The sequence below is a fragment of the Streptomyces sp. NPDC048718 genome, from assembly GCF_043198875.1.
In the GTDB taxonomy this organism is placed as follows: Bacteria; Actinomycetota; Actinomycetes; order Streptomycetales; family Streptomycetaceae; genus Streptomyces.
In genome coordinates, this window is the sequence record NZ_JBICVG010000018.1 from 73,525 (window position 1) to 130,303 (window position 56,779).

50 protein-coding genes and 1 pseudogene (1 of these 51 cut by a window edge) are annotated in these 56,779 nt (G+C 71.4%); 17 read left to right on the forward strand and 34 right to left on the reverse strand.

Going from position 1 to position 56,779, the window contains the following annotated elements; all coding sequences use genetic code 11:
- A pseudogene (locus ACGFRB_RS28570) lies at nt 1-317 on the forward strand (DEAD/DEAH box helicase); the annotation flags it as partial.
- Nucleotides 318-524: 207 nt separating this feature from the next.
- Nucleotides 525-1,571, forward strand: a complete 1,047-nt coding sequence (locus tag ACGFRB_RS28575; protein ID WP_393247094.1) for an alpha/beta fold hydrolase — start codon at nt 525-527, stop codon at nt 1,569-1,571.
- Here ACGFRB_RS28575 and ACGFRB_RS28580 read toward each other — a convergent pair.
- A complete protein-coding gene (locus tag ACGFRB_RS28580; RefSeq protein WP_393247096.1) occupies nt 1,462-2,427 on the reverse strand; it encodes an NYN domain-containing protein in 966 nt (321 codons plus the stop codon). The two genes, ACGFRB_RS28575 and ACGFRB_RS28580, sit on opposite strands and share 110 nt — an antisense overlap.
- A gap of 115 nt (nt 2,428-2,542) precedes the next feature.
- Between ACGFRB_RS28580 and ACGFRB_RS28585 the strand changes: the two genes are divergently transcribed.
- Nucleotides 2,543-2,695: a hypothetical protein gene (locus tag ACGFRB_RS28585; RefSeq protein ID WP_363001554.1), complete on the forward strand. Its 153-nt coding sequence runs from the start codon at nt 2,543-2,545 to the stop codon at nt 2,693-2,695.
- A gap of 123 nt (nt 2,696-2,818) precedes the next feature.
- On the opposite strand, the gene ACGFRB_RS28590 is transcribed toward ACGFRB_RS28585, so the two are convergent.
- From ACGFRB_RS28590 to ACGFRB_RS28605, 4 genes are all read right to left on the reverse strand, one after another.
- The gene (locus ACGFRB_RS28590; RefSeq protein WP_363001556.1) at nt 2,819-3,424 is read right to left on the reverse strand and encodes a MarC family protein; all 606 of its coding nucleotides are present in this window, start codon (nt 3,422-3,424) and stop codon (nt 2,819-2,821) included.
- A gap of 270 nt (nt 3,425-3,694) precedes the next feature.
- The gene (locus ACGFRB_RS28595; RefSeq protein WP_363001558.1) at nt 3,695-4,555 is read right to left on the reverse strand and encodes a PHP domain-containing protein; all 861 of its coding nucleotides are present in this window, start codon (nt 4,553-4,555) and stop codon (nt 3,695-3,697) included.
- A gap of 279 nt (nt 4,556-4,834) precedes the next feature.
- Nucleotides 4,835-5,476 carry a DUF6758 family protein gene (locus ACGFRB_RS28600; RefSeq protein WP_361232226.1) on the reverse strand — a complete coding sequence of 214 codons (642 nt, stop codon included), beginning with the start codon at nt 5,474-5,476 and terminating at the stop codon, nt 4,835-4,837.
- A gap of 262 nt (nt 5,477-5,738) precedes the next feature.
- On the reverse strand, nt 5,739-6,329 hold the full coding sequence (locus tag ACGFRB_RS28605) for a suppressor of fused domain protein (protein ID WP_393247098.1): 591 nt from the start codon (nt 6,327-6,329) through the stop codon (nt 5,739-5,741).
- A 471-nt stretch (nt 6,330-6,800) separates the two neighbouring features.
- Here ACGFRB_RS28605 and ACGFRB_RS28610 point away from each other — a divergent pair, with 471 nt between their 5' ends.
- Together ACGFRB_RS28610 and ACGFRB_RS28615 are read left to right on the forward strand one after the other, a co-directional pair.
- The gene (locus tag ACGFRB_RS28610) at nt 6,801-7,964 is read left to right on the forward strand and encodes a magnesium and cobalt transport protein CorA (RefSeq protein WP_363001562.1); all 1,164 of its coding nucleotides are present in this window, start codon (nt 6,801-6,803) and stop codon (nt 7,962-7,964) included.
- Between the two features lie 62 nt (nt 7,965-8,026).
- The gene (locus ACGFRB_RS28615) at nt 8,027-8,542 is read left to right on the forward strand and encodes a hypothetical protein (RefSeq protein ID WP_361232234.1); all 516 of its coding nucleotides are present in this window, start codon (nt 8,027-8,029) and stop codon (nt 8,540-8,542) included.
- 44 nt (nt 8,543-8,586) lie between these two features.
- On the opposite strand, the gene ACGFRB_RS28620 is transcribed toward ACGFRB_RS28615, so the two are convergent.
- Complete coding sequence (locus tag ACGFRB_RS28620) at nt 8,587-9,429, reverse strand: hypothetical protein (RefSeq protein WP_393247100.1); 843 nt, start codon at nt 9,427-9,429, stop codon at nt 8,587-8,589.
- 327 nt (nt 9,430-9,756) lie between these two features.
- Here ACGFRB_RS28620 and ACGFRB_RS28625 point away from each other — a divergent pair, with 327 nt between their 5' ends.
- From ACGFRB_RS28625 to ACGFRB_RS28635, 3 genes are all read left to right on the forward strand, one after another.
- Complete coding sequence (locus tag ACGFRB_RS28625) at nt 9,757-11,076, forward strand: magnesium transporter MgtE N-terminal domain-containing protein (protein ID WP_363001566.1); 1,320 nt, start codon at nt 9,757-9,759, stop codon at nt 11,074-11,076.
- Between the two features lie 151 nt (nt 11,077-11,227).
- Entirely contained in the window at nt 11,228-11,827 is a 600-nt protein-coding gene (locus ACGFRB_RS28630; protein ID WP_393247165.1) for a DUF1003 domain-containing protein, read from the forward strand.
- A 44-nt stretch (nt 11,828-11,871) separates the two neighbouring features.
- A complete protein-coding gene (locus ACGFRB_RS28635) occupies nt 11,872-13,005 on the forward strand; it encodes an Mrp/NBP35 family ATP-binding protein (protein ID WP_363001568.1) in 1,134 nt (377 codons plus the stop codon).
- 141 nt (nt 13,006-13,146) lie between these two features.
- Here the strand turns inward: ACGFRB_RS28635 and ACGFRB_RS28640 are convergent, their stop codons facing one another.
- The 5 genes from ACGFRB_RS28640 to sigE form a co-directional block, all read right to left on the reverse strand.
- Nucleotides 13,147-13,749 (reverse strand): hypothetical protein, encoded by a 603-nt coding sequence (locus ACGFRB_RS28640; protein ID WP_363001570.1) that lies wholly within the window; start codon nt 13,747-13,749, stop codon nt 13,147-13,149.
- 73 nt (nt 13,750-13,822) lie between these two features.
- Nucleotides 13,823-14,332: a sec-independent translocase gene (locus ACGFRB_RS28645; RefSeq protein WP_393247102.1), complete on the reverse strand. Its 510-nt coding sequence runs from the start codon at nt 14,330-14,332 to the stop codon at nt 13,823-13,825.
- Between the two features lie 94 nt (nt 14,333-14,426).
- Complete coding sequence (locus ACGFRB_RS28650) at nt 14,427-16,313, reverse strand: trypsin-like peptidase domain-containing protein (RefSeq protein ID WP_393247104.1); 1,887 nt, start codon at nt 16,311-16,313, stop codon at nt 14,427-14,429.
- 125 nt (nt 16,314-16,438) lie between these two features.
- Entirely contained in the window at nt 16,439-17,155 is a 717-nt protein-coding gene (locus ACGFRB_RS28655) for an anti-sigma factor family protein (RefSeq protein WP_393247106.1), read from the reverse strand.
- On the reverse strand, nt 17,152-17,910 hold the full coding sequence (gene sigE / locus ACGFRB_RS28660; protein ID WP_361232258.1) for an RNA polymerase sigma factor SigE: 759 nt from the start codon (nt 17,908-17,910) through the stop codon (nt 17,152-17,154). Before sigE ends, ACGFRB_RS28655 begins: the two co-directional genes overlap by 4 nt.
- Before the next feature lie 186 nt (nt 17,911-18,096).
- Between sigE and ACGFRB_RS28665 the strand changes: the two genes are divergently transcribed.
- Complete coding sequence (locus ACGFRB_RS28665) at nt 18,097-18,735, forward strand: class I SAM-dependent methyltransferase (protein ID WP_363001805.1); 639 nt, start codon at nt 18,097-18,099, stop codon at nt 18,733-18,735.
- A gap of 279 nt (nt 18,736-19,014) precedes the next feature.
- Here ACGFRB_RS28665 and ACGFRB_RS28670 read toward each other — a convergent pair whose 3' ends face one another.
- Entirely contained in the window at nt 19,015-19,182 is a 168-nt protein-coding gene (locus ACGFRB_RS28670) for a DUF3117 domain-containing protein (RefSeq protein WP_009997451.1), read from the reverse strand.
- A gap of 318 nt (nt 19,183-19,500) precedes the next feature.
- Here ACGFRB_RS28670 and ACGFRB_RS28675 point away from each other — a divergent pair, with 318 nt between their 5' ends.
- Nucleotides 19,501-20,304 (forward strand): enoyl-CoA hydratase-related protein, encoded by an 804-nt coding sequence (locus ACGFRB_RS28675; protein ID WP_363001579.1) that lies wholly within the window; start codon nt 19,501-19,503, stop codon nt 20,302-20,304.
- 70 nt (nt 20,305-20,374) lie between these two features.
- On the opposite strand, the gene ACGFRB_RS28680 is transcribed toward ACGFRB_RS28675, so the two are convergent.
- Together ACGFRB_RS28680 and ACGFRB_RS28685 are read right to left on the reverse strand one after the other, a co-directional pair.
- A complete protein-coding gene (locus ACGFRB_RS28680; RefSeq protein WP_363001581.1) occupies nt 20,375-20,965 on the reverse strand; it encodes a DNA-3-methyladenine glycosylase I in 591 nt (196 codons plus the stop codon).
- Nucleotides 20,962-21,480, reverse strand: a complete 519-nt coding sequence (locus ACGFRB_RS28685; RefSeq protein ID WP_393247108.1) for a DivIVA domain-containing protein — start codon at nt 21,478-21,480, stop codon at nt 20,962-20,964. Before ACGFRB_RS28685 ends, ACGFRB_RS28680 begins: the two co-directional genes overlap by 4 nt.
- A gap of 104 nt (nt 21,481-21,584) precedes the next feature.
- On the opposite strand from ACGFRB_RS28685, the gene folP reads away from it, so the two are divergent.
- Nucleotides 21,585-22,445, forward strand: coding sequence for a dihydropteroate synthase (gene folP, locus ACGFRB_RS28690; RefSeq protein WP_363001585.1), 861 nt, complete (start codon nt 21,585-21,587; stop codon nt 22,443-22,445).
- A gap of 147 nt (nt 22,446-22,592) precedes the next feature.
- On the opposite strand, the gene ACGFRB_RS28695 is transcribed toward folP, so the two are convergent.
- Together ACGFRB_RS28695 and dapE are read right to left on the reverse strand one after the other, a co-directional pair.
- Nucleotides 22,593-23,357 (reverse strand): TIGR00730 family Rossman fold protein, encoded by a 765-nt coding sequence (locus ACGFRB_RS28695; protein ID WP_361232269.1) that lies wholly within the window; start codon nt 23,355-23,357, stop codon nt 22,593-22,595.
- Nucleotides 23,358-23,450: 93 nt separating this feature from the next.
- Nucleotides 23,451-24,569, reverse strand: a complete 1,119-nt coding sequence (gene dapE / locus ACGFRB_RS28700; protein WP_363001589.1) for a succinyl-diaminopimelate desuccinylase — start codon at nt 24,567-24,569, stop codon at nt 23,451-23,453.
- 38 nt (nt 24,570-24,607) lie between these two features.
- Here dapE and ACGFRB_RS28705 point away from each other — a divergent pair, with 38 nt between their 5' ends.
- Entirely contained in the window at nt 24,608-25,588 is a 981-nt protein-coding gene (locus ACGFRB_RS28705; protein ID WP_393247111.1) for a hypothetical protein, read from the forward strand.
- Nucleotides 25,589-26,129: 541 nt separating this feature from the next.
- A complete protein-coding gene (locus ACGFRB_RS28710; RefSeq protein WP_393247113.1) occupies nt 26,130-26,612 on the forward strand; it encodes an ATP-binding protein in 483 nt (160 codons plus the stop codon).
- A gap of 238 nt (nt 26,613-26,850) precedes the next feature.
- Here the strand turns inward: ACGFRB_RS28710 and ACGFRB_RS28715 are convergent, their stop codons facing one another.
- Nucleotides 26,851-27,945: a bifunctional succinyldiaminopimelate transaminase/glutamate-prephenate aminotransferase gene (locus tag ACGFRB_RS28715; RefSeq protein ID WP_393247114.1), complete on the reverse strand. Its 1,095-nt coding sequence runs from the start codon at nt 27,943-27,945 to the stop codon at nt 26,851-26,853.
- 148 nt (nt 27,946-28,093) lie between these two features.
- Nucleotides 28,094-28,414, reverse strand: coding sequence for a ferredoxin (fdxA, locus tag ACGFRB_RS28720; protein WP_010474859.1), 321 nt, complete (start codon nt 28,412-28,414; stop codon nt 28,094-28,096).
- Nucleotides 28,415-28,526: 112 nt separating this feature from the next.
- Here fdxA and ACGFRB_RS28725 point away from each other — a divergent pair, with 112 nt between their 5' ends.
- Nucleotides 28,527-29,585: a GNAT family N-acetyltransferase gene (locus tag ACGFRB_RS28725; protein ID WP_393247116.1), complete on the forward strand. Its 1,059-nt coding sequence runs from the start codon at nt 28,527-28,529 to the stop codon at nt 29,583-29,585.
- Nucleotides 29,582-30,400: a tetratricopeptide repeat protein gene (locus ACGFRB_RS28730; RefSeq protein WP_393247118.1), complete on the forward strand. Its 819-nt coding sequence runs from the start codon at nt 29,582-29,584 to the stop codon at nt 30,398-30,400. The genes ACGFRB_RS28725 and ACGFRB_RS28730 overlap by 4 nt, the downstream gene beginning before the upstream one ends.
- Before the next feature lie 1,770 nt (nt 30,401-32,170).
- Here the strand turns inward: ACGFRB_RS28730 and ACGFRB_RS28735 are convergent.
- The 4 genes from ACGFRB_RS28735 to ACGFRB_RS28750 all read right to left on the reverse strand — a co-directional run bounded on the left by ACGFRB_RS28735 (nt 32,171) and on the right by ACGFRB_RS28750 (nt 36,400).
- On the reverse strand, nt 32,171-34,489 hold the full coding sequence (locus ACGFRB_RS28735; protein ID WP_393247120.1) for a hypothetical protein: 2,319 nt from the start codon (nt 34,487-34,489) through the stop codon (nt 32,171-32,173).
- A gap of 175 nt (nt 34,490-34,664) precedes the next feature.
- Complete coding sequence (locus tag ACGFRB_RS28740; protein WP_363001603.1) at nt 34,665-35,009, reverse strand: DUF6113 family protein; 345 nt, start codon at nt 35,007-35,009, stop codon at nt 34,665-34,667.
- Nucleotides 35,006-36,028, reverse strand: coding sequence for an N-acetyl-1-D-myo-inositol-2-amino-2-deoxy-alpha-D-glucopyranoside deacetylase (gene mshB, locus ACGFRB_RS28745; protein WP_393247122.1), 1,023 nt, complete (start codon nt 36,026-36,028; stop codon nt 35,006-35,008). Before mshB ends, ACGFRB_RS28740 begins: the two co-directional genes overlap by 4 nt.
- Nucleotides 36,029-36,205: 177 nt before the next feature.
- Nucleotides 36,206-36,400: a hypothetical protein gene (locus ACGFRB_RS28750; protein ID WP_359881290.1), complete on the reverse strand. Its 195-nt coding sequence runs from the start codon at nt 36,398-36,400 to the stop codon at nt 36,206-36,208.
- Nucleotides 36,401-36,558: 158 nt separating this feature from the next.
- On the opposite strand from ACGFRB_RS28750, the gene ACGFRB_RS28755 reads away from it, so the two are divergent.
- Together ACGFRB_RS28755 and ACGFRB_RS28760 are read left to right on the forward strand one after the other, a co-directional pair.
- Nucleotides 36,559-38,823 carry an alpha/beta fold hydrolase gene (locus ACGFRB_RS28755; RefSeq protein ID WP_393247124.1) on the forward strand — a complete coding sequence of 755 codons (2,265 nt, stop codon included), beginning with the start codon at nt 36,559-36,561 and terminating at the stop codon, nt 38,821-38,823.
- A 118-nt stretch (nt 38,824-38,941) separates the two neighbouring features.
- The gene (locus ACGFRB_RS28760) at nt 38,942-39,883 is read left to right on the forward strand and encodes a hypothetical protein (RefSeq protein WP_393247126.1); all 942 of its coding nucleotides are present in this window, start codon (nt 38,942-38,944) and stop codon (nt 39,881-39,883) included.
- A gap of 14 nt (nt 39,884-39,897) precedes the next feature.
- On the opposite strand, the gene ACGFRB_RS28765 is transcribed toward ACGFRB_RS28760, so the two are convergent.
- The 12 genes from ACGFRB_RS28765 to ACGFRB_RS28820 form a co-directional block, all read right to left on the reverse strand.
- Nucleotides 39,898-41,022 carry an ABC transporter ATP-binding protein gene (locus tag ACGFRB_RS28765; RefSeq protein WP_393247128.1) on the reverse strand — a complete coding sequence of 375 codons (1,125 nt, stop codon included), beginning with the start codon at nt 41,020-41,022 and terminating at the stop codon, nt 39,898-39,900.
- The gene (locus tag ACGFRB_RS28770; protein ID WP_393247130.1) at nt 41,015-41,998 is read right to left on the reverse strand and encodes an ABC transporter ATP-binding protein; all 984 of its coding nucleotides are present in this window, start codon (nt 41,996-41,998) and stop codon (nt 41,015-41,017) included. Before ACGFRB_RS28770 ends, ACGFRB_RS28765 begins: the two co-directional genes overlap by 8 nt.
- A gap of 4 nt (nt 41,999-42,002) precedes the next feature.
- Complete coding sequence (locus tag ACGFRB_RS28775; RefSeq protein ID WP_393247132.1) at nt 42,003-43,025, reverse strand: ABC transporter permease; 1,023 nt, start codon at nt 43,023-43,025, stop codon at nt 42,003-42,005.
- The gene (locus ACGFRB_RS28780) at nt 43,018-43,941 is read right to left on the reverse strand and encodes an ABC transporter permease (protein WP_363001618.1); all 924 of its coding nucleotides are present in this window, start codon (nt 43,939-43,941) and stop codon (nt 43,018-43,020) included. Before ACGFRB_RS28780 ends, ACGFRB_RS28775 begins: the two co-directional genes overlap by 8 nt.
- Before the next feature lie 151 nt (nt 43,942-44,092).
- Nucleotides 44,093-45,721, reverse strand: a complete 1,629-nt coding sequence (locus ACGFRB_RS28785; protein ID WP_393247134.1) for an ABC transporter substrate-binding protein — start codon at nt 45,719-45,721, stop codon at nt 44,093-44,095.
- Between the two features lie 237 nt (nt 45,722-45,958).
- Entirely contained in the window at nt 45,959-47,065 is a 1,107-nt protein-coding gene (locus tag ACGFRB_RS28790; RefSeq protein WP_363001622.1) for a dipeptide ABC transporter ATP-binding protein, read from the reverse strand.
- The gene (locus ACGFRB_RS28795; RefSeq protein ID WP_363001624.1) at nt 47,058-48,116 is read right to left on the reverse strand and encodes an ABC transporter ATP-binding protein; all 1,059 of its coding nucleotides are present in this window, start codon (nt 48,114-48,116) and stop codon (nt 47,058-47,060) included. Before ACGFRB_RS28795 ends, ACGFRB_RS28790 begins: the two co-directional genes overlap by 8 nt.
- A 14-nt stretch (nt 48,117-48,130) precedes the next feature.
- Nucleotides 48,131-49,084 carry an ABC transporter permease gene (locus tag ACGFRB_RS28800; protein ID WP_363001626.1) on the reverse strand — a complete coding sequence of 318 codons (954 nt, stop codon included), beginning with the start codon at nt 49,082-49,084 and terminating at the stop codon, nt 48,131-48,133.
- Complete coding sequence (locus ACGFRB_RS28805; RefSeq protein WP_361232325.1) at nt 49,077-50,009, reverse strand: ABC transporter permease; 933 nt, start codon at nt 50,007-50,009, stop codon at nt 49,077-49,079. Before ACGFRB_RS28805 ends, ACGFRB_RS28800 begins: the two co-directional genes overlap by 8 nt.
- Before the next feature lie 174 nt (nt 50,010-50,183).
- Entirely contained in the window at nt 50,184-51,824 is a 1,641-nt protein-coding gene (locus ACGFRB_RS28810; RefSeq protein WP_393247136.1) for an ABC transporter substrate-binding protein, read from the reverse strand.
- Between the two features lie 439 nt (nt 51,825-52,263).
- Nucleotides 52,264-54,165: a translational GTPase TypA gene (gene typA, locus ACGFRB_RS28815; protein WP_363001632.1), complete on the reverse strand. Its 1,902-nt coding sequence runs from the start codon at nt 54,163-54,165 to the stop codon at nt 52,264-52,266.
- 345 nt (nt 54,166-54,510) lie between these two features.
- Nucleotides 54,511-56,779, reverse strand: partial view of an ABC transporter substrate-binding protein gene (locus ACGFRB_RS28820; RefSeq protein WP_393247138.1) — the 3' portion only. Its footprint extends 359 nt past the window's final position; only the last 2,269 of its 2,628 coding nucleotides appear in the window; its start codon lies beyond the right edge, outside the window — the gene reads right to left on this strand; its stop codon occupies nt 54,511-54,513.

A 56,779-nucleotide genomic window follows, 5' to 3' on the forward strand; every position in this document is an offset into this window, starting at 1 on the left:
AGCGGACCGTCGCCAAGACGGCCCCCGCCGAGACGGTCACGGAAGCGGTCGCGGAGCCCAAGGCCGACGACGCCGTCGAGGCGCCGAAGACCGAGGCGCCCAAGAAGGCGGCCCCGCGTAAGCGCGCGACCGCGAAGAAGGCGGTCGCCGCCGTGGCCCCGGACGCCTCCGAGCCGAAGACGACGCCCCGGCGCCGTACGGTGAAGAAGGCCGCCGAGACCGTACCGGCCGAGACTCCGGCCGCCGCGGAGCCGCAGGTCAAGAAGGCGGCGCCGCGTAAGCGCGTCGCCAAGAAGGCCGCCGCCCCCGAGGCGTAAACGGCACACGGCACGACGGCCTGAACGAAGGCCCGGCGGCCGAAGGCAGCACACGGTGGCCCGGTTCCTCCTGGAGGGACCGGGCCACCGTGCGTCTAGCCCTCCCGCGAGCCCGCTCGGCGGGCCCGGGATCCGGACGGAGCCGGAGCGGCCCACGAGCCGGACAAGATCCGGAAGGCGGGCCGGACAGGCCCTAAAGTCGTTTGTATGAGCAAGCCGCGCTCCCTGGCCCTGCCGCCCCGCACCCGTGCCTACCGGCTTTCCACCGTGCGGGGCGAGTTCGCCGTCCTCGACACCGCGCCGCCCGCCGACTTCCCCCGGCACGGCACGGCGCTGCTGCTGCCCGGCTTCACCGGCAGCAAGGAGGACTTCCTGGGGCTGCTCTCCCCGCTGAGCGAGGCCGGTTTTCGTACGGTCGCCGTCGACGGCCGGGGCCAGCACGAGTCCCCGGGCCCGCGCGGCCGGGCGGCCTACCGCCGCAAGGCGCTCGCGCTCGACGCGGTGGCGCAGGCCGCGGCACTCGGCGACGGCCCGGTGCATCTGCTCGGCCACTCCTTCGGCGGCCTGGTGTCCCGTGCGGCGGCGGACCTCGCGCCGGAGGCGTTCGTGTCGCTGACGCTGCTCTCCTCCGGGCCCGGCCGGGTCCCGCGCGGTCAGCGGGCCCGGGTCCGCGCGCTGCGCACGGCGCTCGCGGTGGCCTCGAAGGAACAGGTGTGGGCGGCGACGCGCTGGCTGGACAGCCGGGGCGAGGAGCCGGGGTCGGCGGATCCGCCGGAGATCGTGGGCTTCCTGCGCAGCCGCTGGATGGGGACCAGGATCGCGCAGCTCTCAGGCGCGGGCCGGCTGCTGATCGGCGATCCGGACGGGACGGCGGCGCTGCGGGAGCTGACCCTGCCGCTGCACATCGCGTACGGGGACGGGGAGACGGTGTGGCCGGTGGCGGAGCTGGCGGCGGCCGCCGCCCTGACCGGCGCCCACCACACGGTGGTGGACGGCGCCGGTCACTCCCCCAATGTGTCGCACCCGGCGGAGCTGGCGGAACGGCTCGCCGCCTTCTGGGATCTCAGCGCGAATCTCAGCGCCCCCGATCCGACCGCCACCGATCCCAGCTCCACCGGTCTCGGCTCCGCCCCCTCCGACGGCCTCAGCTCTGGCACACCCGGCGCAGATGCTGCCAGAAGCCGTCCCGCAGCGCCCGGCGCAGCGGCGGATGGCCGCGCAGCGACCGGCCGAGCAGGCGCTCCCCCTCGGTGAGGAGTTCGCCGTCGACGGATCCGGGCAGGTAGGGGTGGCCGGGCAGCAGCTCGGCGAGCCGGTCGCGGCCGCGTTCGGCGAACCAGGTGGCGGCGATCCGGGCGCCGACGAAGGCGACATCCTCGCGTGAGGGCAAGGGCGTGCCCTCGTTCTCGTAGAGGGTGACGGACTTGCGGGTCACGTACGGGCGGCAGAAGTCCAAGTCGAAGACGCGCTGGCTGTCGACCTCCCACAGCAGCGGGTCGGCCTGGTTGCCGCGCTCGGCGGCCTCGATGCCCCACAGATGGACGCGGGCGCCGTAGCCCTGCGCGGCCTCGACGGCCGAGACCAGGTCCTCGTCGCCGCCGACGAGCGCGGCGTCGCTGATGGCCCGGTGCCGGGCGAGGGACTCAAGGTCGGTGCGGATGAGGGAGTCGACGCCCTTCTGCTGATTGTTGGCGTTGAGGTTGCCGAGGCGGACCTTCACGTCGGGCAGCTCGGCGATGGCCTGCTGCTCGGAGGTGTGGATACGGCGCCGGGCACCGTCGTACCAGTAGACGCGCAGCAGCCGGCTGTCGGCGAAGATCGTGCGCGCGGTGTCGATGAAGGCATCGATCAGGCCCTCGGCGTCGAGATCGAAGTTGCGCCGGTCCTCGGTGCCGGCGACGAGCAGGCCGACGGCGGCGTAAACGTACCCGGCGTCGACGAAGATCGCGTGCGTCGACGGGGTCTTCGCGACCTCGGCGAGCATGCGGCGCAGCAGCTCGTTGGTGTGGTCCAGGCGCGCTTCGACGGCGGCCAGCGCGGCCGTCGTACCCGGTCCCCCGTCGGGGGACTCGTCCGGATCGCCGTTCCCTACCAGCGAGTAGTTAGTCATCCGAAAAATTTCCTTAGCGTAGGGAATGTTTGGGTGGTGCAAGTCGTTGAGCAGTTATGTAACCCCAGTTCTTCATGTTTGCGTGGAGGATCAACTCCGACGAAGGGAGAAGCACATGCGCTTCGAAATCCTGCGACTGGACGACATTGACGGTACGCCCGTCGAGCGCACCGTCGTGGACGCCGCCTCCGTCAACGGGATCGTGCAGCAGGCCGCAGCGATCGGCCAGCGCATCTGGATCCGGCCGACCGACGCCTCGGCGTCGTAGCGGTCACACAGCCGCAGAGGCAATACCGCCCTTTCGACACCGCGCCCCCGCATGGACTCCACTGGAGGAATCCGTACGGGGGCGCAGTGCTGTCCCTCCGGGGCCGCCCGGAGAGCCGCCGGGTCAGGTGCCCTGGATGATCTGGGTGACGCCGTTCACGATCTGCTGGACGGCGATGGCGGAGAGCATCATGCCCGCGAGCCGTGTCACGAGGACGACGCCGCCGTCCTTGATGACCCGGATGATCAGCAGCGAGTAGCGCATGGTCACCCAGAGCACCAGGTGCATGGCGATGATCGCGCTCCACACCGAGAGCTGCTGGCCGAAGCCGTCGGCGTTCTGGACGGCCAGGATGACGGACACGATCGCGCCCGGTCCGGCGAGCAGCGGCATGCCGAGGGGGACCAGGGCGACATTGACGTCCTTGGTCTGCTGCGGCTCGTCGGTCTTGCCGGTGAGCAGATCGAGCGCGATGAGCAGCAGGAGCAGACCACCCGCGATCATCAGGGCCGGGACCGAGACGTGCAGATACGCCAGGATCTGCTGGCCGAGGACGCCGAAGACGCTGATGACGCCGAAGGCGACGGCGACGGCCTGCCAGGCCATACGGCGCTGGACCTTGGTGGCGCGACCGGAGGTGAGGGCGAGGAAGATCGGCGTGATCCCGGGGGGATCCATGATCACGAAGAGGGTCAGAAACAGCGAGCCGAAGACGGCGACGTCGAACACGGTGAATGGGCCTTGCGGAGAAAGGGGGTGTACACGAGCACCCGGAATGAATGGTTCCGGAAGAAGGGCGGCATGCGGCCGGGATGGGGGTCGTGGGGGTCGCACACGGAGGAGCAGGTCAGAGGGCCGACGGCTGGGGAAGCCTGGGCGCACACCGGCGCACGGGCACACCTGTCACCGCGGGCGGTGACAGGTGAGGGCCAGGCCGGGGTACGGAAGCGGCGCGGCGGCCGAGGAGCCGGAGCGGTGGAGAACCGTCAGCGGCCGCGGTCAGCGGGTTCCGCCGGCGCCGGGCACCGGGAAGGCACCCGTGGCGCGGCGCGTGATCTCGCCGTAGATCTCGGGGTCGGTGGTGAAGTCACCGAGTCCGACGGTCTTGCGGCTGCCGTGGTAGTCGCTGGAGCCGGTGGTGAGCAGCCCCAGTTCCCCGGCCAGCCCTCGCAGCCGCGCCCGGGTCGGCTCGTCGTGGTCCATGTGGTCGACCTCGATGCCGTCGAGGCCGGCCTCGGCGAGGCGCGCGATCGCGGACTCGGGCACACAGGTGCCGCGCTTGACCGCCTGCGGGTGCGCGAAGACGGTGACCCCGCCGGCCGCCTTGACCAGCCGGATCGCGTCGATCGGGTTCAGCTCGTGCTTCTCGACGTGCGCCCGGCCGCCGTCGGCCAGCCACTCGGGCGTGAACGCACCGGACACATCCGGGACGACGCCCAGCTCGACCAGCGCCTCCGCGACATGCGGGCGGCCCACGGAACCGTCACCCGCGATCCGGGCGACCTGTTCCCAGGTCACCGGGACACCGAGTTCCCGGAGCTTGCCGACCATGGCCCGCGCGCGCGGCACCCGGTCGTCGCGGACCAGCTCACGCTCGGCGGCGAACGCGGGCTCCTCGGGGTCGAAGAGGTACGCGAGCATGTGCAGGCTCACCCCGTCGAGACGGCAGGAGAGCTCGGCGCCGGTGACGAGCGTGAGCCCCTCCGGCAGCGCGGCGATCGCTTCCCCGTACCCGCGGGTGGTGTCGTGGTCGGTCAGCGCGACGACGTCGAGACCGGCGGCCGAGGCGTTGCGTACCAGCTCGGCGGGGGTGTCCGTACCGTCCGAGGCCGTGGAGTGGGTGTGCAGGTCGATACGCACGACGCGGGACTCCAGGGATTCGAGGCGGACAAGAGCAACGCCTCAGCATAACGGGCGAATCGAACGCGCTCGTACGGATTCGACGAACCGGGCACCCCTTACGCGGTGACCCCGGTTACCCCGGCCGCTCACGTCGCCCACGCCGCCCCGGCGCCTGTGCGGCCCCGCCTGTCCCGGCGGTCCCGACCACCGCCCCACCACGCTCTGCCGTCCCGGCTGCGCCAGGCTTCCCGGCCGTCCTGCCGCGCGCTTCCGCCCCGGCTGCCCCAGGAGTCCCGGCTATCCCAGGAGTCTCGGGGTCAGGGCGCCGAACGGCAGGAGGTCCACCTCGGCGCCCGCGTCGCGGAGGTCGGTGAGGATGAGTTCGTCGTACATCAGCAGGCCGGACTGTTCGGGCCAGACGATCGCCCACAGCCACAGGCCCCGCGCCTCACCCGCGAAGACCGCGCGGTCGTGCGGGGCGTCGGCGACATGCCACAGCGGGGTGGGGCGGCCGGCCGCGAGCACCTTGACCTGCGGCGGCTTGTCGATCGCCATGCCACCGGAGCCGGGGTCGGGGCCGTCGATGCCCGCGAACCGGGCGCCGAGGCCGACCCCCAGCTCCTCGGCGACGAGCAGCAGCTCGCCGATGCCGCCCAGCGGGCCCGGGCCCGAGCAGGCGACGGCGGTGGCGCGGCCGCCGCTGCGGTCGTCACCGGCGTACGCGACCCCGGTGAAGAGCCATCCGATGGGCAGCGGCCAGGGCATCCACACCGGTACGTGGGCCCGGTTCACGACGACGCCGAGGGCCTCGACACTGGGCGGGATCACGGGCTGCAGCGGATAGACCGAGCCGTGTACGTCGCACTGCCAGGAATCGGCGAAGAGACCGGGCGCCCTGACCCGGCCACCGCACTTCGGGCAACTGGGTTCGCCCCTCATAGGGCTCAACGGTCCTAGCTCCGCGGCCCCGCGTCAAGGACGATCACCGGCGTTCACCCGTCCGATCGGGAACCTTCACCCGGACCGGAAGCCGAATCGAACGATCCGCCCGGAGGAGGGCTCCCACGCCGGGCCGGAACCGGGACCGGCCGGCCGGACCGAACCGACCGCTCGGCGCGGGCCGCGTACCGCCCACCCCTCGGTCCGGCCGTCTCCTCGGCCCGGTCGCCCCTCTCGACCCGGTCGCCTCTGTCCAGCCGTCTCAGTCCAGCCGCACCGACGTACGCCGCGGATCGCGCAGGTCCGTCCCCTTCGCCAGCCAGCGCTCCTCCAGGGCCTGGGCCCCGTGCACCCGCTTCCAGGCGGCCTCGTTCGAGGTCATCGGCAGCAGCGGCAGGAAGCGGACCGGGTCCATCGGCTCGTCCATGTCGAGGTCCTCGACAAGGCCGCCCGGCTCGGCGACCAGGACGGAGCTGAAGGGCGCGCCCGGCCACAGCGGCTCGCCCACGTCGAGCGAGGCGCCCGGTGCCACGACCACGCCCTCGACCTGCGGACTGGCGGCGAGCACCGCGAGCGGGCGGAGCGCCTTGTCGGTATCGGCGAGCCCGGCCCGTACCGAGAGGACCAGCTCGGCCCGCGGCCCCTTGACCGGGTCGGCGAGCACGGCCGTCGGGTCGGCCATCGGCTGGGCGGACATGCCCAGGGTGGCGTAGCGCACCAGGCCGGCCTCGGTGTCCACGAAGCGGAGCACCTCGATGCGATCGGTGCCGAGGAAGGTGACGGCGGCGCGGGCGTCGGGCTCGCCGAGGGCCGTGCGCAGCCGGGCTTCGACCAGAGCGAGAATTTCTGCCATGGGCCGAGCATAAAGCGAGTATGGAGTGGGCAAAGTCAAAGATTGACCTTCAGTCGGCTGATAGTCTTGGCCACTGGTCGGACTTCCGACTGCTCGTCACACGTCATCCCTCACCAGGGACCGGCCGGAGGAGGTGGGACTGCGATGGATCGAAGTCGATCGGGCAGTACCAGCCGCTCTTCCGCCGCCACACCCCCGCGGTCGTAACTCCGGCGCGGACGGTCCCCAGGTGGCCGGTGACACGAGGACCCCACCGCGGTCCTCCCTCCGGCACTCCGCACGACGGAAGAGCTGCCTTCGCCTCCCGAGAGCACCGCTCTCCCCCGAGAGCCGCGCTCTTCGCCCCGTCTGTTGCGAACACCGTCACCGCGATCCCCGGTGCCGCCCGCTTTGTGGATGAAACGTTCCACGTCCCCATTCCGGGCTGCGCCACGCTCGCCGACGGCCTCTCCGTGAAGGAGCAGCACGCCCATGTCGATGATCCGTGACCTGCGCGCCGCCGTACGCCCCTCCCTGCGGCAGTCCCTCCGGCACCCGCTGCGCAAGCCCGGCACCGGTTCCGGCCCCTCCTCGTCCTCCCCGTACGGGACCTACGACGCCACCCGCGACCCGTCGGCGCCCACCGCCGTCGTCGACTGCGCCGTCTACCGCGACGGCCGTCGCGTCGACGACAGCGCGTGCCTGAGCCCGCGTGGCGCGATGCGCCAGGTGCGGGAGAGCGGCGGCTTCGCCTGGATCGGGCTGCACGAGCCGACCGAGGCCGAATTCGCCGGGATCGCCGCCGAGTTCGGGCTGCACCCGCTCGCCGTCGAGGACGCCGTCCACGCCCACCAGCGGCCCAAGCTGGAGCGCTACGACGACACGCTCTTCACCGTCTTCAAGACGATCCACTACGTCGAGCACGCCGAGCTGACCCCGACCAGCGAGGTCGTGGAGACCGGCGAGGTCATGGTCTTCACCGGCCCCGACTTCGTCATCACCGTCCGGCACGGCGGCCACGGCTCCCTGCGCAACCTCCGCCACCGCCTCCAGAACGACCCCGAGCTGCTCTCCAAGGGCCCCTCGGCGGTCCTGCACGCCATCGCCGACCATGTCGTCGACGGCTACATCGCGGTCGCGGACGCCGTCGAGCTGGACATCGACCAGATCGAGATCGACGTCTTCTCGCCGCCGGCCAAAGGCTCCACGCGCGGCACCGACACCGGCCGGATCTACCAGCTCAAGCGCGAGGTGCTGGAGTTCAAGCGGGCCGTCACCCCGCTGATGCGCCCGCTCCAGCTGCTCAGCGAGCGGCCGATGCGGCTGGTCGATCCCGACATCCAGAAGTACTTCCGGGACGTCGCCGACCACCTCGCCCGCGTCCAGGAGCAGGTCGTCGGCTTCGACGAACTGCTGAACTCGATCCTCCAGGCCAACCTGGCGCAGGCGACCGTCGCCCAGAACGAGGACATGCGCAAGATCACCTCGTGGGCGGCGATCGTGGCCGTCCCGACGGCGGTCTGCGGCGTGTACGGCATGAACTTCAAGCACATGCCGGAGCTGGAGTGGCGGTTCGGCTACCCCATGGTGCTCGTGGGCATCGCGGCCATCTGCTTCACCATCCACCGCACTCTCAAGCGCAACGGCTGGCTGTAGGAGCCAGCGCGGGCGGGGCCGGGGCGGGCAGCGGCGGGGCGGGCGGTCGATAGGCTGCGGGCATGACCGACGCGCTGTTCGGGCCCGCCCTCGTCGAGGAGGCCACCAAGAAGTCCGGCCTCGTCTGGGTACGGGGCCAGGCCCCCGCCGCCCGGGCGCTCTGGCACCTGTGGCACGACGGCGGCGCGCTCGTCGTCGGCGACGGCCCCGGCGAGCAGCCGCTGCCCGGCCTCGTCGACGGCGCCACCGCCGAGGTCACCGTCCGCAGCAAGGACAAGGGCGGCCGGATCGTCTCCTGGACCGCCGTCGTACGGGAACTCGCGCCCGGCACGGAGGAGTGGGACGCGGCGGTCGCCGAGCTGAAGGGCAAGCGGCTGAACGCGCCCGACGCCGAGACGATGACCGAGCGCTGGGCGCGCGAGTGCCGAGTGCTGCGGCTCGTCCCCCGCGACTCGACGACCGAGCTGCCGGACGGCTCGCTGGCCGCCGTACCGCTGCCGTCCCCGGCCCTCACGCGCGAGCCGGTCCCGGCGGCGCTGCCGAAGCTGCTGCTGCGACGGGGCCGCCGCCGGGGCTGAGCCGCCGCCGGCCCGGGGCGTCGGCCCCCTTCGGACCAAGGTCGTCAGGTGCTGGGCAGCTGCTTGCCGTAATCCACGGTCTGCCCCTTCGCGGGCTCGTCCAGCGTGAAGTTCCGGTCCCACTCGGACAGCACCACCACGCCCGCGCCGCCGCCTCGGGCGAGGCGGACCGGGAACGGCTCGCCGTCCAGGGCGACGTCGAGGGAGCCGCCGTCGCCGCCCTGGCCGCCGCTGATGGTGATGGTGCGGACGCCGCCGATCTTGCCGTGGTCGCCCTTGACCAGGTCGCCGTGGACCGCGAGCAGTCCGTCGAGCAGCAGGCGCATGTCGGTGAAGCCGCGCAGCTGCTTGTAGGAGGGATCGCCCTCGGGCACCTTCACGTACTTGTCGTCGAGCTTGTCGGCGGCCTGCGCGCCGCTGTCCCCGTTCTTACCCGCGCCGGCCCCGGAGCCGGAGCCCGTGCCGGAACCGGCGCCAGACCCGGACCCGGAGTCGGAGCCGGGCCCGGAGTCGGAGCCGGGCTCCTCGTGCGCCCAGAAGCTCGCGGCGGCCTTCAGGAAGAGCGCGTCCTCGACCCGCAGCAGCTCGAAGGTGCCGTTCTTCGTCGTCACCGACCCGACGGCGCCGTCCTGCTTGAGCTGCATGTTCAGCTTGTACGTACCGCCCTTGCTGACCAGCGTGCCCGCGAGCCGTACGGCCTCCGCGCGGTCCGCCGCCGCCTTGGCCTTCTTCTCGATGGCGGGCGCGTCGAGCTTCCCCACACCGTTGGTCCCCGCGTCCGGGTCGGTGTCGCCGCCGCAGCCGGCCAGCGTGGCCGTGAGACCGGCGCACAGCGCCAGGGGCAGCGCGGCCCTGCGGATGCGCGAGAACGGACGGAGAAGAGTCACCAGGGCACCTCTCTGTTCGGTGAGGGGGACGGAAGGGCCGGTGCGGACCGGGGAACCGGACCGAACCGGAAGACCGGCACGAAACACGGAACCGGAACGAACCGGAGGACCGGTGCGAAACGGGGAACCGGCGCGGACCGGAGGGCCGGTGGGGACGGCCGACGGCAGCGTACCCGGGCCGGACCGGGCACCCGGCAGCCACCCGGGGAACGCCGTCCGGGGGCGCTGCCGAAGCGTCATAGATCGACACGGGCTAGCCTGAATCAGGCACATTCGGAGACAATCAGGCGATTAAGCGGATCATCCGGCACGAAGGAGGCGCACAGCATGGTGGCAGGCGCCCCCCGGGTCTTCGTCTCCCATCTCGCGGGCGTCCCCGTCTTCGACCCCGTGGGCGACCAGGTCGGCCGGGTCAGCGATCTCGTGGCCATGCTGCGGGTGGGCCGCCGGCCGCCGAGGCTGCTCGGGATGGTCGTCGAGGTGCTGTCCCGGCGCCGGGTCTTCGTCCCCATGACCCGGATCACCGGCATCGAGTCCGGGCAGGTCATCTCCACCGGCGTGGTCAACATGCGGCGCTTCGAGCAGCGCCCCACCGAACGGCTCGTCCTCGGCGAGCTGCTCGACCGGCGGGTGCGGCTCGTCGAGCCGGACGGCCGCGAGGGCGAGGAGGTCACCGTCCTCGACGTGGCGATCCAGCAGCTGCCCGCACGCCGCGACTGGGAGATCGACAAGGTCTTCGTACGGCGCGGCAAGGGCGGCGCGCTGCGGCGCAAGGGCGAGACCCTGACCCTGGAGTGGTCGGCCGTCACCGGCTTCTCCCTGGAGGAACACGGGCAGGGCGCGGAGAACCTGGTCGCCACCTTCGAGAAGCTGCGCCCCGCCGACCTCGCCAACGTGCTGCACCATCTCTCCCCCAAGCGCCGGGCCGAGGTCGCCGCCGCGCTCGACGACGACCGGCTCGCCGACGTCCTGGAGGAGCTGCCGGAGGACGACCAGGTCGAGATCCTCGGCAAGCTGAAGGAGGAGCGGGCCGCCGACGTCCTGGAGGCGATGGACCCGGACGACGCGGCCGACCTGCTCTCCGAGCTGCCGGAGGACGACAAGGAGCGGCTGCTCGCGCTGATGCGGCCGAGCGACGCGGCGGACGTCCGGCGGCTGCTGGCGTACGAGGAGCGGACCGCGGGCGGTCTGATGACGACGGAGCCGATCGTGCTGCGGCCGGACGCCACGGTCGCCGACGCGCTCGCCCGGGTGCGGCTGCAGGACCTCTCCCCTGCCCTGGCGGCGCAGGTGTACGTCTGCCGTCCGCCGGACGAGACGCCGACCGGCAAGTACCTGGGCACGGTGCACTTCCAGCGGCTGCTGCGGGACCCGCCGTTCACACTGATGGGCGCACTGGTCGACAGCGATCTGCCGCCGCTCGGCCCGGACACCCCGCTGCCCGCCGTGACCAGCTACTTCGCCGCGTACAACCTGGTCGCGGCGCCGGTGGTGGACGAGAGCTGGCGGCTGCTCGGGGCCGTGACGGTGGACGACGTGCTCGACCACCTGCTGCCGGACGACTGGCGCGAGACGGAGTTCCACGAGCCGCACGAGCGCGAGGAACGGGAGCGCGCGGAGCGGGACGAGGGGGTACGCGGTGGCTGACCGCCCGCAGAACAGGGACCGAAGCCGCGACGGAGGCCACGACGGAAACCGGAGCCACTGGTGGGAGCGCGAACGGGACCGGGAGCGCGACTGGGGACGCGAACGGGAGCGGGATCGGGACCGCGAAAAGGACCGGGACCGGGAGCGGACGCTGCCCCGGATCCGGCTCGACCAGCCCCGCATCCGGCGCGTCCGGCTGCTGCCGGAGTACGACGCCGAGGCCTTCGGGCGGATGTCGGAGCGCATCGCCCGCTTCCTGGGGACGGGGCGGTTCATCGTCTGGATGACGGTGATCATCATCGTCTGGGTGGTGTGGAACGTGTCCGCGCCGAGGGAGCTGCGCTTCGACAACTACCCCTTCATCTTCCTGACCCTGATGCTCTCGCTCCAGGCCTCCTACGCGGCCCCGCTGATCCTGCTCGCGCAGAACCGGCAGGACGACCGGGACCGGGTCAATCTGGAGCAGGACCGCAAGCAGAACGAGCGCTCCATCGCCGACACCGAGTTCCTGACCCGGGAGATCGCCGCCCTGCGGATGGGCCTCGGCGAGGTGGCGACCCGCGACTGGATGCGTTCCGAGCTGGAGGATCTCCTGAAGGAGCTCGACGATCGCCAGGACGGACACCACGACGGACACGGTGACAGCCACGGTGACGGGCGGCGTGAGGGCCGGCGCGACGGGCGGTATGGAGAGCGCGGCGATCTATTCCCGTCCGGGGGCGGGAACAGGAGTGATCTACCCGACCGCTGACGGGGCTTTCACCGGCCGGTGGTCGTCGCCGTACCATCGGAGTCATGGCTACGGAAGACGCGGTGCTTGAAGCACTGGCGACGGTGAACGACCCCGAGATCAACAAGCCGATCACGGAACTCGGCATGGTGAAGTCGGTGGAGATCGGGTCCGACGGACGGGTCGCGGTGACGGTCTATCTGACGGTCTCCGGCTGTCCGATGCGCGAGACCATCACCCAGCGCGTGACGGACGCCGTCGCCCGCGTCGAGGGGGTCACCGGCGTCGACGTCTCCCTGGACGTGATGAGCGACGAGCAGCGCAAGGAGCTCGCGGCGGCGCTGCGCGGCACGACGGCCGAGCGTGAGGTCCCCTTCGCCAAGCCCGGTTCGCTGACCCGCGTCTACGCGGTCGCGTCCGGCAAGGGCGGCGTCGGCAAGTCCTCGGTGACGGTCAACCTGGCGGCGGCGATGGCGGCCGACGGGCTGAAGGTCGGTGTCGTGGACGCCGACATCTACGGCCACAGCGTGCCGCGGATGCTGGGTGTGGACGGCAAGCCCACCCAGGTCGAGAACATGATCATGCCGCCGTCGGCACACGACGTGAAGGTCATCTCCATCGGCATGTTCACCCCGGGCAACGCCCCGGTCGTGTGGCGCGGCCCGATGCTGCACCGCGCGCTCCAGCAGTTCCTCGCCGACGTGTACTGGGGCGACCTGGACGTCCTGCTGCTCGACCTGCCCCCGGGCACCGGCGACATCGCGATCTCCGTGGCGCAGCTGGTGCCGAACGCGGAGATCCTGGTCGTCACCACCCCGCAGCAGGCCGCCTCCGAGGTCGCGGAGCGGGCCGGCTCGATCGCCGTGCAGACCCACCAGAAGATCGTCGGTGTCGTCGAGAACATGTCGGGCATGCCGTGTCCGCACTGCGACGAGATGGTCGACGTGTTCGGTACGGGCGGTGGCCAGAAGGTCGCCGAGGGCCTGTCCCGGACCACCGGCACCACCGTCCCGGTCCTCGGCTCCATCCCGATCGACGTCCGGCTGCGCGAGGGCGGCGACGAGGGCAAGCCGGTCGTCCTGGCCGACCCCGACTCCCCGGCCGGTTCGGCGCTGCGCGCCATCGCGGACAAGCTCGGCGGGCGCCGGCGCGGTCTGTCGGGCCTGAGCCTGGGCATCACGCCGCGCAACAAGTTCTGAAGTCCCACCCCGTATACGTACGTACGCAGGTACGCGAGAGGGCGCCCCGGATCCGTCCGGGGCGCCCTCTCGCGTACGCGGCGGGGGCGCGGGGTTCCTCGGACGTACGAGCTCAGACGTACGGAGCCCGGGCGTACACGCTCAGACGTACGGGCCGAGGTCCTTCACCTGCGCGAAGCCGAGGCCGTAGGCGCTCATGCCCCGCCCGTACGCGCCGATGTGGACGTCCGGGGCCGAGCCCGCGAGCACCCAGCCGAACTCGGTCTCGCGGTAGTGGAAGGCCACCGGAACGCCGTCCACCGGCAGCGACAGCGACGTCCAGTCGGGCCCGTCGAGGTCGTCGGCGAGCTCGAAGGCGGTCTCCGTCTGCTGGTCCAGCCAGTTGTCGCGCATCGCGTGGTCGAGCTGGGCGGGCCAGGTGTGGGCGAGGAGGCCGGAGCCGGCCAGCCAGGCGGCCGAGGAGACCGTGGTGGCCTCCAGGACGCCCGTACCGTCGCCGCTGCCGCCCACGGGATGGGCCGCGACCGTCACGACGATCGCGAACCGCTCCTTCTCGGTGGCGCTCGCGTCGGACTTCACCGACGGCTCGTCCCCGTGGCCCAGCGAGCCGTGCCGGACGCTGCCGTCGGCCGCCGTGCCCACCCGCATCAGCCGGCGTGGCCCGGTGAACGCCTCGTCGAGCCCGTACCAGGCGAAGGGGGCACGCAGGAAACCATCGGTTTCCATCCCACGGGTCGTCGTCATTACGGCCGCCTCCTCGTTCGTCGACAGAGGGAGGATAGCCACCGCGGGACGCGGCGGCTGTGACGGGCCGTCGTCAGGTGGCGTCGGAGTCGTACGGCGGGCGCTCGGTGCCGCCCGGCTTGTCCTGCTTCTTCAGGAGGTCGGGCGAGCCGTTGACGGCCGCCGGGACGGTCGGCTGCGACGGCGTGTCCGAAGCCGGGGAGAGCGAGCCGGACGCCGAAGACGAGGGAGCCGAGGAAGGCGCAGAGACGGTGTCGCGGCCGTGGACGGCGTCGGCGACCTCGTTCATCTCCTTGCGGAGATCGAAGCTGGAGCGCAGTTCCCGCAGCTCCTTCAGGTCGTCGTTCTCCGCGAGCTGCTTGCGGATGAAGTTCTTGGGGTTGAGGTCCTCGAACTCGAAGTCCTTGAACTCCGGCCCCAGCTCGCTGCGGATGTCGGCCTTGGCGCTGTCGGAGAACTCGCGGATCTTGCGGATCACCCCGGAGATGTCCTGGATCAGCTTCGGCAGCTTGTCGGGGCCGAAGATGAGCACGGCGAGCACCACGAGCGTCACCAGCTCGAGTGCGCCTATGTCGCTGAACACCCTGTTGCTCCTTCTCGCCGGTCCCGGACGGCCCGCTCCACGGTACCCGCCGAATCTGTCCGACGGGTACCGAGTGGTGTCCTCCACATGGCCGTCAGGCGCCTGTCGAGGACCCCAGCGTCAAGGTCTTTGTCTGCTCTTTGCCGTCGCGGGTCACGGTGAACTTCAGCGTGTCGCCCGGACGGTGGGCGCGGATCTTCACGATCATTTCCTCGCCGCTGTGCACCCGCTGGCCGTCGACCTTGGTGATGACGTCCCCGGGCCGGAAGCCGGCCTTGTCGGCGGGGCCGCCGGGGGTGACGGAGGGGCTGCCGTTCTTGCCCTTGTCGCCGACCCGGGCGCCGTCGCCGGTGTAGCGCATGTCGAGGCTCACGCCGATGACCGGGTGGGTGGCCTTGCCGGTGTTGATGAGCTCCTCGGCGACGCGCTTGCCCTGGTTGATCGGGATGGCGAAGCCGAGGCCGATGGAGCCGGACTGGCCGCCCTCCGGGTCGGAGTTGCCGGCCGCGCGGATCGCGCTGTTGATGCCGATGACCCGGGCGGCGGAGTCGACGAGCGGGCCGCCGGAGTTGCCCGGGTTGATCGGCGCGTCGGTCTGGAGCGCGTCCACGTAGCTGACGTCGCTGCCGTCGCCCTTCTCGCCGCCGGCGGTGATGGGGCGCTCCTTGGCGCTGATGATGCCGGAGGTGACCGTGTTGGACAGGTCGAAGGGGGCGCCGATGGCGACGACGGGGTCGCCGACGCGCACGTTGTCGGAGTTGCCGAGCGCCAGCGGCTTCAGTCCGGACGCCCCGGAGACCTTGATGACGGCGAGGTCGTAGCCGGCGTCGCGGCCGATCAGCTTCGCGCGGGCGGACTCGCCGTTGCTGAAGGTGACGGAGATCTCGCCGGAGGACGCGGCGGCGTCGACGACGTGGTTGTTGGTGAGGATGTGGCCCCGGGTGTCGAGGACGAAGCCGGTGCCGGTCCCGGCCGAGCCGCCGCCGCTGACGTGGATGGTGACGACGCTCGGCAGGGCGGTGGCGGCGATCCCCGCGACGCTGTCGGGGGCGCGGCCGATGTCCTTGGCCTCGGACTGGGGCAGCTCGATGGCGGAGATGCCGCCGTGCCGCTCCACGTACGCGCCGACACCGCCGCCGATCACACCGGTGACGAGGGCGAAGGCGAGCGCTCCGGCGAGCGCGAGACCGCGCCGGGGCTTGCGGGGCGGCTTGCCGGCACCCGGATCCGGGAAGTCGCCCGGGACGCCCCAGGGGTCGTACGCGGGACCGGCGGGCGGCGGCCCGGCCGGTGCCGCGGGCATCGGCACGGGGGCGTGGCCGGGGGCGGGTGCGTGGCCGGGGGCGGGTGCGGGAGCCATGGCCTGCGGCGGTACGGGCCGCTGGACGGGCGGCGCGGGCGCCCAGGGCCCCGGTCCGCCGTACGGAGGGGTCGCGTACGGGTCGGGGGCGTGCAGCGGCTGTGGCGCCGGCTGCTGCGGGGCGTGCTGCGGGGGCGCGGGTATGGGCTCCGGGGCCCGGGTCACGTCCGGGGCAGGAGCCGGGGCCGGAGTCCCGTCCGGGGCCGAAGTCGTGTCCGTGTCCGTGTCCGCGACCGGAGCCGAGTGCGCGTCCGTGCCCGGAGTCTGATGCGGACTCGGGTCGATGGCGGGTTCGGCGTGCGGAGTCTCGGCCGCCGGCGGGGCGGGCGCGGTCACGGGCGCCGGCGTGGCCGTCTCGGCCACCATGGGTCCGGCGGGCGCGGGCTCCTGAGCGGACGCCGGCTCGGCGGCGGTGCCGGATGCCGCGGCGGTCTCCGCAGCGGACGCCGGCACCGAAGCGGGCTCGGACGCCGGAGCGGACGCCGGTGCCGCGAGCGTGAAGTCGGTGTCGTCCACCGGTTCGGCCGGCCCGTCGGGTGTGGTGACCGTGCCCGTGTCCGGACCCGTGCCCGTGTCCGTGGTCGAGCTCCGGCCCCACCACGTCGGCTTCCCGTTCTTCATGCGCTCCCCGCAACAGCTGACCCTGTCCGCGCCGCCCGCGTCGTCGGACGGCGCGCCCCCTAGGACCCTGCCTCCGAAAATACGGACGGCGGACCCTAGCCCCCTGGATTCAACCAGGTCGCCCGTCAGTGGTGGGAGGGGCTCGGGGTCGGGGTGGGGGTCGGGCCGGGTCCGGCCTGGTAGGAGAGCCGCAGCGTCGGATTCATGGGCGGCCGGGCGAACGGGGACAGCTCCAGGCGGACCGGCAGGATCGTCGGCGGCGCGGGCTCCGGGGTCGCGTCGCGGCGCGAACCGGACGCGAAGGTCGCCGGCGCGCGCAGCGGGGTCAGGTTGCTGCCGCCCGGGCCGCCGCGGCCGCTGTCGAGGGACATCGTGCCGCCCAGCGCGATCGCCGCGAACGAGACGGCGCTGGCCGCCGCGAACGCGAAGCGCCGGCCCCGCCACGGGGAACGGTCGCCGACCTCGTGGATACGAAATCCGGTGTCCGGGGTGACGGGCACGGCCGTGGCGAAGCCGTCGGCGCGCACTCCGCCCTCACGCAGCAGGTCGGCGAACGGACCGCCCGGTCCGCCCGATCCCCCGGGCCCCCCGTCGAGCGGTCCCCCCGGCAGCCCCTGGAGCCGGGCGAGGAAGCCCGCCGAGGGCGCCGGCGGGGCGCTGGACGCGAAGACGCTCTTCAGGGTGCGCTGGGCATCGGCCTCGGCCTTGCAGCGCGGGCAGGTCGCGAGGTGCGCGAGGACCCGTTCGCGGTGGTCATGGCCGAGCTCGCCGTCGACGAGCGCGGCGAGCCGGTCCCCGAGGTGCTGTTCCGCGGGGGTTGGTGACGGACTGGTGCCGCTCACGCCGCTCCGCCCTCCCCTCCGACGGTGGCGAGGGCACGCTCCTGGCGCGCCTCGGGCGACCGGTGCTTGAGAGCCTTGCGCAGGTGCGAGCGACCGCGGTGGATCCGGCTGCGGACCGTGCCGAGCTTCACGCCGAGGGTCGCGGCGATCTCCTCGTACGACAGTCCCTCGATGTCACAGAGCACGACCGCGGCACGGAACTCGGGCGCGAGGGTGTCGAGGGCCTGCTGGACGTCGGCGTCGAAGTGCGTGTCGTTGAAGGCCTGCTGCGGGGACGGCTCACGGCTGGGCAGCCGCTCGGCGGCGTCGTCGGCGAGCGCGTCGAAACGGATGCGCTGCTTGCGGCGCACCATGTCCAGGAACAGGTTGGTGGTGATGCGGTGCAGCCAGCCCTCGAAGGTGCCGGGCGTGTACGAGGACAGGGAGCGGAAGACCCGGACGAAGACTTCCTGGGTCAGGTCCTCGGCGTCGTGCTGATTGCCCGTGAGGCGATAGGCGAGACGGTAGACACGACCGCTGTGGGTGCTGACGATCTCCTCCCAGCTGGGCGGCGTCCATGCCTGGGACTCCGCCTCGGAGGCGAAGGTCGCGGTGGTGGGCGCGGAGACGGCGGCGCGGGAACGGTCAGCGGTGTCGGTCACGGATTTCGGCTCACCCGCCGACCTGAGAAGACGCCGAAGCACTCCTCCCCGATCCACAGGCGCAGCCGCACCTCCCCTATCGGCTCTGGTGGTGTCCAGTGGAGTCCCTACCATAGCCACCTCGCCCGTTAGCTCCGGATAAAACTCTTTACGCGAATTTGGGACGGGCTCACTCCGCGCTCCCGACACCGCTTCCTGCCTCTGTGAACGCGCGGTCCCATCTGCGGGTTCCCGCGTCCAGCGGATACAGTCGACGCCGTCCGTCAACTACAGGGACAGCCAGGGGAACAGGAGAGGGCCATTACCGCCAACCGGCAGACGAGCCTGGCGTTCGCCGACGCCTTTGTCGCCGAGGACGAAGCGCTGCTCTGGGCCCGTGACCGCGCCCACGAGGCGGGCGTTCCCTCGGTGTCCTCGGGTACCGGTGCCGCTCTGCGCCTGCTGGCCGCGACCGCGGACGCCAAGGCGGTGGCGGAGATAGGGACGGGCACGGGTGTGTCCGGGATCTATCTGCTGCTCGGCATGCGGCCGGACGGCGTACTGACCACGGTGGACATGGAGCCCGAGCGCCAGGCGCACGCGAAGGCGGCCTTCCGCGCGGCGGGCTTCGCGGGCAACCGGGCCCGGTTCATCCCGGGCCGGGCGCTCGAAGTGCTGCCCCGGCTCGCGGACGGCGGATACGACCTCGTGTTCTGCGACGGCGACCGGCTGGAGCTGCTCGACTATCTCGTCGAATCGATGCGGCTGCTGCGGCCGGGCGGTCTGGTCTGCTTCGAGGGCGTGTTCGCGGACGGCCGCACGGTCGACTCGGCGGCCCAGCCGGCCGAGGTGCAGCGCATACGGGAGCTGCTGCGGACCGTACGGGAGAGCCGCGAGCTGCTTCCGACCCTACTGCCGGTGGGCGACGGCCTGCTGTGCGCGGTACGCCGGGACACCTGACCCACCTGTTCCCGGCCCGGTCCGGTCCGGCCTCCGGCCACGCGCGCGTACGAGGCGCGCGGGCGGCACGCCATCACGTACGGCCGCTCCCCCGACCGTCGCCGTGTCCCGTACGTCCGCCCCGCACCCGCCGCGTCACATACGCCACGTCACATACGCCGTGTCACATACGACCGGCCCCCGCGCGCGTACGCCCCGCTTCCGGCTCAGGAAACGCTTCTGCCCCGGCATGGTCGGAACCGTACCGGGGCAGAAGCGGAAAAACGCGACTGGGCGTGACTAGCCGACGACCTTCTTCAGCGCGTCGCCGAGCGCCTCGGCCTCATCAGGGGTCAGCTCGACCACGAGCCGGCCGCCGCCTTCGAGCGGAACGCGCATGACGATGCCCCGCCCCTCCTTGGTGACCTCGAGCGGGCCGTCACCCGTCCGCGGCTTCATGGCCGCCATGCTCGTTCCCCTTCCTGAAACCAGCTCATCGTCAGCATCGAACACGATTGCTTCCCGGTCATTATCCCGCATCACAGGACCCGATGACCAACATCAGCAGGCATCGCTTCCGCAACGCGCTTTCACAAAGCCACACATTTCACCGCTCCACCTGCGATACTTCGCCGCTGCCGGTCCCCTGCCGGGTGCTGATTTGTTGACGCAGCTCACATGCCGGGACCGGGCGGGCGCGGGGTGATCTCCGCCATGCTGTGGGGGTCCTTCCCGGGCGGAGTCCGGAGAAGGGTCGACGACGCGATGAAGCGAAGGGAACCCACGATGGCCGACACGGTGCTGTACGAGGTGAGCGACGGACTCGCCACCATCACCCTCAACCGCCCCGAGGCCATGAACGCCCTGAACGTGGCGCTCAAGGTCGCGCTGCGCGACGCGGCGGAGGCCGCCGCCGCCGACCCGGCGGTCCGCGCGGTGCTGCTGACCGCGGCCGGCGAGCGGGCGTTCTGCGTGGGCCAGGACCTGAAGGAGCACGTGGGCCTGCTCAAGGCCGACGAGGAGTCCGGCACCCGGCACACCATGGACACGGTGCGGGACCACTACAACCCGATCGCCCTGGCCCTGGCCGGGATGCCGAAGCCGGTCGTGGCCGCGGTGAACGGTGTGGCCGCCGGAGCGGGCTTCGGCTTCGCGCTCGCGGCGGACTACCGGGTGGTCGCGGAGACCGCCTCCTTCAACACGTCCTTCGCCGGGGTGGCGCTCACCGCCGACTCCGGGATGTCCTGGACACTGCCCCGCCTGATCGGCCCGAGCCGCGCGGCCGACCTGCTGCTCTTCCCCCGTACGCTCACCGCGCGGGAGGCGTACGAGCTGGGCATCGTCAACCGGCTGGTCCCGGCGGAGAAGCTCGCCGAGGAGGCCGCGAAGGTCGCCCGCAAGCTCGCCGACGGCCCGACCTTCGCCTACGCGGCGCTGAAGGAGTCCCTGGCGTACGGCGCGGACCACTCGCTCGCCGAGGCCCTGGCGAAGGAGGACGAGCTCCAGACGAAGGCGGGCTCGTCCGAGGACCACCGGATCGCGGTGCGGGCCTTCCTCGCCAAGGAGAAGCCGAAGTACGTCGGCCGCTGAGCGTCCCGCCGACAGCTCGGCTCGTCCGGGGCCCGGTCACCCGGCCCCGGGCGGGTCCCGCGGCGCGCCGTCAGCGGCCGGCGCCCCGCGCGAAGCAGTCCGTCACATGGTCGTCGACCAGCCCGCACGCCTGCATCAGCGCATACGCCGTCGTCGGGCCGATGAACCGCAGGCCGCGCTTCTTCAGGGCCTTGGCCAGGGCCTTCGACTCGTCCGTGACGGCCGGGACGTCGGCGGTCGTGGCCGGGGCCGGCCGGGTCGCCGGATCGGGGGCGTACGACCAGATCAGCGTGTCCAGTTCGCCTGGCTCCCAGTCCGCGAGCACGCGCGCGTTGGCGAGGGTGGCGTCGACCTTGGCGCGGTTGCGGATGATCCCCTCGTCGGCGAGCAGCCGGGTGCGGTCGGCCTCGCCGAAGCGGGCCACCTCGGCGATCTCGAAGCCGGAGAACGCCGTCCGGAAGGTCTCCCGTCGGCGCAGGATCGTGATCCAGGACAGGCCGGACTGGAAGGCCTCCAGGCACAGCCGCTCGAACAGGGCGTCGTCGCCGTGGACGGGGCGGCCCCATTCCTCGTCGTGGTACGCCACGTAGTCCTCGGTGGACAGCCCCCAAGGGCAGCGCAGCCGGCCGTCCGGCCCGGCGATGGCCTTGCCGTCGCTCATGCCCCGCTCCCCCTGGTCCCGCCGTCCGTCACCTTGCCGGCCGCCGTCTCACCGGTGGCCTTCTCCGCGACCTCGTCCGCCGGCTCGGCCGCCGTCCCGCTCGCCGCCGGCTTGTCCAGCGGCACACCCGCGTCCCCGGCCGCGCCCGAGGCTGAGTTCCCGGCCGCGTCCACGGCTGCGCCCGCGGCCGTCCCGGCCGCCGTCGTCTCGCCGTCCCGCCCCCGGAGGACCGTCAACTCCGCCTCCAGGTCCGCGATCCGGGCGTCCCGCTCGGCGAGTTCCGCGTCGAGCCGGTCCAGTACGTCGTCCACGTCGGCCATCCGGTAGCCGCGCGGGCCGACGGGGAGGCGCAGTGCCTCGATGTCGCCCCGTCCGACCGGCCGGTTCGGCGGCAGCGGGTCCACCAGCTGTTCGGGGGCGACTTCGGGCAGGACCTCGCTCTCGCCGCCGCCGACCACCGCCAAGGTGACCGCCGCGACGACCACGACCATCGTGATCAGCAGAAACCAGAACACCTGCGCGCCTCTCGCCGTCCGTGGAAATCGTCCGGTGCCGATCGTGCCATGCGCCACCGACGGTTAGGGTCGCAGGCGAACGGACGCGAGGGAGGACAAAAGGGATGCTGCGCTTGGGACGGCGAGAATTCGGGCCGCACGAGCCGGTGATCATGGCGATCGTGAACCGGACCCCCGACTCGTTCTACGACCAGGGCGCGACCTTCCGGGACGAGCCGGCGCTCGCCCGGGTCGAGCGCGCCGTGGCCGAAGGGGCGGCGATCATCGACATCGGCGGGGTCAAGGCGGGCCCCGGCGAGGAGGTCACCGCCGAGGAGGAGGCGCGCCGTACGGTCGGCTTCGTCGCCGAGGTGCGCCGCCGCCACCCGGATGTGGTGATCAGCGTGGACACCTGGCGGGCGGATGTCGGCGAGGCCGTGTGCGAGGCGGGCGCGGATCTGCTCAACGACGCGTGGGGCGGGGTCGACCCGCGGCTCGCGGAGGTCGCCGCGAAGTACGGCGCGGGTCTGGTGTGCACGCACGCGGGCGGCGCGGAGCCGCGGACCCGGCCGCACCGGGTGGAGTACGAGGACGTGATGGCCGACATCCTGAAGGTGACGGTCGGACTCGCGGAGCGGGCGGTCGCGCTCGGCGTACGGCGGGACGGGATCATGATCGACCCGGGCCACGACTTCGGGAAGAACACCCGGCACAGCCTGGAGGCGACCCGGCGGCTCGGGGAGATGGCCGAGACGGGGTGGCCGGTGCTCGTCTCGCTGTCGAACAAGGACTTCGTGGGCGAGACGCTCGACCGGCCGGTCAAGGAGCGGGTGCTCGGCACCCTTGCGACGACGGCCGTCAGCGCGTGGCTCGGGGCCCAGGTGTACCGCGTGCACGAGGTCGCGGAGACGCGGCAGGTCCTCGACATGGTGGCGTCGATCGCGGGCCACCGGCCGCCGGCCGTGGCGCGGCGCGGTCTCGCGTAACCGGTCGGAGCGGGGCACCGCACCGGGTCGGCGTGTGCGCCGAGTGCGCGACGTACGCGCGCAAGGCGGGCGGCGAGACCCGGGCAGGTGCGGCGGGACGGGCGGCGGGACGGGCGGGGCAGGAGACCCCGGCCGTCCCGGCGAGTCCTACCGACCGTGCTCCTTCGGTCCCGCCTCCTTCGTCACCAGCGCCACCGCCTCGTCCACGTCGTCCGTCACGTGGAAGAGGAGCAGGTCGTGCTCGGCCGCCTTGCCGCCGGCGACGACCGAGTCGCGCAGCCAGTCCACGAGGCCCTTCCAGTACTCCGTACCGAACAGGACGATCGGGAAGCGGGTGACCTTCCGGGTCTGGACGAGGGTGAGCGCCTCGAACAGCTCGTCGAGGGTGCCGAGGCCGCCCGGGAGGACGACGAAGCCTTGCGCGTACTTCACGAACATCGTCTTGCGGACGAAGAAGTAGCGGAAGTTCACGCCGATGTCGACGTGCGGGTTGAGGCCCTGTTCGAAGGGCAGCTCGATGCCGAGACCGACCGAGACGCCCTTGGCCGCCCGGGCGCCCTTGTTCGCCGCCTCCATGGCGCCGGGGCCGCCGCCCGTGATCACCGCGAAGCCCGCCTCGACGAGCGCGCGTCCGATGCGTTCGGCCGCGTCGTACTCGGGGGTGTCGGGCAGCGTACGGGCCGAGCCGAAGACGCTGATCGCGCTGGGCAGTTCGGCGAGGGCGCCGAAGCCCTCCACGAACTCGGACTGGATGCGCATGACCCGCCAGGGGTCGGTGTGCACCCATTCCGAGTCGCCCTCGGCGTCGAGCAGCCGCTGGTCCGTCGTGCCGGGCTGGACCTGATCGCGGCGCCGGAGCACCGCTCCCAGCCGCTGCTCCACCGGCTTCACCGGCTCGCGGGAAACACCCATGGCCTGCTCCTCTCACCGTCCACTGATCGTCCCGGTCAGATTAGGACGCGTCAGGTGAAGAGGACTCGAATTGCCGGAATCATTCGGACGGAATCATTCGGTGAGCCAGTCGCGAAGTCGCGCCTCGCAGTGGTGGATTCGCTCGACGTGCACGTGCTCGTCCCGCTTGTGGGCGTAGAGCGGGTCGCCCGGGCCGTAGTTGACGGCCGGGACGCCGAGCGCGCTGAAGCGGGCGACGTCGGTCCAGCCGAACTTCGGCTGGGCGGTGCCGCCGACCGCCTTCATGAAGGCCGCGGCGGCGGGGTGGGACAGGCCGGGCAGCGCGCCGCCGCTCTCGTCGTCGATCACGAACTCGGCGATGTCGCAGTCCGCGAACACCTCCCGCACGTGCTCCAGGGCCTGGGCCGGGGAAATGTCGGGGGCGTAGCGGTAGTTGACGGTGACGACGCACTCGTCGGGGATGACGTTCGTGGCGACGCCGCCCTCGATGCCGACGGCGTTGAGGCCCTCGTGGTACTCCAGGCCGTCGATGACCGGCTTGCGCGGCTCGTACGCGGCGAGGCGGGCGAGGATCGGCGCGGCGGTGTGGATGGCGTTGGAGCCCATCCAGGAGCGGGCGGAGTGGGCACGCTCGCCCGCGGTGCGCAGCTTGACCCGCAGGGTGCCCTGGCAGCCGCCCTCGACCTGGCCGTAGGAGGGTTCGAGGAGGACGGCGAAGTCGCCCGCGAGCCAGTCCGGGTGGGCCTCGGCGACCTTGCCGAGACCGTTGAGGTGGGCGGCGACCTCCTCGTTGTCGTAGAAGACGAAGGTGAGGTCACGGTTGGGGGCGGGCACGGTGGCGGCGAGGCGCAGCTGGACGGCGACGCCGGACTTCATGTCGGAGGTGCCGCAGCCCCACAGGATGCCGTCGTCGTCGAGGCGGGAGGGGACGTTGTCGGCGATCGGCACGGTGTCGATGTGGCCCGCGAGGACCACGCGTTCGGAGCGGCCGAGGGTGGTGCGGGCCACGACGTTGTTGCCGAGCCGGTCGACGGTCAGGTGCGGCAGAGCGCGCAGGGCGTCCTCGATGGCGTCGGCGAGCGGCTTCTCCGTACCACTGACGGACCGGAAGTCGACGAGCGCGGCGGTCAGGGCGGCGCCGTCGAGCGCGAGGTCAAGCACGGGGGCGGGCTCGGGTTCGGAGGGGGTGGTGGAGGGAGCGGTGTCAGCCATGTCCCGACCCTAACCCCGCCTCCAGTACGGTGGAGCGCGTGTCCGAGCCCCGCCGTGTCCCCGTCCCCGCCCGCCGAGGGCGCGCCGCCCGGTTCACGGCGGCGTTCTCCGTGCTCGCCGGCCTGGCCGCCTATGTGACGCTGCACGACGTCACGGGCAGCATGGGCGCGCCGCGGTGCGTGATAGGCGGTGGGGACGCGCGTTACGAGTTCACCCCCGAGCAGGCGTCGAACGCGGCGACCATCGCGGCGGTGGGCAGCTCCCGCGGGCTGCCCGAGCGGGCGGTGACGATCGCGCTCGCGACCGCGCTCCAGGAGTCGGCGCTGCGCAACATCGAGCACGGCGACCGGGATTCGCTCGGACTGTTCCAGCAGCGGCCCTCGCAGGGGTGGGGGACGCCGGAGCAGATCCTCGACCCGGTCTACTCGTCGACGAAGTTCTACGAGGGCCTGGAGAAGGTCCCGGGCTACTCGCGGCTGCCGTTGACGGTGGCGGCGCAGAAGGTGCAGCGCAGCGGTTTCCCGCAGGCGTACGCGAAGCACGAGCCGGACGCCACGCTGCTGTCGGCGGCGCTGACCGGCCGCGCGCAGGCCGCTTTGGCGTGCACGGCCGACGTCGCGGAGACGGAGGGGCGGCCGGGCGATCCGCGGCGGGTGCGGGACGAACTGGTGAAGGCGTTCGGCGCGCGGACCGCGCCGAAGGTCGAGACCGTGCCGGAGCCGGGCGCAGGGGCACCCGGCGCGGGGGCGCGGGGTACGGCCGCCGGCAAGAACGCGGTGACGGGGCCGGCGGAGCTGTCGGTGCCGGTCCACGAGGCGCGGGTCCCGCGTACGGAACGCGGCTGGGCGCTGGCGCAGTGGGCGGTGGCCCGGGCGGACGAGCTGCGGATCGCCGAGGTCGCCTACGGGGACCGGATCTGGATCGCGAACACGTCCTCGGGCGACTGGAAGCCGGTGCGCGGCGACAAGGGCGTGCGGGGGACGGACGGCTCGTCGGTACGGCTGACGCTGGCGCGTTAGGACGAGCGCGAACGCGCCGAGCGGCGCCCGTACGACGGGTCGGGAGGTGTGGCATATGCCGTCGCGTCGGGGTGGGCGCGTGGCATAGGACGACCGTCCCGGCATTACGACCGCCTCCAGACCGGCATATGCGCCATGGACGGCTCGCCGGTACGGCATATGCCGACCCAGCGGACGGGCGCGCGGACCGGAACGACCGTCCCAGCCTCAGACCGGCTCACAACCACCTCACGACGGGCATATGCACCCCGCACGGACCCCTCGGGCAGCCGTGCGACGAGTCCCCCGGGCGCGTCATCCCAGGCACCGGCCCGCAGCTTCCCCCGGAAGGTCCGACCGCCCGCTTCTCCACCCCCTCGCTCCCCTTGTGGGACAAGGGGAGTGACGGTTCGGCAGTCGTCGGCACCTTGAGGCGTTCGTCCGCTTTCCTCCCCACCCGACAATACGACGCATTGCCCAGTCTTTACCTTCGGCGTCCGCAACCTCCCCCGCCCCGAGGCCGGTTGTCAGCACGTCATATCCACTCCGCCGAAGGAGCATCATGTCCCTCCCCCTGACCCGTCGGATCGCCCGCGCCGCCCTCATCGTCGCGGCCGGCGCAGCCCCCGTGGTCGGCGCGGCCGGCGTCGCGAGCGCCGCGGAGCACTCCCTCGCCCCGACCACCGGCGCCCTGACGGGGCTGACCTCCCTCGACACGTCCAGCGCCGGGAACGCCGTGGACGCCGCCTCGCAGACCGCCACCGGCACCGTGGGCAAGACCGGCGGCAAGGCCGTCGACTCCGCCGTCCCGGCCGCCGGCAAGGTCGTGGGCTCGGCGGGCAAGACTGCCACGCCCGCCGCCCAGAAGATCGTCGGCGACACCGCCGGCCAGGCCGGCAAGGCCCTCGGTGACACCGCGGGTGCCGCCGGCAAGGGCGCAAAGGGCGGCAAGGGGGGCAAGGGCGCGGGCAAGGGCGCCGGTCCCGCCGCCGGTGCGGCCGGTGCGGCCGGCGGTCTGCTCGGCGGCCTGCCGCTGGGTGGCTGACGAGCCGCCACGCCCTCGTGGAACGCGAAGGGCCCGGGAAGCACGTCGGACGTGCTTCCCGGGCCCTCGCCCGTTCCAGGCGCGTTCCAGGGTTCCCGGGGGCTCCGTGGGGCTCCGGCGGCGGGGACGGCCCGGAGGCCCGTTCACCCGTTCCGGACGGCGCTCAGGGCGCTTCCGGACGCACCCCTGCGCCCGTCTCCGCACGGCGCGGGCCCGGTCCCGCCCGGCCCGCCCGGCATCAGCCCAGACGCTTGACCGCCGCCTCGACCCGCTCGTCCGTCGCCGTGAACGCGACCCGCACGAAGCGCTCCCCCGCCGTCCCGTAGAAGTCGCCGGGCGCCACCAGGATGCCCTTGTCGGCCAGGTACGCCACCGTGTCCCAGCACGGCTCGTCCCGCGTGGCCCACAGGTACAGGCTGGCCTCGCTGTGCTCGATGCGGAAGCCGTGCGCCTCCAGGGCGCCCCGCAGGGCCGCGCGCCGGGCCGCGTACCGTGCCCGCTGCTCGGCCACGTGCGCGTCGTCCCCGAGCGCCGCGACCGTCGCCGCCTGCACCGGCGCCGCGGTCATCATCCCGCCGTGCTTGCGGATCAGCAGCAGCTCGCCCAGGACCTCCGCGTCACCCGCGATGAACGCGGCGCGGTATCCGGCCAGGTTGGAGCGCTTGGACAGCGAGTGGACGGCGACGATGCCCTCGTACGAGCCCCCGCACACGTCCGGGTGCAGCACCGAGACCGGGTCGGCCTCCCAGCCCAGCTCCAGGTAGCACTCGTCGGAGAAGACCAGCACGCCGTGCTCGCGGGCCCAGGCCACGATCCGGGTCAGCTCGTCCTTGCCGAGCACCTTGCCCGTCGGGTTGGACGGCGAGTTGAGCCACAGCAGCTTCAGGCCGGCCGGGTCCAGCTCGGTGGGGTCGTCGTAGACGACGGGCTCGGCGCCGCACAGCCGCGCGCCCACCTCGTACGTCGGGTAGGCGAGCCGCGGGTAGGCCACCTTGTCGCCCGCGCCGAGGCCGAGCTGGGTGGGCAGCCAGGCCACCAGTTCCTTGGAGCCGACCACGGGCAGGACGTTCTCGTGGGCGAAGCCCACCGCGCCGAGCCGCCGCTCGCACCAGCCCGTGAGCGCGTCCCGCAGCTCCTTCGTCCCCCACACCGTGGGATAGCCCGGGGAGTCGGCCGCGGCGACCAGCGCCTCCTGGATCAGCGCGGGGACCGGGTCCACCGGGGTGCCCACGGACAGGTCCACGATGCCGTCCGGATGGGCGGACGCGGTGGCCTTGTAGGGCTCGAGGCGGTCCCAGGGGAAGACGGGAAGACGCGAAGAGACGGCGCTCACGGGGTGGCTCACTTCCTCGTACGTACGAAAGACGAAGGTCGAAAGTCGGAGGGCTGAGGTCGGGGTCGGACGTCGGACGACGGGGGGAAACGCAACGGTCCCGTACAGCGGCGAGGCCGTACGGGACCGGGCGGAATATCGGAGATGCTCAGCCGTTCTGCGGCGGCAGGGCGGCGATGAAGGGGTGATCCCGCTCGATCAGGCCCAGCTTGGAGGCGCCACCGGGCGAACCGAGCTCGTCGAAGAACTCGACGTTCGCCTTGTAGTAGTCCTTCCACTCCTCCGGGGTGTCGTCCTCGTAGAAGATCGCCTCGACCGGACAGACCGGCTCACAGGCGCCACAGTCCACGCACTCGTCCGGGTGGATGTACAAGGATCGCTGGCCCTCGTAGATGCAGTCGACGGGGCACTCCTCGATGCACGCCTTGTCCTTCACGTCGACACAAGGCTGCGCGATGACGTAGGTCACGCTGTCATTCCTCCTCGGTAGGGCTGGTCTGCGCGGGAGCGCGGCGTCGTCGATGCCCGCCCCTAGTATCTCCGTTCTCGGGGGCGATCCGAACAGGAGGGGCGCAGAAGGCGTGGAATTCACCGGTGGCGGACGTCTGTATGTCCGCATTACCACTGCTGACGTGGGAAAACGTGTCTCAGTTCGGTACGTGACAGACTCGCGGCGGCCCGGCGAGCGGTTCGCCGACGCGGTCGGGGTGCTCACCTCCTGGGAGTCCGGTGTGGTGGTGATCACACGGAGGACGGGGGAGATCGTCCGCGTGGCCGAGGAGAGCCTCGCGGCGGGCAAGGTCGTCCCGGCCGCGCCCGCGCGGCGGCGCGGCCCCGCCGCCTCGTTCGCCGAACTGGCCCGGGTCACCGCGCGCGGCTGGCAGCCGCTGGAGAGCGAGCCGCTCGGCGAGTGGACGCTGCGGGCCGCCGCCGGCTTCACCCGGCGGGCCAACTCGGTGCTTCCGCTCGGCGATCCCAGGCTGCCGCTGGACGCCGCGCTCGATCGGGTGCGCGAGTGGTACACGACGCGCGGGCTTCCCGCGTACGTCCAGGCGGCGACCGGCGCCGAAGGCACCCAGGAGGTGCTGTGCGCGGAGCTGGAGCGGCGCGGCTGGGTGCGCGAGGTGTCCGCCGAGGTACGTGTCGCGGGCCTCGCCCCGCTGGCCGACACCGGCGCCGACCTCGCGGAGGTACGACTGGACCGGTCGGTCGACGCTCCGTGGCTGGCCCGCTACCAGCGGTCCGCGGAACCCGGGCCGCATGTGACGAAGGTGCTCGGGAGTGGCCCGAGTGTGTGGTTCGCGTCCGTCGCGGGCACCGAAGACGTACCGGCGGCGATCGGACGCTGCGTGGTGGACGGACGCTGGGCCGGCTTCATGGCGGTCGAGGTCGCCACCGGGGAGCGCCGCCGGGGCCTGGCGACGGCCGTCATGACGGCGCTCGCCCGCCGGGCTCTGGAGGAGGGCGCCTCGGCGGCCTGGCTCCAGGTCGAATCGGACAACGACGGCGCCCGGGCGCTGTACGACGGGATGGGCTTCACCGTGCACCACCACTACCACCACTACCTCGACCGGTCCGCGGCGGCGGACCTCCCGACGATGTCCGATCGGGGGCCGGGCGACCGGGGGACCGACGCGTGACGGACTGGCGGCGGGAGTTCGCGGAGGAGGCGCGGTCCGAGCGGCCCGACCTCGCCCGGCTCTGCCTGCTGGTCGGCGCGGTCGCGGACCCGTCGCTGACCCAGGTCGATCTCGACCTGGCGGAGGTCGAACTCGACCGGCTCGCGGGGCTGGTGCCGTACGGGACGCGGGGCGCGGAGGCGTGGGTGGCGGCCCTGTCGGAGCTGCTCGGCCGGCGGGAGGGCTTCCAGGGGATCGGGGCCGACTACCAGCGTCTGGAGTCCTCGCTGCTGCACGAGGTGCTGAAGCGGCGGCGCGGGCTGCCGATCCTGCTGTCGGTGGTGTGGATAGAGGTCGCCCGTCGGGCGGGGGCGCCGGTGTACGGGCTCGGCCTGCCCGGCCACTTCGTCGTCGGCTTCGGCGACCCGGCCGACCTCCGGTTGGCCGACCCTTTCGCGGGCGGGCGGCCGATGACGGGCGCGGACGCCGAACTCATCGTGACGAGCGCCACCGGCGAGGCGCTCGACCCGTCGATGCTGCGGCCCGCGACGGCGCCGTCGATCGTGCTGCGCATTCTCAACAACATCCGTGCGTGGGCGTCGTCCAGACCGGAGCGGTCCGATGTGGCGCTGTGGGCGGTCGAGTTGTCGCTGCTGCTGCCGTCGCATCCGGCGCGACTGCGGTACGAGCGGGCCGAACTCCTCGTACAGCGGGGCGACTTCCTCACCGGGGCGGCCGAGATGGAGGCGTACGCGAAGGTGATGGACGCGGTGGAGCCGAGCGCGGCGGAGGCGATCCGACGGAGGGCGAAGGCGGCGCGGGCGCTGCTGAATTGACCGCAGGGAGTGGGCGGGGCGTACGTGTCTGAGCGCGAGGTGCGAGTGGGTGTGACGTGGTGTCCGCCCTCCTTCCGAGAGTCGCGCCTTCCACCACCGCGTCAAGGGCGCTCCTTCGTCGCGTCACTGCGTGATGGGCTACGCCCACCCTTGACCCGGCGCCTCCAGGCGCGAAAGACACTCTCGGAGGGCGGACCAGGAGAAAGGTCCACGCGGGGGTTGGCTTGTCCGTCGGCCGCCGTGGGCGGGTGGCGGGCCGGGGGTCGGGGGCCCGGGTATCGCTCCGGTCGGCTTGATGGCTGTGTGCCGGTGGGGTGGGGCTCGGTTTGTGGCCCGGGAGGGTGGGACCGTGCCCGCCGGCCCGGGGTGCGCAACAGTGAAATGGGGCGGCCCGGCCCGGCATAGCGGATGACCACCGTCGTCAGGCCGGGATTCATGCCCCGCTGGTCACCGCCCGTGGGCTGAAGAATCGCCGAGCGCCCGCACGGGCACCACCCCCGCGTGCGCGGGGACCACTCTCGCGTCCTTGGCCGGACGAGACAGGAAACGGGGCCACCCCCGCGTGCGCGGGGACCACCAGAACAGCGTCATCGGCGGGGGCAGGCGGTGGGGGCCACCCCCGCGTGCGCGGGGACCACATCTCCGTGACGCCGACGTGAGTGGGAGGTGTGGGACCACCCCTGCGTGCGCGGGGATCACAGGAGCCGACCTGCGGCTTCACATCGCCAGACCCCGGATTTTACCCACTTTACCAAGGGCGCGACTTAAGCCAACATTCCCACTTCAAATGGAGCAAATGCGAACTCCCTTAACTTCAGAGGCGCTCCCGGACGCTCGCGAGCACGCTAACTCGCGCGGTCGGGTGGAAGGTGTCGCTCCGCCCCTCGGCGCGGCAGGCGTGACTCGCGTGACGGCGGGGGCGAACGGGGGTGCTCGCGTGCGCAGTTCCTTCGTCTGGCGGGTGGGTAAGTCGAAATCCCCGCCGGAAATGGGGCAGGAGTGAACTCCTGTGACGACTGAGGCACCCTCGGACGCTCGCGAGCGCACTTACTCACGCGGCCCGGGGTGGAAGGCGCGACTCCGCGCCCGCCGTGGGGCGGGTGTGACTCCAGAGGTGATCCAGGCGGGCTTGGCCGCCGCGCGAGCGGGGGGTTTCCCCCGTCCCACCCACCGGGGGTGACCAGCGGGGCATGAATCCCTGCCCACCGACGGCGGCCGGCCGCTGAGACGGCCCGGGTCGCCCCACTCCACGACCGCGCACCCCGAACCGGCGGACACCGCCCCACCAGCCCGGACCGCAAACTCAGCCCCACCCCACCGGCGGACGGACAACGGAACCACCGGAGCGATACCCGGACCCCACCCCGACCACCGGCCCGCCACCCGCCCACGACGGCCCGCACAAAGGAAGCTGCCGCGTGGACCCTTTCCCGGGCCCGCCCTCCGAGTGTGAAAAGGCCCCCGCAGCCGGGCGGTCAAGGGTGGGCGCAGCCCATCGCGCAAGCGACGCGACGAAGGAGCGCCCTTGAGGGCCCGGCGAAGGGGGCCACACTCGGAAAGAGGGCGGGCCACCACCCGAACCCACCAGACACGCCCACCCATAGGACCCGCTCTACCCGCCCACCCCCTGCGCGCCGCCCCACCCCCTCGTACAACCTCGCACCCGCCCCGTACACCCACCCCCAAGCCCCCCACCCCCACAAAACGCGCCCCGCACCGATGCCGGGCATCCGTGCGGGGCGCTGTTCAGGCGCGGGACCAGGCGGCCCGTCAGCCGTTGCCCGAGAGGTCGATCGATCGCGTCCGCTCCGCCGGGGTCTTGCCGCGCAGCGCGTCGCGCATCACGAACGCCACGTCGTCGGCGGAGACCTCGTGCTTGCTGCCATCGCCCTTGGTCACCATGACGCCCTTGAAGACGCCATCGAGCAGCCGGGTGATGGCCTCCTTGTCGTAGACCTCGATCAGGTGGCCGTCCACGGCCTTCACGGAGAGGATCTGCGGCAGCGATCGCTGCGGACCGAAGTCGATCTTCGCCGTGCCGGCCTGGATGGTGATCAGGCCGGACATCGCGGGCTCCGCGAACTCCTTCATGGCCTTGTCGAGTTCGGCCTTGCTGACCGTGGGACGGCGGGTCACCACCGGCAGTTCGACGGGGTTGGCATGGCCCGTCGCCACCTGGGTGCGGTACGCGTCCTTGACCGAGACCATCGAGCGCTGGACGTCCAGGCCCTTGCCCGCCTTGCCCTCGACCGGGGTGACCTTGCCCGGCTCGAAGAGGATCGTCGCCTCCCGGACGGAGCCCGAGGCACCCGCCAGGTCGGTCAGGGCGACGCCGAGCTTCTCGTCGTCGACCGGCATGACCGGCTGGACGACCCGTTCGCCGCCGAAGAGCGAACCGATGACCGAGACCGGGTTGTAGTCGCTGCCCGCGGCTCCGCGCACCGTCTCCTGGGCGTCCAGGGAGAGGCCCGCCTTGTCCGGGGCCAGTTCGACCGTCTTGCCCTCGACCTTGAGCCGGACCGGGCCATGGGCGCGCTTGCCCAGGGTCGCCTCCAGCTTGGCGACGGCCTCCTCCTTCGTGCCGCCACCGATGTCGACACCGAGGACCGTGGTGCCCTTGGGGACGTCGGAGTGGTTGAGGAGAAGTCCCGCGCCGTACGCGACCGCGCCCAGACCGACCACGCCGACGCAGGCGAGCACCAGCTTGGAACGCTTCTTCGCCGCGGGCGCCGGGGCGGGCCGGGGCGCCGGCTCCTGAGGAGCCTTGGGACCGCTGGGCACACCGCTGTTGAGCGTCGCGCCCGAGACATTGCCGCTCTCGCCGCCGAGCGCCGGGCGGGCCCCCGGACCACGCTGCGCGCCACCGCCCAGCGGGCCGCCGACCGGAACCGGCACCGGGGGCTGCGGGGTCAGGATCGCGGTGTCGTCGGACATCCGGGGAGCATGCTGCTGCCCCATGCCCGCCTGACCCGGACCACCCTGGACCGGACCGCCCTGCCCCGGACCGCCCTGACCCGGACGGCCCTGACCCATGCCGCCGCGAGCCATCCCGCCCTGCGCCATTCCGGCCTGCGGACCACCGTGAGGACCGGCCTGAGGACCGCCCTGCGGGCCCCCCTGGCGTCCACCCTTACGTCCGCCCTGCGCCGGACCGCCCTGCCGCCCGCCCTGCCCCGGACCGCCCTGACGCCCACCCGGGCCTCCGCCCCGCGCCGGACCCGCGCCGGGACCGGTCGGGGCGGCGGTGACACGGCTGGAGCCGGTGACGGCGGCGGTCGGGCCCATGGGGGCCTCCGGGCCGCCGATCATCGGCGTGCCCGCGGCCGGAGTGCTGCCCGGACCGCCGTCGTACGGCATGTGCGCGGCCGCGGCCTCCGGGGTGACGACGGGGGTGCCCTGAGCCGGCGTGTGGCCGGGACCGCCCGTCATGCCCGGGGTGAACACCGGCATGCTCTGGGTGGTGCTCGCGGCCGACGGAACGCCGTCGGAGGCGGAGCCGGTGAAGCCCGGGGTTCCGGTGACCGGGGCGGAAGCCTGCGGGCCCGCGTTCGGTCCGGCCTGGCCGGCCTGACCCGGCGCCGGCGCGAACTCCTGCGCCGGCTTCGGCTCGCCGGCCGCGGCGGCCTTCGGCGGCGCGGCGGCGGAGGGCTTGCGCGGGGCGAACCAGTCGCTGGTGGGCTTCTCGTCCGCCGCACCGCTCTGCGCGACGGGCTCGGCCGGGACGACCGGCTCCGGCTCGGGCACGGGCGTGGGCTCCGGGCGGACGGCGGCCGGGGCCGCGGGACGGCCCGCGCCTGCGGGACCGGCACCGGCGGCGTCCTCGGCGGCAGCACCGGCCGGGGCGTCGCCGACCGTCTTGCGGACGACCACGGGCGGGATCGGACGCGAACCCGGGATGTTGATCCGGATCCGGGTGGTCAGCGTCGTCTCGGTCTTGGGCTCCTCCGGCGACGCGGTGACAGGTTCCTCGGCCGCCTCCTGGCCGGGGCGAAGCCCGTACGGCGTGGTGCCCGAGGGGTACGCGGCTCCTCCGCGCCCCTGGGCGCCGGAGGAGGAACGGTCAGTCTCTCGACCAGTTTCACGACTCAAAGCAGGATCTCCCGGTTGGCTCCGCCGCCCGCTCTTGCTGATGCTCGTGCTGATCCGGGCGGGTCCGGCGGCGCGCACCACCATACTGGCCGCCGCCGGTCCCTACCCGACCCGGCGGGAATCCGCCGGGACGAAGCTGGGGAAGTCAAGACGTTCCTACGTCAACTCCGGCTGTTCACGGGGCTGGTGGGGCCACTTTGGACATCGTGGCACACATCACAGCGAGCGCCATGCCGCCCAGCAGGAACACCATCTCGCCGAGGCCGCCGCCGAACAGCCCGTCGCCCTCCGGGCGTCCGAGACTGAGCAGCACGATGGCGACGAGCCAGCCGGCCCCCGCGGACAGGACGCCGAACTGGGTTCCGGTGGCGCGCAGACCGCCGTAGAAGACGGCGAACGAGCCGAGCAGGGCCAGCAGAACGCCGCCCGGGAACCAGGCGGCCTGGACGAGGGAGCCCGCGACGCCCACGAGGGCGCCGAGGACGACGAGCAGGACGTACCAGACGTAACGGAACTTCATGCGCCCGCCGCTCCCGCACCCTCGCCCGCGCCAGCGCCGTCGCCCGCGTTCGCATCCGCGAGGCCCGCGAAGAGATCGGTCTCGCGGGTGCCGGCGGGGGCGCCGGAGACGCCCTGGACCAGCTCGTAGTACTCGGTGGTGAAGAGGGGCTGGCCGAGGTCGTTGGAGAGGGCGAAGAAAGGCCCGTCCACGGTCACCTGGGTGGCGTGCGCGGCCATCGCGGCGGCCTTGCGGGCGGCGTATCGCCCGGGGACCGTAGCCGAGCCCGTGCCCGCGTCCGTACCCGAGCCCGTACCCGCGCCCGTACCCGCGTCCGTGAGCTCCGTACCCCCGTCGATCTCGGCGGTGATCCGGGACGGATCGACGACGCCGGGGATGTCGTCGAGGGAGGCGTCGGCCGGGAACGCGGAGCCCTCGGCCCGCAGCCGGGCGAACCCCGCCTCGGCGACGGGGCGCGGGACCCGGTTCCAGTAGATCTTGGCGATGGCGTGGGCGGCGCCGAGATCCGGCCGGTACGCGGGATCGGCGGCCAGCTCGGCGGCGCGCGTGGCGACCCGGTGGGCCTGGATGTGGTCGGGGTGGCCGTAGCCGCCGTCGGGGTCGTAGGTGACGAGGACCTGGGGGCGGGTCTCCCGGATCACCTCGACCAGGTACGGGGCAGCGATGTCGACGTCCGTGTTCCAGAAGGCGTGCGGGCGGTGGTTCTGCTCGACCCCCATCATCCCGGAGTCGCGGAAGCGGCCGGCGCCGCCGAGGAAGCGGTGGTCGGTGACGCCGAGGCAGCGCATCGCGGCGGCGAGTTCGCCCACGCGGAACTCCCCGAGCCGGTTCTCCCGGTCGGGTGCGAGGTGGGCCAGTTCGGGCGGGATGACCTCGCCCTCCTCGCCCAGAGTGCAGGTCACCAGGGTCACGAGGGCACCCTCGGCCGCGTACCTGGCCATGGTGACGCCGTTGTTGATCGACTCGTCGTCCGGGTGCGCGTGCACCAGAAGAAGACGACGGGCAGGGAGTTCCGTCATGGCTCCAGCCTACGAGGCGGCGCCCCCGGCGGGACGGCAGGCCGGGCCTGGCGCCCACCGGGCAGGAACGATCATGTGCCGATCATGGAGCGATCACAAAACGACCGAGGGACCGCGACCGCCGGGACACGGCGGCCGGAACACGACGGCCGGGACGCGGTGGCCGGGACGCGCCCGTCAGAACTTGAGGCCGCCGATCATGTTCGCCACGTTCGTGGTCAGCGTGCTGACCGACGGGGCGATGGAGGAGCTCGCGAGATAGAAGCCCAGGAGAGCACAGACCGCCGCGTGACCAGCCTTGAGTCCGGATTTCCGGATCAGCAGGAAGACGACGATCGCCAGCAGCACCACCACCGAGATCGAGAGTGCCACGGCGGTTCACCTCCACACTTCTTCGGTCGGACGTTCGGTTGGCATGTGCCAGTGGATGTCTACTACCCACCTAGTGCTACGGATCATAACTATCCGTGCCAGAACATTGATTGGTGTACGGGGGCACGAGGGGGCGCACGGCCGCTAGTTTCGGTCACATGACTTCGCCCCTGTCTTCCCCCTTGCCTTCCGCGCACAACTCGCTCTCGTTTCCCCGTCAGTACGCCCGGACGCAGCGATTCACCCTCGGCGCACCGCGCGGTTTCACCGTCGCGCCGGACGGCGAGCGGGTGCTCTTCGTCCGCTCGGGCCCGGAATTCGGGGCCGGAACGGACTCGGAGGCGCCCTCGGACCCGTCCGCCGGGCAGGAGCGGCGGGAGCAGGGGACGGACCGCTCGCACCGGCTGTGGATGCTGGACCTGACCGGACCGGCCGGAGCGGTGGAGCGTCTGGTGGCCGACCCGGAGACGCTTCTGGCGGGCGTGGCCGAGGAGTTGCCGGCCGAGGAGCGGGCCCGTCGGGAGCGCAGCCGGGAGGGTTCGGCGGGCATCGTGGGGTACGCGGTGGACGGGGCCGTGGAGTCGGCGGCGTTCGCGTTGTCGGGGCGGCTGTTCACGGCCGACCTGCGGGCCGGCACGGTCCGCGAACTGCCCGCCCAGGGGCCGGTGATCGACCCGCGGCCTTCGCCGGACGGCCGTCTCGTGGCGTACGCGACGGCCGGGACACTACGGCTGACCTGCGCGGACGGAACGGGTGACCGGGTTCTCGCCGAGCCGGAGGAGGGCACGGAGGGCGTCACCTACGGGCTCGCGGAGTTCGTGGCCTCGGAGGAGATGGGCCGCTCGCGCGGCTTCTGGTGGTCCCCTTCGTCGGACCGTCTCCTGGTCGCGCGGGTCGACGAACGGCCGGTCGGGCGCTGGTGGATCGCGGACCCGGCGCGGCCCGGACGGGAGCCGCAGGCGGTCGCCTACCCCGCCGCGGGGAGGCCCAACGCCGAGGTCGGGCTCTTCGTCGTGGATCTGTCCGGAAATCGCACCGAGGTCTTGTGGAACCGGGCACTCTTCCCGTATTTGGCGCGGGTGCACTGGTCGGCGGGTGGATCTCCGCTGCTTCTGGTGCAGGCGAGGGATCAGCGGACCCAGGCGTACCTGGCGGTCGACCCGGAGTCGGGGACCACCACGGAACTGCGTCTGGAGAAGGATCCGACTTGGCTTGAACTGTTCGCTGGAATTCCGGCCTGGACGGGTGACGGACGGCTCGTGAGGGTCACCGACGAGGGGGGCGCGCGGGCGCTCGCGGTCGGCGACCGGGTCCTGACGGACTCCCGGCTGCATGTGCGAGCGGTTCTCGACATCGGCCCCGACGACATCCTGATCTCGGCGTCGGCGGGCGAAGGCGCGCAGACCGGTGAGGCCGATGGGACCGGCGAGACCGACGAGATCGGTGAGATCCATGTCTACCGGGTGGACGAGCGCGGCGCCGTACGGCTCTCGGAGGGGCCCGGGGTGCACGGGGCGGTCCGCTCCGGCGCGGTGACCGTCCTGTCCTCGGCCCGGCCCGAGGCCCCGGGCAGCACGGTGCGGGTACTGCGGGACGGTGTCCGGGTCGCCGAGATCACCTCGTACGCCCAGCGGCCGGTGCTCTCGGCGGACGTACGGCTCACCACGGCGGGCCCTCGGCGGATCCCGTGCGCGGTGCTGCTGCCGTACTCCTGGACCGAGGGCGACGGCCCGCTGCCGGTGCTCCTGGACCCGTACGGCGGGCCCCACGGGCAGCGGGTGGTGGCCGCGCACAACGCGTACTTGACCCCGCGCTGGTTCGCCGAGCAGGGCTTCGCGGTGGTCGTCGCGGACGGGCGCGGCACTCCCGGCCACTCCCCCGCGTGGGAGAAGTCGATCGCCCGCGACTTCACCCTGACCCTCGACGACCAGGTGGAGGCGCTGCACGCGCTGGCCGAGCGGTTCCCGCTGGACCTGGGCCGGGTCGCGATCCGCGGCTGGTCCTACGGCGGCTATCTCGCCGGGCTCGCGGCGCTGCGCCGTCCCGATGTCTTCCACGCGGCGGTCGTGGGCGCGCCGGTGGCCGACTGGCGGCTCTACGACACCCACTACACCGAGCGCTACCTCGGCCTGCCCGACGAGGAGCCGGCCGTCTACGCGGCCAACTCCCTGGTGACGGACGCCGGTCTGAGCGAAGCCCGGGAGCCGGCCCGCCCGATGATGCTCGTGCACGGCCTCGCCGACGACAACGTGGTGGCCGCCCACACCCTGCGTCTGTCCTCCGCGCTCCTCGCCGCGGGCCGCCCGCACGAGGTGCTTCCCCTGTCGGGCGTCACACACATGACCCCGCAGGAGCAGGTCGCTGAGAATCTCCTGCTGCTTCAAGTCGACTTCCTGAAGCGCGCCTTGGGGATGACCCGGTAGGCCCGCCGCCGACGGCGAGGGCCGGCGGCCCTCGCCGCGAATCGGCCAGACCTGGCCGAACACACCAGTAAATCCAAGGGACTTGCTCAGGATTCAACTGACCGAGAGTATCGGGACCGTGACAGTGACACGTTCGGCACGCCTCCTCGGAGCCTCCCTCTGCGCGGTGCTCGCGCTCGTCATCGTGGTCTGGCTGCTGCGGGACCTCGCGCTCTTCGGCCCGTCCCTCGCCTTGCTCGACTACTGGCTGGGCGCGCCCGGCATGCCGTTCCACGACGTCCCGGCGACCTCGCTCGTCGATCTGCTCCTGCTCCTCGCGTACACCGTCACCGCCGTCACGGCCACCCGGTCGCCGCTCGCGGCACCGGCGTTCACCGTCGTCGGGCTGGCCACGATCGCGCTGCGGCTGCCCGGACTGTGGGCCGCCGATGTCGAGGCGCTGGTCACGGCCCTGCTGAGTCTCGGGCTCGCGACCGGGCTCGTGGTGACCGCGGCGGCGGGCCGGCGGTTCGACGGCCGGGGCGGACCCGGCGGCCCCGGCGGCCCGCCCCGGCCCCGGAGCGGGCCCGCGATCGCCGCGGGGGTGCTGTGTCTGCTGGGCGGACTGATCGTGGCCGTCTGGGAGTTGCGCCTGACCACCCGCATTCCGTCCGAGATCGTGATCGCCCGGCTCACCGGCGGGCGCCCGCTGCTGCTGTCGGTGCTGTCCGTGCCGCCGGGCTGGCTGAGCGCGGTCCTCGTCCTGCTCCTCCTGGCCGTCGCGTGCGCCGCGTTCGCCCGCGCCCGCGCCACCCGGCCGTTCGGCCTGCTGGCGGGTCTGCTGCTGACCGGCTACGGGGCCGCCGGGGTCCTGGTCGTGGTGCAACCCGGCTGGTACGCGGCCACGCCCGCGCCGCCCGTCTCGGACACGCTGTACGAGGTCCTGGTCTGGTACGGAATGCTCGCCGGGATCGCCGTCCTCGTCCTGCTCGGCGGGACCTGGCGGCCCCGCCCCGCGCCGTACCACCCGGCCCCGGGCCTGCCCCCGGCCCCGCCCGCGCACCGCCCGCCGGGCTGGTAGACCCGCCCGTACCGTCACTCCCCCGCCGCCCGCTCCCCCGGCCCCTCGCCCTCCTGCCGCTCGGGCGGCACCACGCGCTTCTCCTCCGCGAAGTGGCAGGCCGAGTCGTGCTCCGCCGGGGTGCCCGTGTCCCGGAAGACGGCGGGGACGGCGAGCAGCGGCACCTCCAGCGCGCACCGCTCGCGGGCCTTCCAGCAGCGGGTGCGGAAGCGGCAGCCGGAGGGGATGTTCGCGGGCGAGGGGACGTCGCCGGCCAGGATGACGCGCTCCCGGCGGTCGCGGGCCGCCGGGTCGGGGACCGGCACGGCGGAGAGCAGCGCCTGGGTGTAGGGGTGCGTGGGGTGCTCGTAGATCGCGGCGTCGGAGCCGGTCTCCACGATCCGGCCGAGGTACATGACGCCGACCCGGTCGGAAATGTGCCGGACGATCGACAGGTCGTGCGCGATGAAGACGTACGACAGGCCGAACTCGGCCTGGAGCCGTTCGAGCAGGTTCACCACCTGGGCCTGGACGGAGACGTCGAGGGCGGAGACCGGCTCGTCCGCCACGATGATCTCGGGCTGGAGGGCGAGGCCGCGGGCGATGCCGATGCGCTGGCGCTGGCCGCCGGAGAACTGGTGCGGATAGCGGTTGATGTACTCGGGGTTGAGGCCGACGACGTCGAGGAGGTCCTGCACCTTGCGGCGCCGGGAGCCCTTGGGGGCGACCTCGGGGTGGATGTCGAAGGGTTCGCCGATGATGTCGCCGACCGTCATGCGCGGGTTGAGCGAGGTGTACGGGTCCTGGAAGACCATCTGGATGTTGCGGCGGACCGCCTTCAGGGCGCGCGGCGAGAGGCGGGTGATGTCGTCGCCCTTGTACGTGATGGAGCCGGAGGTCGGGCGTTCCAGGTTGACGAGCATCTTCGCGACGGTCGACTTGCCGCAGCCGGACTCGCCCACGATGCCGAGGGTCTCGCCGGCGGCCAGGTCGAAGTCGACGCCGTCGACCGCCCGGACGGCGCCGATCTGCTTCTTGAACAGGACTCCTCGGGTGAGCGGGTAGTGCTTGTAGAGGTCGCGAACGCGAAGAATCGGTTCGCTCGCCACCCCGCCGGGGGCCGCCCCGCGCCCTGTCGCCGCATCCGTCGTCTCAGCCATGGAGGCACTCCTTCCAGAAGTGACAGGCGCTGGCACGCGGCACGGGCGATTCGGTGACCTCGTACAACGGCGGTTCGTCGGTCCGGCACACGTCCCGGGCGAGCGGGCAGCGCGGGTTGAAGGCGCAGCCGGGCGGAATGGCGAGGAGGCTGGGCGGCAGGCCCTTGATCGCGTACAGCTCCTGGCCCTTCTGGTCCAGGCGTGGGATCGAGTCGAGCAGACCCCGGGTGTACGGGTGCGCGGGGGCCTTGTAGAGCTCGTGCACCGGCGCCTGCTCGACGATCCGGCCGGCGTACATCACGGCGATCTTGTCGGCGACGTCGGCGACGACGCCGAGGTCGTGGGTGATCAGGACCAGACCCATGTTGTACTCGCGCTGCAGCTCCGCGAGCAGCTCCATGACCTGCGCCTGGACTGTGACGTCGAGGGCGGTCGTGGGTTCGTCGGCGATGATCAGGTCGGGCTCCAGGGCCAGCGCCATGGCGATCATGATGCGCTGGCGCATACCGCCGGAGAACTGGTGCGGGTACTGGCCGACGCGCTCCTTGGCGGCCGGGATGCGGACCCGTTCCATCAGCTCGACCGCCTTGGCACGGGCGTCCTTCCGTGACGCCCCGCGGTGCACCCGGAACATCTCGCCGAGCTGTTCGCCGACGCTGAGGACCGGGTTCAGCGAGGACAGGGCGTCCTGGAAGATCATGGCCATCTTCGCGCCGCGGATCTTCCGCCGTTCGCCCTCCTTGAGCTTCAGCAGGTCCTGGCCCTGGAAGCGGATCTCGCCGCCGGTGATCCGGCCGGGCGGCACGTCGAGGATGCCCATGATGGCCTGCGCGGTCACGGACTTGCCGGAGCCGGACTCGCCGAGCACGGCGAGGGTCTCGCCCGCGTCGACCGAGTAGTTCACGCCGTTGACGGCCTTGGCCACCCCGTCCCGGGTGTGGAACTCCACGTGCAGATCGCGCACTTCGAGCAGCATGGCCCTACCTCAGCTTGGGATCGAGGGCGTCGCGCACCGCGTCGCCGAGCATGATGAAGGCGAGCACCGTGACGGCGAGCGCGCCGGCCGGCCAGAGCAGCATGTGCGGGGCGTTGCGGATGTACGCCGAGGCCGAGGAGATATCGATGCCCCAGGAGACGTTCGGCGGTTTCAGGCCGACCCCGAGGTACGACAAGGTCGCTTCCAGGGCGATGTAGGTGCCGAGCGCGATCGTGGCGACGACGATCACGGGAGCGATCGCGTTCGGGGTGATGTGGCGCAGCATCATCCGGGAGTTGGACGCGCCGAGCGCGCGGGCGGCCTGGACGTAGTCGTTCTGTTTGGCGGTGATGACGGCGCCTCGGGCGATCCGGGAGATCTGCGGCCAGCCGAGCAGCACCATGAAGCCGATCACCGGCCAGACGGTGTTGCTGGTGACCACGGACAGCAGGACCAGGCCGCCGAGGACCACCGGGATGGCGAAGAAGACATCGGTGATCCGGGACAGCAGTCCGTCCCAGGTACCGCCGAAGAAGCCCGCGAGGCCGCCGAGGACGCTGCCTAGGAGTGCGACGCCGAGAGTGGAGAGGACGCCGACCGTGACGGACGTACGGGCGCCGTAGACCGTACGCGTGTAGACGTCGCAGCCCTGCCCGTCGAACCCGAAGGGGTGGCCCGGCTGGGAGCCCTCCTGCGCCTTGGCGAGGTCGCAGCTCAGCGGGTCGCCGGAGGCGATCAGCGAGGGCCACAAGGAGATGACGACGAGGAAGACGATGACCAGGGCGGAGACGAGGAAGACCGGGTTGCGAATCAGGTCGTGCCAGGCGTCGGACCACAGCGAGCGGGGCTTCTTCACCCTGCCGGTCCCGACGCCCGGTCCGCCGGGGCCGGTGGAGCCCTCCTCCAGGCCGGAGCCGGGGGTCCGCTCCAGGGTCCGCGCCTCCGCCATGGCGAGGTCGGCCGCCCCGCCGGCGCCGGTGGGGGCGATGGCCCGGCCCTGCTCGTACGGTTCGCTCGGCTCAGGCATAGCGGATCCTCGGGTCAAGGACGGCGTACAACAGGTCGACCAGCAGGTTCGCCACCAGGAAGACCAGGACGAGCACGGTCACGAAGCCGACGACGGTCTGGGTGCTCTGGCGGACGATGCCGTTGTAGATCTGGAAGCCGACCCCGTGGATGTTGAAGATCCGCTCGGTGACGATCGCGCCGCCCATCAGCGCGCCGACGTCGGCGCCGATGAAGGTGACCACCGGGATGAGGCTGTTGCGCAGCAGGTGGCGGGTGACGACTCGGTGGCGCGGGAGACCCTTGGCGATGGCGGTACGGACGTAGTCGGCGCGTTTGTTCTCGGCGATGGAGGTACGGGTGAGCCGGGTGACGTACGCGAGGGAGACGGAGGCGAGGACGAGCCCCGGGACGATCAGTTCGTTGAACGGCGCCTCGGGTGAGACGGCGGGTTTGATCAGGCCCCATTTGACGCCGAACAGCAGCTGGACGAGCAGACCGGTGACGAAGGTGGGCACGGACAGCACGACCAGGGTGAGCAGCAGGACGGTGGTGTCGACGGGGCGGCCTCGGCGCAGTCCGGTGACGACGCCGAGGGTGATGCCGATGACGACCTCGAAGAAAATCGCGACGATGGTGAGCCGGATGGTGACCGGGAAGGAGTCGGCCATCAGCTCGGTGACGGGCTGGCCGTTGAAGGCAGTGCCGAAGTTTCCGGTGAAGACGTTGCCCATGTAGGTCAGGTATTGCTGCCAGACCGGCTTGTCGAGGCCGAACTCCCGCTTGAGCTGGGCGGCGGTGGCCGGGTCGCAGGCGCGCTCGCCGCACAGGCCGGCGATGGGGTCGCCCATCACGTTCACCATCAGGAAGATCAGCAGTGTGGCGCCGAAGAAGACCGGGATCATCTGCAGCAGCCGCCGGATCACGTAACGGCCCATGGGAGGCTCCGGTGGGTTGGCTCCGGGTGGGGGGCGGGGCGGAGGGGGACGGCCGGGGAGGGGCGGGAAGCCGGGCCGGGCTACGGCGTCACGTGGGGCACGCGGGTCATGTGGGTCATGTGGGTCTCACGAGCCTCGCCCGTCACCTGCGTCACTTGACCCTGATCTGGTCGTACACCGGGACGCTGAAGGGGTTCAGAGCCACGTTCTCGATCCGGTCCGAGTAGCCGGCGCTGCCGTTCTGGTACCAGAGCGGGATGGCGCCCATGTCGTCCCGGAGCACCTTCTCGGCCTTCACGAAGGTGTCGACGGCCTTCGTCCGGTCGGTCTCGGCGTTGGCCTGGTCGACGAGCTTGTCGAACTCCGGGTTGGAGTAGGCGCCGTCGTTGGAGGAGGCGTTGGTGTAGTAGAGCGGCTGGAGGAAGTTCTGGATGAGCGGGTAGTCCATCTGCCAGCCCGCCCGGAACGGTCCGCTGAGTTTGTGCTGGGTGACCTTGTTGCGGTAGTCGGCGAAGGTGCCGACGGGGTTGCCGACGCAGGCGCGGTTGTTGCCGAGCGAGCGGTTGATGGAGTTGCAGACGGCGTCGACCCACACTCTGTGGGAGCCGGTGTCGGCGTTGTACGTGATCGTCATCGTGCCGCCGGGGATGCCGCCGCCCTCCGCGACCAGCTTCTTGGCCTGGCCGGGGTCGTACTCGCAGGCGGAGCCGCACAGGTCGTCGCGGAAGCCGCCCTTCTCGCCGAGGACGGGCGAGGTCCAGTCCTGGGCCGGGGTGCGGGTGTGGTGGAAGATCGTCTGGGTGATCTGCTTCCGGTCGATCGCCATGGACAGACCGGTGCGCAGTTTCTCCTGGTGGGGCTTGTGCCAGGCGGGGTCGTAGAAGGGGAAGGCGATGGTCTGGATGATGCCGGCGGGGGTGTTGATGTAGCGGCTGCCGAGGTCGGAGGCGGCGTTCTTGAGCTGCGCGGCCGGGATGTCGTCGACGAGGTCGAGATTGCCGGCGGTCAGGTCGGTGTAGGCGGTGTTGTTGTCGGTGTAGACCCGAAGCGTGATGCCGCCGTTGTGCGCCTTGTCCGGCCCGGGGTAGCCGTCCCACCTCTTCAGGACCATCTGCGAGCCCTTGGTGTACGAGTCGACGGCGTACGGCCCGTTGCCGATGGGCTTGGCGAGCCAGCCGGCGTGATCGTCGTAGAAGGCGCGGGGCAGCGGGGCGAAGGCCGCGTAGCCGAGGGTGTCGGGGAAGGTGGAGAACTTCTGCGACAGCTTGACGGTGAAGGTCCGCTCGTCGACGGTCTTGAGGCCGGACAGGGTGGTCGCGCTCGCCGCGCCGCCGCTGGGGTGGACCTTGTCGTACCCGTCGATGTAGCCGAAGAAGTAGGCGTTCCGCTGGTTGTTCTTCAGGGCCGCGCCGTAGTTCCAGGCGTCGACGAAGGACTTCGCGGTGACCTTCTCGCCGTTGGAGAAGGTCCAGCCGTCCTTGACGGTGATCCTGAAGTTGGTGGAGTCGCTGGACTCGATGGACTCGGCGAGCCAGTTCTTGGCCTCGCCGGTCTTCGGGTCGTACCGCTTCAGACCGCGGAAGATCATGTCGAGGACCTTGCCGCCTTGGACCTCGTTGGTGTTCGCGGGCTCCAGGGGGTTCTGCGGGTCGCCCCAGGAGGAGGACACCACACCGTTCGCTCCCCCGCCGCCGCTCCCGCCGCCGCCACCGCAGGCGGTCGCGGCGAGGGCGACGGCGGTGGCCAGAACGGCCCACTTGGCATGCGTGACTCCCCGCATGGGTGCCTCCCGTTTGTCCCGAATGCGACCGGCTTAGGGTCAATATCACTCGGTATCACGGGGAGTGCACTTCTACGGCGTCCGGATGAACGTGCCCCCGAACGACGAGGCCCCGCCACCCGTGTGGGGGATGGCGGGGCCTTGTCGTTCAGCCTCTCGTACGCACGCTTCTACCGCTCGTACGCGCGGTGCGGCCGCTCGTACGCTCGCGAAGGAGTCGTACCGGCGGGCCGGGGATCAGACGGCGAGAATCGCCTTCTCCTCGGCGAAGTGGCACGCCGACTCGTGCGCGGCCTGGGTGTCCTGCCCCTGGAAGCGCTCCGGGATCGCGAGGACCGGGATCTCGGTGGCGCACTTGTCCTGCGCCTTCCAGCAGCGGGTGCGGAAGCGGCAGCCCGACGGCGGGTTGGCCGGCGAGGGCACGTCGCCGGTCAGGATGATCCGCTCACGGTTCGCACGGGCGTCCGGGTCCGGCACCGGCACGGCGGAGAGCAGCGCCTGGGTGTACGGGTGCGTCGGGTGGTCGTAGATCTGGGTGTCGGTGCCGATCTCGGCGATCTTGCCCAGGTACATGACGCCGACGCGGTCCGAGATGTGCCGGACGATCGACAGGTCGTGCGCGATGAAGATGTAGGACAGGTTGAACTCGTCCTGGAGCTTCTCCATCAGGTTGATGACCTGTGCCTGGACCGACACGTCCAGGGCCGAGACCGGCTCGTCGCAGATGATGATCTCCGGGTTGAGCGCGAGGCCGCGGGCGATGCCGATGCGCTGGCGCTGACCGCCGGAGAACTGGTGCGGATAGCGGTTGATGTACTCCGGGTTCAGACCGACGACGTCGAGGAGGTCCTGCACCTTGCGGCGCCGGTCGCCCTTCGGGGCCACCTCGGGGTGGATGTCGAAGGTCTCGCCGATGATGTCGCCGACCGTCATCCGCGGGTTCAGCGAGGTGTACGGGTCCTGGAACACCATCTGGATGTTGCGGCGCACGGCCTTCAGGGCGCGGCCGGACAGCCTGGTGATGTCCTGGCCCTTGTAGAAGACCTCGCCCGCGGTGGCCCGCTCCAGGTTCATCAGGAGCTTGGCGACCGTGGACTTGCCACAGCCGGACTCGCCCACGATGCCGAGGGTCTCGCCCTGGAAGAGGTCGAAGGAGACCCCGTCCACGGCCTTGACCGCGCCGACCTGCTTCTTGAAGAGGATGCCCTGCGTCAGCGGGAAGTGCTTTTGCAGGTTGCGCACCTGGAGGATCGGCTCGCCGCGCTCGGCCGGCGCCTCGATGGCGGCCACGGCCGCGTCCTCGGACACGCCCTCGGCCTTGTCGTTCTTGCTGAGCTCAGCCATGGATCGTCTCCTTCCAGAAGTGGCAGGCGCTCGCGCGGCCCGGAAGCTCGCCGCCGTCCTGCTCGGTGACCGGAACCAGAGCGGGGACCTCGGTGTGGCACAGGTCCGTCGCCTTGGGGCAGCGCGGGTTGAAGGCGCAGCCGGACGGGATCTTCAGCAGGTTGGGCGGCAGACCCTTGATCGCGTACAGCTCCTGGCCCTTCTGGTCCAGGCGCGGGATCGAGTCGAGCAGACCCCGGGTGTACGGGTGGGCCGGGCGCTTGTACAGCTCGTGCACCGGCGCCTGCTCGACGATCCGGCCCGCGTACATCACGGCGATCTTGTCCGCGACGTCGGCGACGACGCCGAGGTCGTGGGTGATCAGGATCAGACCCATGTTGTACTCGCGCTGCAGCTCCGCGAGCAGGTCCATGACCTGCGCCTGCACCGTCACGTCGAGCGCCGTGGTGGGCTCGTCCGCGATGATCAGGTCGGGCTCCAGGGCCAGCGCCATGGCGATCATGATGCGCTGGCGCATACCGCCGGAGAACTGGTGCGGGTAGTCGGTGACCCGGGCCTTGGCGGCGGGGATCTTGACCTTGTCCATCAGCTCGACGGCCTTGGCCGTCGCGTCCTTCTTGGACAGGCCGTGGTGCACCCGGAACATCTCGCCGAGCTGGTAGCCGACGGTGAGGACCGGGTTCAGGGAGGACAGCGCGTCCTGGAAGATCATCGCGATCTTCCGGCCGCGGATCTTCCGGCGCTCCTCGTAGGACATCTTGAGCATGTCCTGGCCGCGGAACAGGATCTCGCCCTGCGGGATCTTGCCGGGCGGCATGTCGAGGATGCCCATGATGGCCTGCGCGGTCACGGACTTGCCGGAGCCGGACTCGCCGAGCACGGCGAGGGTCTCGCCGGCGTCGACCGAGTAGTTCACGCCGTTGACGGCCTTGGCCACGCCGTCACGCGTGTGGAACTCCACGTGCAGGTCGCGGACTTCGAGCAGCGGTCCGGTGTGTCCGTCACCGTCGCGCGGCGCGGGGACGTTCGTGGTCTTGGAAGTGGTGCTCACGGTATACGCCCTCCTCAGCGCAGCTTGGGGTCGAGGGCGTTGCGGACGGCTTCGCCGAGCATGATGAACGCCAGAACGGTGATGCTCAGCATGATCGACGGGTACAGCAGGATGTGCTGCGACGTACGGATCGCCTGAACGCCCGAGGAGATGTCGACACCCCACGAGATGGTCGGGGACGCGAGGCCCAGACCGAGGTACGACAGAGTGGCCTCGGCCGAGATGTAGCTGCCGAGCGCGATGGTGGCGACGACGATCACCGGGGCCATGGCGTTGGGCAGGATGTGCCTGAACAGGATCCGGGTGGTGCCGGCGCCCAGTGCCTTGGCGGCGTGGACGTAGTCCGCCTGCTTCACCGTGATGACCGCACCGCGCATGACGCGGGTGATCTGGGTCCAGCCGAGGAAGGCCAGGGCGAAGACGACGACCGAGGTGGTGCGCTCGGTGAAGGACTGCAGGACGACCATGGCGCCGAGCAGGAACGGGATGCCGAAGAACACGTCGGTGATCCGGGACAGGATCGCGTCGACGATGCCGCCGAAGTAGCCGGAGATCATGCCCATGATGCCGCCGACGACCGTGACGATCGCGGTGACCGCGATGCCGACGATGATCGAGGCACGGGTGCCGTAGATCAGGCGGGCGTAGACGGAACGGCCCTGGATGTCGTAGCCGAACCAGCCCTCGGAGCCGATCTTGCTCAGCTCGGGCTTGCCCACGTAGTGCTTGACCAGGTCGCCGGTGGTCGGCGACGCGCTGGTGAACAGGCCCGGGAAGGCCGCGATCAGCAGCAGGAAGAAGATCAGCACGGACGACACGATGAAGTACGGGTTGCGGCGCAGGTCCCGCCAGGCGTCGCCCCACAGGGAGCGCGCCTTCTCGTGGACCGCCTCGCCGGCGGGGTCCGTCGCCGAGGGGGAAGCGACGGTCTGCGGAGCGGCGGTCTCCGTCTTGGTCACGTCAGGCATAACGGATCCTCGGGTCCAGGACCGCGTACAGCAGGTCGATGAGCAGGCTGGTGACGAGGTAGACGATCACCAGGATGGTGACGAGTCCGACGAGCGTGCTGCCCTCGCGACGGGAGATCGACTCGTAGATGACGCCACCGACACCCTTGATGTTGAAGAGACCTTCGGTGACGACCGCACCACCCATGAGGGCGCCGATGTCGGTGCCGAGGTAGGTGATGACCGGGATCATCGAGTTGCGCATCAGGTGGACGCCGATGACGCGGCGCTTGGGCAGACCCTTGGCGATGGCGGTGCGCATGTAGTCGGCGCGCAGGTTCTCGGCCATCGAGGTACGGGTCAGCCGGGCCACATACGCGAGGGAGAGACCACCGAGGACGATCGCCGGGGCGATGAGCTCGGAGAACCGCTGCTCGTTGCTGACGTTCGGCTCGATCCAGCCCAGCTGGAAGGCGAACACCATCTTGATGATGAAGCCGAGGACGAAGACCGGCACCGAGATGATCAGCAGGGTGAAGATCAGGATGGCGTTGTCCGCGAGGCGGCCGGCCTTGAGGCCGCCGATGATGCCGAGACCGACGCCGAAGACGATCTCGAAGGCGAAGGCCAGTACGGCCAGCTGGAGCGTCACCGGGAAGGCATCACCCAGCACATCGGTGACCGGGCGCCCGTTGCGGATCTGGGTGCCGAAGTCGAAGTGCAGGACGATACCGGACATGTAGTCCCAGTACTGCTTGAAAATGTTCTGATCCAGCCCGAGTTCGTGCTTGATCTTCGCGATCGTCGCCGGGTCGGCGCCCTTGTCGCCGAACAGACCCGCCACGGGGTCGCCCGGCAGGCTGTAGACCATGAGGAAGATCAGCAGGGTTGTCCCGAGGAAAACCGGGATCATCTGGAGCAGTCGTCGTGCGACATAACGCCCCATTATGCCTCCGTTGAGATATCACAGCGGCAGCCGAGACGGGCCCCTCCACGGCGGGCTGCCCGTTTCCGGGCAGACTCGGGTCGTGGAAGGGCCCCCCGGCCACTGCGTAAGGCGCCGAGGGAGCCGGCCGTCAGGCGGCCGGCTCCGTTCACGGCAGGCGGACTACGCTTGGGTTTACTTGTGGACCTCGACGCCGTACAGGATCGGGTCGCCGTCCTGTCCGAACTTCACGCCGGTGACCTTCTCCGAGTAGCCCGCGTTCGTCTTGTAGTACCAGAGCGGGATCGACGGCATGTAGTTGATCAGGTCCTTCTCGATGGCCTGGTACGCCTTGACCGACTCGTCGAGGGTCTTGACCGAGTCGGCGGCCGCGATCTTCGCGTCCAGCTCCTTGTTGGAGAAGCCACCCTGGTTGCCGTCGGCACCGGTGCGGAACAGGTCCGAGATGAAGTTCGCGTTCACCGGGTAGTCGAGCACCCAGCCCGACCGGTACAGCGCCTTGACCTGCTTGTTCTTACGGGCCGTCAGGTCGGCCTGGAAGTCCGGCTTGCCGTCGCCGACACACTGGACACCGGTCGACTGCTGGATGGAGTTGCAGACGGCCTCGACCCACTCCTTGTGACCGGAGTCGGCGTTGTACTGGATCCAGATCTTGCCGCCCGGGACGCCGCCGCCCTCCTTGATGAGCTTCTTGGCCTTCGCCGGGTCGAACTTGGTGACGTCGCCGGCCGCGTTCTCCTGGTAGCCGAGGACACCCTTGGCGACCCAGCCGGTGGCGGGCTCACGCGTGCCGTTCAGCACCGTCTTGGTGATGGTGGCGCGGTCGATACCCATGGACAGACCCTGGATGACGCGCGGGTCGACCTTCTTGGGCTTGTTCCAGATGTCGGCGTAGAAGGCCACGGCGATGGTCTGGATCGCGGAGTACGACTGGTCGACAGCGCGGTCGCCGAGGTCGTCGCGGTAGACCGGGAGGTCCTTCGGGCCGATCTGGCGGATGACGTCCAGGTTGCCGGACTTGAGGTCCTCGTACGCGGCCTCGACGGTGGTGTAGTTCTTGAAGAGCACACCGCCGTTCTTCGCCTTGTTCGGGCCCTTGTAGCCGTCGAAGCGGGTGACCTCGATCTGCTTCTTGTGGTCCCAGCTCTTGAACTTGTACGGGCCGTTGCCGACCGGAGCCTGACCGGCGGCCTTCGGGTCCTTGTAGAAGGACGCGGCCAGCGGCGCGAAGGCGATGTAGGCGAGCTTGTGGCCGAAGTACGGAACCGGCTTCGAGAGCTCGATGGTGAAGGTCGTGTCGTCGACGATCTTCAGGCCGTCCATCTTGTCCGAGGACGGCTTGGCGCCCTCGGCCTCGGGGTGGACCTTGTCGAAGCCCTTGATGTCGCCGAACCAGCCCGACAGGCCCATGGCGTTGGAGATGTTGGCGTTCCAGTTCCACGCGTCCACGTAGGACTTCGAGGTCACCGGGGTGCCGTCGTGGAAGGTCCAGCCCGGCTTGAGCTTGACGGTCCACGTCTTCGAGTCGGTCGTGGTGACGGACTCGGCGTTCATCATCTCGAGGGAGCCGTCGGCCTTGTAGCTCACCAGGGTCGAGTACAGACCCTTCATGACCGCGGAGCCGTTGGACTCCATCGTGTCACCGGTGTACAGCGGCTTCTCCGGCTCGCCCAGGTCCATCGAGAAGATCCCGTTGGGGTCGACCTTGCCCGAGGCGCCATCCTTGCCGCCGCCACTACCCCCGCCACAGGCGGTCGCTGCCAGGGCGACGACGATCGCGCCCGCTACCCACTTGGCACTCTTCGCACCACGCATGGGTTCCTCCTCATGAGTCCACTTTTGTCACTACAAGAGGGACACCCCGTGCGTCCGTCGACACCCCTGACGACGTCCCGCACACATGCCCCGAGTGTGCTCGTGAGTCGGCACTCCCCACAGTGCGTGACCCATTGACCCGAGCTCAATGGAGCCAACTATTAAGTACGTCTGGGCTGTAAACCACAGCTAAGCGGTCTCGTTTTGACAACATCACAGCTGCCTTGACGGCCGAAATATGGACAAAGTGAGCACAGACAGACAGCGACGAAACGGACCGTTAACACACGTTCCGGAGAGCGACGCTCGATTACCGGACACTCGGCGTTTGAAACCAACTTGACGGAAGATTGAGGCAACAGCTCGCGAAAAGGGCTCGGCCCCCACTTGACGTGGGGGCCGAGCCCGTTATTCGGTAATTCGCCGAAGAAGTCCGCTATCAGCTGTTCTTGGCGCGGGAGGCGGAACGACCGCGCTCCTTCTGGTCCAGGACGACCTTGCGGATACGCACGGCCTCCGGGGTGACCTCGACGCACTCGTCGTCACGGCAGAACTCCAGCGACTGCTCCAGGGAGAGCTTCCGCGGCGGGACGATCGCCTCGAAGGAGTCCGCGGAGGAGGAGCGCATGTTGGTGAGCTTCTTCTCCTTGGTGATGTTCACGTCCATGTCGTCGGAGCGCGAGTTCTCGCCGACGATCATGCCCTCGTACACCTCGGTGCCGGGGTCGGTGAACAGGACGCCGCGCTCCTGCAGGTTCGTCATCGCGAAGGCGGTGACCGCGCCGGCGCGGTCGGCGACCAGCGAACCGTTGTTACGGGTCGTCAGCGTGCCGAACCACGGCTCGTGGCCCTCGTGGATCGAGTGGGCGATACCCGTACCGCGGGTGTTGGTGAGGAACTCCGTACGGAAGCCGATGAGGCCACGGGACGGAACGACGAACTCCATGCGGACCCAGCCGGAGCCGTGGTTCGACATGTTGTCCATGCGGCCCTTGCGGACACCCATGAGCTGGGTGACGGCGCCCATGTGCTCCTCGGGAACGTCGACCGTGAGGCGCTCGACGGGCTCGTGGATCTTGCCGTCGACCTCCTTGGTGACGACCTGCGGCTTGCCGATGGTGAGCTCGAAGCCCTCACGGCGCATCTGCTCGACCAGGATGGCGAGCGCGAGCTCACCACGGCCCTGGACCTCCCAGGCGTCCGGGCGCTCGGTGTCGAGGACGCGGAGCGAGACGTTACCGATGAGCTCGCGGTCCAGGCGGTCCTTCACCTGGCGGGCGGTGACCTTGCGGTCCTTGACGGCGTTCTTCGCGTCCGCGCCCTTGCCCGTGCCACCACGGCCGACGAGCGGCGAGGTGTTCGTGCCGATGGTCATGGAGATGGCCGGCTGGTCGACCGTGATCAGCGGCAGCGCGATCGGGTTCTCCGGGTCGGCCAGGGTCTCGCCGATCATGATGTCGGGGATACCGGCGACGGCGCAGATGTCGCCGGGGCCGGCGACCTCGGCCGGCTTGCGGGTGAGCGCCTCGGTCATCATCAGCTCGGTGATGCGGACGTTGGCGATCGAGCCGTCACGCTTGATCCACGCGACCGTCTGGCCCTTGCGCAGCTCGCCCTGCTCGACACGGAGCAGCGCGATACGGCCGAGGAAGTTGTCGGCGTCGAGGTTGGTGACGTGGGCCTGGAGCGGCGCGTCCTCCTCGTAGGCCGGGGCCGGGACGTGCTCCAGGATCGTGGAGAAGAACGGCTCCAGGTTCTCGGAGTCCTGCGGGACCGTGCCGTCCTCCGGCTTGGTCAGCGAGGCGATGCCGTCACGGCCACAGGCGTAGACGATCGGGAACTCGATCTGGTCCTCGTCGGCGTCCAGGTCGAGGAAGAGGTCGTAGGTCTCGTTGACGACCTCGTCGATCCGGGAGTCCGGGCGGTCCGTCTTGTTGATGCAGAGGATGACCGGCTTGCGCTGCTGAAGGGCCTTGCGCAGCACGAAGCGGGTCTGCGGCAGCGGGCCCTCGGACGCGTCCACGAGCAGAACGACGGCGTCGACCATCGACAGACCACGCTCGACCTCGCCACCGAAGTCGGCGTGACCGGGGGTGTCGATGATGTTGATCGTGATGGGCGCCCCGCCGTCCTTGGGGTGGTACTTCACCGCCGTGTTCTTGGCGAGGATCGTGATGCCCTTCTCACGCTCCAGGTCGTTCGAGTCCATCATGCGGTCGTCGAGCTGCTGGTGGGCGGCGAAGGCACCGGCCTGCTTGAGCATGGCGTCGACGATGGTCGTCTTGCCGTGGTCGACGTGGGCGACGATGGCGACGTTACGGATGTCGTGGCGCGTGGGCATGGGTGGCTTGCGCTTCTCTCGGATCGTGGGAATCGGCGTCTGTTCCTCTTACGCCCGCCGGGCGGACGCGCCACGGCTATCCCCCATGGTACGGGGCTGCCACGCAAGGGGCTTCCCGGGAGGTGATCCGAGAGGGTCTACTGAGGGGTTCGACGTACACCGGAGCCGAGCGGAGAGGTTCGGGGCGAAGCCGGTTCCGGGTCCTGCTGCCGGGTCAAGGGTCGGTCGCGATCCTGCCCGCCGCAGGCCCCGGCGGGCAAGGAAATTGAGCCGCTTCTGAGCTTGCGACATGGCCTTTCAGCCGGTGCGGGGCCCCGGCGGGGGCCGCCGCTTCGAAAGGAAACGCTAACGCCTCTCGCCGGTTTCCCGGTTTTCCCCGGTTTCCCTGTTCTCGTTGTTCCCCTTGGTCCCCCCGGACTCCTTGTCCGGGCCGCTCGATCCGGGCTTCTTGTACCCGATGTCCTGGTAGCGCGGGGCGGCGAGGCCCCAGGCGCCCGCGTTCACGATGTCCGGTTTGGCCGCCACCAGCTGCGGGCGCTGATAGAGCGGGATCGAACCGGCCGCGGCCCAGATCCGGGCGTCGGCCTGGCGGACCAGGTCGCGGGCCTCGTCCTCGTCGAGGGTGGCCGCCGCCTGGTCGAAGAGCTGGTCGATCCGGTCGGTGCCCACACGCGCGTAGTTCTGCTCGACGATGAGCGAGCCGTCCGAGGCGGGCTCGGGCTTGGCGTAGATCGGACGGGCGTCGGTGGCCGGGTACGCGGTCGCGGGCCAGGAGTAGAGGGCCAGGTCGTAGTCGCCGGAGGCGATGTGGTCCTTGAAGAAGCTGTCGTCCGGGACCTTGGTGACCTCGGTACGGATCCCGACCGCGTCCAGCATCCGCACGATCCGGTCGCCGACCGCGCGCAGCGACTCCGAGCCCGGCCCGGAGGGCAGGACGAAGCGGAGGCTGAGCGGCTTGCCGTCCTTGCCGAGCGCCTGGTTCGCGCCGTCCACGGCGGCGGGGGCCGGGGCGGCGGTGCCGCGCGGGGCGTAGGCGCCGGCGACGGGGTGGGCGGGGTGAGCGCCGGCCTGCGGCTCCGTGCGGGGCTCGGTCTGGGCCTGGGCGCCGCCCTTGTCCTGGCTTGCGGGCCTGGTGCCTGCGTGGCTGTCGGCGCGGGGGCGGGATTCCGGTTCCGCGCCCGCCTCGCGGTCGATGACCAGGTCGAGGGCCTCGGCCTGGCGGAGCAGGGCGGCGCTCTGGAAGGCGGTGCCGGCGGCGAGCGCCGGGGCGAGGACGTCAGCGGGGCGGGCCGGACGGCCACCGACGAGTGCGGCGGCGGGCCGGCGGTCGCCGGGCTTGTCGTCCTCGCCGACGATGTAGAGACCGTCGTTGGTGGGGACGTCGTCGTCGGCCGCCCCGTGCTTGGCGGCGCCGCGGGCGGTCTTGTCGTCGGACTTCTTCTTCTCGCCGGTCTTCCCGGCCTCTCCGGACTGCTCGGTCTTCTCGGGTTTCTCGGGTTTCTCGGTGTCTTCACCGGCGGCGTCCGGCTTGACGGCCTCGCTGCCCGCCTTCGTCTTGGCCTGCGGCTTCTTCAGCGCGCCGCCCGGCACCCAGCCGGCGTCCGCGAGCAGCGCCTGCGCCTCCTTGGTGTCCTGCGCGCCGAGGGCGTCGCTGCTGTCGGCGTACGCGGCCTGCCCCGCGAGCGCGAGATGGCTGCCCAGGGGCTGGGCGGGCAGACCGAGCGGCTTCAGGACGACCTCGGCGAGCTCCTTGCGGTCGAGCGCGCGGGCCACCGCCCGGCGGACCCGCTCGTCGGACAGCGGCCCGGTCTCCCCGTTGAGGGAGAGCTGGGTGTAGGCGGGCTCCAGGGACTTGCGGACGACGAAGCGGCCGAGGCCCTTCTGCTCGCGCGCGTACCGCTCGACGGCTTCCTGGTTCTGCTCCCGGGCGGCCTGCGCCTCGGCGGCCTTCTCCTCGTCGGAGCCGTACGCCAGCGCCCAGGACTTCAACGCGGCGGCGGGGGTGATCCCGGCGCCGGGGCCATGGGTGAGCGCCTTCGTCCCGGCGTGGCCCGAGCGCGCGTCGCGGACCGCGAGGGCGATCCGCTCGGCGGCGGAGCGGTCGACGTCCGCCAGATCCAGCTTCCCGGCGGCGAGCGCGGCGGCCCGCTCGGCGCGGGGCACCGCGGTCAGCACGATGCTGTCGAGCTTGGCGGTCCTGCCCCACCAGCGCGGGTTGCGGGCGAGCGTGACGTGTCCGCTGTCGCGGTCGACGGACTTCAGCGTGAACGGCCCCGCGGTCGCCTTCAGCGCGGTGCGGGCGCCGTCGTTGAAGCTGTCCGGGGAGCCCATCACCTCCTTGGGGTACAGCGGGGTGAACAGGGCCCGCCAGTCGGCGTAGGGCTTGGCGAAGGTGACCCGTACCTCCAGGTCGTTCTTGCCGCGCTCGATCTTCTCGATCCGTTCGTAGCCCGCGTTGCGGGCGGTCCAGTAGGCGGTGTTGCGGCCGCTGAGGGCACGCCACTGGGCGACGAAGTCGGGGGCGCCGATCTCCCGGCCATTGCTCCACACCGCCTGCTGGTGGAGCTTGTAGAGGACCACCTGCCGGGGCTCGGTCTCGACGATCTCGGCGGAT

Bases quoted from the DNA above. Each gene is read 5' to 3' on its own strand.
- ACGFRB_RS28575 (WP_393247094.1), top strand. From the start codon at position 525: ATGAGCAAGCCGCGCTCCCTGGCCCTGCCGCCCCGCACCCGTGCCTAC.
- ACGFRB_RS28580 (WP_393247096.1), bottom strand. From the start codon at position 2,427: ATGACTAACTACTCGCTGGTAGGGAACGGCGATCCGGACGAGTCCCCC.
- ACGFRB_RS28585 (WP_363001554.1), top strand. From the start codon at position 2,543: ATGCGCTTCGAAATCCTGCGACTGGACGACATTGACGGTACGCCCGTC.
- ACGFRB_RS28600 (WP_361232226.1), bottom strand. From the start codon at position 5,476: ATGAGGGGCGAACCCAGTTGCCCGAAGTGCGGTGGCCGGGTCAGGGCG.
- ACGFRB_RS28605 (WP_393247098.1), bottom strand. From the start codon at position 6,329: ATGGCAGAAATTCTCGCTCTGGTCGAAGCCCGGCTGCGCACGGCCCTC.
- ACGFRB_RS28610 (WP_363001562.1), top strand. From the start codon at position 6,801: ATGTCGATGATCCGTGACCTGCGCGCCGCCGTACGCCCCTCCCTGCGG.
- ACGFRB_RS28615 (WP_361232234.1), top strand. From the start codon at position 8,027: ATGACCGACGCGCTGTTCGGGCCCGCCCTCGTCGAGGAGGCCACCAAG.
- ACGFRB_RS28625 (WP_363001566.1), top strand. From the start codon at position 9,757: ATGGTGGCAGGCGCCCCCCGGGTCTTCGTCTCCCATCTCGCGGGCGTC.
- ACGFRB_RS28635 (WP_363001568.1), top strand. From the start codon at position 11,872: ATGGCTACGGAAGACGCGGTGCTTGAAGCACTGGCGACGGTGAACGAC.
- ACGFRB_RS28640 (WP_363001570.1), bottom strand. From the start codon at position 13,749: ATGACGACGACCCGTGGGATGGAAACCGATGGTTTCCTGCGTGCCCCC.
- ACGFRB_RS28650 (WP_393247104.1), bottom strand. From the start codon at position 16,313: ATGAAGAACGGGAAGCCGACGTGGTGGGGCCGGAGCTCGACCACGGAC.
- sigE (WP_361232258.1), bottom strand. From the start codon at position 17,910: ATGGTAGGGACTCCACTGGACACCACCAGAGCCGATAGGGGAGGTGCG.
- ACGFRB_RS28670 (WP_009997451.1), bottom strand. From the start codon at position 19,182: ATGGCGGCCATGAAGCCGCGGACGGGTGACGGCCCGCTCGAGGTCACC.
- ACGFRB_RS28675 (WP_363001579.1), top strand. From the start codon at position 19,501: ATGGCCGACACGGTGCTGTACGAGGTGAGCGACGGACTCGCCACCATC.
- ACGFRB_RS28680 (WP_363001581.1), bottom strand. From the start codon at position 20,965: ATGAGCGACGGCAAGGCCATCGCCGGGCCGGACGGCCGGCTGCGCTGC.
- folP (WP_363001585.1), top strand. From the start codon at position 21,585: ATGCTGCGCTTGGGACGGCGAGAATTCGGGCCGCACGAGCCGGTGATC.
- ACGFRB_RS28695 (WP_361232269.1), bottom strand. From the start codon at position 23,357: ATGGGTGTTTCCCGCGAGCCGGTGAAGCCGGTGGAGCAGCGGCTGGGA.
- dapE (WP_363001589.1), bottom strand. From the start codon at position 24,569: ATGGCTGACACCGCTCCCTCCACCACCCCCTCCGAACCCGAGCCCGCC.
- ACGFRB_RS28710 (WP_393247113.1), top strand. From the start codon at position 26,130: ATGTCCCTCCCCCTGACCCGTCGGATCGCCCGCGCCGCCCTCATCGTC.
- ACGFRB_RS28740 (WP_363001603.1), bottom strand. From the start codon at position 35,009: ATGAAGTTCCGTTACGTCTGGTACGTCCTGCTCGTCGTCCTCGGCGCC.
- mshB (WP_393247122.1), bottom strand. From the start codon at position 36,028: ATGACGGAACTCCCTGCCCGTCGTCTTCTTCTGGTGCACGCGCACCCG.
- ACGFRB_RS28755 (WP_393247124.1), top strand. From the start codon at position 36,559: ATGACTTCGCCCCTGTCTTCCCCCTTGCCTTCCGCGCACAACTCGCTC.
- ACGFRB_RS28765 (WP_393247128.1), bottom strand. From the start codon at position 41,022: ATGGCTGAGACGACGGATGCGGCGACAGGGCGCGGGGCGGCCCCCGGC.
- ACGFRB_RS28770 (WP_393247130.1), bottom strand. From the start codon at position 41,998: ATGCTGCTCGAAGTGCGCGATCTGCACGTGGAGTTCCACACCCGGGAC.
- ACGFRB_RS28775 (WP_393247132.1), bottom strand. From the start codon at position 43,025: ATGCCTGAGCCGAGCGAACCGTACGAGCAGGGCCGGGCCATCGCCCCC.
- ACGFRB_RS28780 (WP_363001618.1), bottom strand. From the start codon at position 43,941: ATGGGCCGTTACGTGATCCGGCGGCTGCTGCAGATGATCCCGGTCTTC.
- ACGFRB_RS28785 (WP_393247134.1), bottom strand. From the start codon at position 45,721: ATGCGGGGAGTCACGCATGCCAAGTGGGCCGTTCTGGCCACCGCCGTC.
- ACGFRB_RS28790 (WP_363001622.1), bottom strand. From the start codon at position 47,065: ATGGCTGAGCTCAGCAAGAACGACAAGGCCGAGGGCGTGTCCGAGGAC.
- ACGFRB_RS28800 (WP_363001626.1), bottom strand. From the start codon at position 49,084: ATGCCTGACGTGACCAAGACGGAGACCGCCGCTCCGCAGACCGTCGCT.
- ACGFRB_RS28805 (WP_361232325.1), bottom strand. From the start codon at position 50,009: ATGGGGCGTTATGTCGCACGACGACTGCTCCAGATGATCCCGGTTTTC.
- ACGFRB_RS28810 (WP_393247136.1), bottom strand. From the start codon at position 51,824: ATGCGTGGTGCGAAGAGTGCCAAGTGGGTAGCGGGCGCGATCGTCGTC.
- typA (WP_363001632.1), bottom strand. From the start codon at position 54,165: ATGCCCACGCGCCACGACATCCGTAACGTCGCCATCGTCGCCCACGTC.